Raw genomic sequence first — 56,662 nt, forward strand, 5'->3', positions numbered from 1 at the left:
ACCGCACCCACACCGACAAAGGCTACAACGGCAACATCACCCTGCTCATCGGCATCGCGCCTGATCACAAAACCCTGCTCGGCGTGCGCGTCCTCGAACACAAAGAAACCCCCGGCCTCGGCGACAAAATCGATACCCGCATCAGCCCATGGATACACAGCTTTGCCGGCAAAAGCCTGGACGACACCCGCTTCGCCGTGAAAAAAGACGGCGGTGACATCGACAGCTTCACCGGCGCGACCATCACCCCGCGCGCAATCGCCAACCAGGTGGATACCACCCTGCGCGCCGTGCGGGATGGCACGGTACAAAGCGCCCGCTGACACCGCATCTCACGGGCAAAATCCCATAAAACGGGTGTAAACGGGAAAGGGACAGGGCATAATGTCCGTAAAAATACCCAGAGACAGCCCATGAACCCATCCCACGCCCTGCTCATGCAGGCACGCAGCCGCTTCAGCCAGCGGGAAATCGCCGCCCACGTCGGCAAAGACATCAAAACCGTCCGCCGCTGGGAAAAAGGCGAGACCCCATGCCCGGCCATGCTGGAAGCCGCATTGCGGCAACTTGTCGGCCAGACATCCGGCGGAGAGACAGAAACGTCTGCCTTCCGCTTCATTGACCTGTTTGCGGGCATCGGCGGCATCCGCCTCGGCTTCGAAGCCCACGGCGGCACCTGCGTCTTCACCAGCGAATGGAACGACTTCTCCCGCAAAACCTACCTGGAAAACCACGGCGACCACCACCCCTTCATTGGCGACATCACCACCTTTCCCGCAGCGGACATCCCCGACCACGACGTACTGCTGGCCGGATTTCCCTGCCAGCCGTTCAGCATCGCGGGCGTCAGCAAAAAAAATTCCCTCGGCAGGCCGCACGGCTTCGAATGCACCACGCAGGGCACCCTGTTCTTCGATGTGGCGCGCATCATCGCTGCCAAACGCCCGCGCGCCTTCCTGCTGGAAAACGTGAAAAACCTGCTCTCGCACGATGGCGGCAACACCTTCCGCACCATCCTGCACACCCTGCGCGACGAACTGGGCTACGACGTGCATTACCGCGTCATTGACGGACAGCACTTCATCCCGCAGCACCGCGAGCGCATCATCATCGCGGGCTTCCGCGAACAGAACGGCTTTTCCTGGCACGACCTGCACCTGCCGGATGACAACCCCCGCCTCGCGGACATCCTGCACAAGACCGACGGCACCGAACCCCTGCTGCCGTGGGATGACGACCGCTTCTTCAACCACGAAAAACAGGCCGTGCAGGACAAATACACCCTCACCCCCCGCCTGTGGGACTACCTGCAATCCTACGCAGCCAAACACCGCGCGGCAGGCAACGGCTTCGGCTACGGACTGGTGCGCCCCGACGGCATTGCCCGCACCCTCTCTGCCCGCTACTACAAGGACGGCTCGGAAATCCTCGTCTGGCAGGGGGACAACCGCCGCCCGCGCCGCCTGACCCCGCGCGAATGCGCCCGCCTGATGGGATTCCCGGACACCTTCCGCATACCGGTAAGCGATACGCAGGCGTATAAACAATTCTCCGTCGCCGCTGTCGTACCCATGATAGAGAATGTGGCGCAGTGTATAGTGGCGCAATTACCCAAACCTATTGCAGCTATGAATAACATCATCACCCCATCTGAAAATGCCTTTACATCCAAAGGAAATTGGACACGCGAGCAAACTATCCTTGCTTTCCATTTCTACTGCCAGACACCATTTGGACAATTACATTCGAAAAATAAAAAAATTATAGAACTTGCTCAACTTATTGGCAGGACACCCAGCGCCCTCGTAATGAAATGCGTAAACATTGCCAGTATTGACCCTACCATCAAATCCAGTGGCAGAACGGGATTAAGCAATGCCTCTATGTTAGACAAAGAAATCTGGCAAGAATTTCATGATGACTGGGATGGCTTAGTCGAGCAGGCAGAAGCATTGTTAGTATATTTGCGAAAAAACTACATACAGCATCAAATAGATGAAGAAGAAGTGAATATAGGCTATACAGGGGAAACCCGTATCACGATTGTCAAGCAGCGGGTAAAACAAGCCTTTTTCCGCCGCTCAGTATTAAGTAGCTACGGCGGACGGTGCTGTATAACCGGCGTTTCTGACAGCCGTTTCCTCGTTGCCAGTCATATCGTCGCATGGCGTGATGATGCTTCTATACGCTTAGACCCTGCCAATGGGCTGTGTTTATCGACAATTCATGATAGAGCCTTCGATAATTACCTGTTCTCCCTGACGGATGACTACCGCATAATCCTGTCAAAAGCACTACGCGATACACAAGACAAATTTCTACGCGATATATTCTGGCCGCTGGCTGATACCTCAATAACGCTTCCGGAACGCTTTGTTCCCAACCCTGCCTTCATCGCAAGGCATAGAGAAAAAATAGGTGATATATGACTGAAAAACTTGATAGGGATTGGCTTGCTAACTTTGACAAAGCCTTACTTGAAAACTATAATGTTGATCACGAGGTGCTTGGTATTGATGAAGAATCCATGATATCTTGGAATAAAGATAGGACGCCAAGGAAAACGGCATTATGGTATGGTGAAAAATACGATCTAATAACTTTTGATTATTTTACTCAAAAGGAGAGTAAAGAAAATGCTCGCAAAAAAAATATTGGAAAAATACGGATCTTATAAAGAGATGCCAGACTAATTACGTTTGATGAAAAATTAAAGACTATTCGTACACGACAAAAAAGCCCCTCCCTCACTGGCCGCATTCCGCAAAACATAAGCGTTTTTGCGGGAGCTTGGTGGAGGGGTTTGGGGTGAGGGTTAGGAAAAATCCACAAAGCGACAAAACCCAACAACCACGCCGCTTGACGAAGCATTGACATATGCAGCTTTATTGAGAGGCAAATTCTTATCGTGTACGAAAAAGTACGGAAAACCGACCATGCTCGAAGTCAAATTCTCAACGAAGCAAAAAGAATCAGGAAAAAGCACCTGCTGACCATCGAGCCGGGCATCAGTGAAAAGCAGACCGCACAGATGCAGGCGGCAAACATGCAACTGGTTATCCCGCAAGGACTACACAAAACCTATACCCCTGCACAACAGCAATGGCTGATGACCGTCCGCGAATTCACGGGCATGGTCGGCATCCGGCAGGAACGCGCCCGAGCGGGCAAATAAAACCATCCAAAAAGGAGAAACCATGACTCCGCAAACCATCCTTGACTACTGGTTCAGTCCGGAAAGCCAACCTTGGTGGTTCGCCAAAAGCGACGCCTTCGATGCCGGCATCCGCGCCCGCTTTGCCGGCATCTGGCAACAGGCGGCGGCGGGCGAACTCAGCCACTGGCGCAAAACCACACGCGGCCGCCTCGCCGAAATCATCATCCTCGACCAATTCTCGCGTAACCTGCACCGGAACAGCCCGCTCGCCTTCGCGCAAGACGGCATGGCGCTCATCCTCGCGCAGGAAATCCAGCGGCAAAACGACTTCGCCGCCCTCAGCCCGACCGAACACCAATTCGCCCTGCTGCCGCTAATGCACAGCGAAAGCGTCGCCATCCACGCCGCCGCCGTGGATACCTTCGCCCGCTATACCGAGCCGCACGTCGTCGAATTCGAGCGCAAACACAAGGCCATCATCGACCGCTTCGGCCGCTACCCGCACCGCAATGCCATCCTCGGCCGCACCAGCAGCGCTGAAGAAACCGCCTTCCTGCAACAACCCGGTTCTTTCTTCTGATTCAGAGGAAACACCCTCTACGAGATAGGCAGCGCGCCATATTCCATACCGGCGCAAATATGGAAGAGCGGGAAATACCGCAGAAGAAGTGTGTGATTTGCTGATAGGCAACACAATGTTTGGTGATGTACTAAAAAGTATGCTGACAGAGGCAGTAAACAGAAGCCAAAAAGCAACGGGCAGATGCGTTATATCGTGTCTGTGAAAATACGATCAACACTCTGTTGCCCCCGTTGCCACGGGCAGAGTATAAAGAAAAATGGCACCAAGCGCGGCGGCAAACAAAATTACCTCTGCAAAGATTGCAGTCGCCAATTTATTGGCGACCATAATTTGACCTATATTGGGTGTCGTTCAAACATTATTAAAATTATCCTCAAAATGCTGGTTCGTAATTGTGGCATTCGTGATATTTCCGAAATAACGGGATGCTGCAGGTACAAGGTACAGAAGGTACCGAAAACGTCACAACACCATGTTCTTCCTGAGAAAAATCATTACGACGCTTTAGAAGTAGATGAACTTTGGACCTTCGTGTTGGCAGTAAAAAGAACAAGGTATGGCTTATCTACGCTTATGACCGTAGTGGCGGCGAGATAGTGGCTGCCCGGGGGAACGAGATATTGCCACGGTTAGGGAACTGGAAACGCGTTTAAACGATCTAAAGATGACTTATGGGAATATCGTGATGGATAAGTGGCGGAGTTTTGCTGAAGTATTTGGCAGTGAAAAATCGAATATTGGCAAGAAATATACGGTGGGAATTGGAGGTAATAATTGTTATCTGAGACACCGGATCAGGCGGATTGTGAGGAAAACCTGTTGTTTTTCAGAGAAATTGCTCTACCACTTCAAGGCCTTTAATCCGGTTTTTCACGACATCAACTATGGCTTTGTCCAGTCCGGCATACTTTTCAGGCTACCGCCCAAAAAAATACGTGAGAAAAATTATGCCCCAAATGCAGTACTTTTGAGGAAGCATTATTGTCGTATTTTTATCCTGATTAACTATATCGTCGCTTCAAATGGGAATGAGGCTAGGCAGCAGGGCGGTGCAACGATTCCTTGCCGTCACGCGGCGGCATCGCCGCCGCTACCGCGCGGCATAATGCGCCGGTTGCTGTGTGCGGGGCGGAGTGCGGTTTCCAGTACGCGGCAGGCGCTGTCCATGTCGCCGTCGCAGAGATAGACGTCGAGAGCGGCGAAGCGGTGTTCCGGCCAAGTATGGATACTAAGGTGCGATTCGGCGAGCAGCAACACGCCGGTCACGCCCGCCCCCGCGCCGAAATGGTGGAAATGGGCAGCGAGAATGGTCGCCCCCGCCGCTTGCGCCGCCTCGCGCAGGATGCGTTCAAGGCCTTCGGCGTCGCCAAGCAAGGCGGCATCGCAACCGTAGTAGTCAAGCAGGGCGTGGCTGCCGGTGATGTGGCGCGGGGTGTCTATCACGGTTTGCGGCAGATAGCGGGTGTAGGTGTTTTCGCCTGCGGCGGTGAGACAGAGATAGTGTTGTGCCCGGGTCATGCCAACGTAGAGCAGGCGGGCATTTTGCTGCTGTTGCGCTTCGTTGTTATCCGGCAGGTTATCGATGCTTGCGACGATAACGCGCGGGAATTCGCCGCCTTTGCTGCTGTGGATGGTGCAGACCAGCAAACGCTGCGGATCGGGGCGGTAGTTTTTGCGTTCGGCGCTGCTGACAGGATTTTGCAGGGGGATGCCGGCATTGCCCAGGGTATGGGCCAGAGCCTCGCATTGTTTGTTGGTGTGGCAGAGGACGGCAATATCACCATAGGCCGCGCCTTCGTTATGCCAGGCATGGATTTTGGCGATGATGGCCTTGATTTCTTCACTACGCGAGGCGAAACGCAGAAATTCCGGTTCGTGACCGCTGTGTTCACCGCCCGCTTCAACGGCGACGGTGGGGATGCTCTGCCCATCATCATTATCAACAAGTTCCTCTTCTTCTGGTTCAGAGGTAAAAATATTGATGCCGTCTGTAATATCAATGGGGGTATCGTCCATAAAGCGGTGCTTGAATTCATCGGCATAGCGGCAGATTTCTTCGCTATTACGGTAGTTCATGTGCAAGACGCTGGTACGTCCTTGAGCACGAATATTGACGGATGCTAGTGAGAAGTTGAGACCGTGCCGCTCGGGAAAATAGAGATTCTGCGCATCGTCATAGAGAAAAAGTAGCCGTTGTTCTTTGGCGTCTGCGCCTTCCGGCATTTTGACAAGTGCCCGCAGCCAGTCTTCGGCGAAGTCGTGCCCTTCGTCTATCAATACCGCATGATATTGACCGCCCGGGATACGGCCATCGGCGACGGCGGTGCAGATGGCATTGGCCAGCGCTTCGGGATAGTTATTGCTGAATGGAACGCCGATGCCATAGCTGCTTTTCATTTCCCCGCACCATTCGTGGAAATGGTGGATTTCAAGGTGTGGCACGCCGGCAAGGCGCGCCCTGAGCAGGCTGGCAAGCATGATGTTGTAGCAGATGATGAGGATGGGCTTGTCGGGGTTTTCTGCGGCGAGCTGGCGGGCGCGGTGTTGCAGGATGATGGTTTTGCCTGAACCCGCCACGCCGTGGATGACGCGGTGGCCTTCGCCCAGTTTGCGGGCAAGTTCTTCCTGCCTGGCATCCATGATGTGGATGATGTCGTCGTGATCAGGCTCTACTTCAAAAATTCTTTTTTGCGGCTCTTCGATGATGAATTCGGGGTAGATGTGCGCCCGCACGCGCTCGCTTTGCTCGGCGGTGAGAAGATCCAGCGGGCGGAAGGGCTGCATGGCATGCAGTTTGGCGAGGAAGGCGTCGCGATCCAGTCCGCCCGCTTCAATGTCTTCTTTGTACCAGGTGAGATGCGGCGGGAAGCAGTCTTCCAGTAGTGTGCGTGCGGCTTCGCTGATGCGGCTGCGCTGCCAGTTGCACATTACGGCGCCAAAGGCCCAGGGGAAGAGCAGTTTGCCCTGGTATTTGCCGTCGGCATGACGCAGGCGGCTGTCTTTTTTCATGCGGTCGATAATCGGCAGGCAGCAACCACGCGCCTGTTCCAGCGGGTTGGCGGTTGTGATGCGCTGATCGCCGCTTTTCAGGATGACGTGTTCCTTGTCCATCCCCTTGATATTGCCCATATGCCAGTCCTTGATTTCCAGGCACCACAGACCGTGACCGGGGTGGAAGATGAGGAAATCCGGATAGCGGCGGATACTGCCGCTGGTAGCGACGTTGTACCAGACGAGATAGTCGTCATCGAGGTAGTCATGCAGGAGCTGGGCGAAGCGTTTTTCGCCGACCGTCATTTTGCTTTTTTTCAGGGGAGTGAGGATTTGTGCCACGGGGTGTCCTTGTGTGGATTGGTGGTTGTCAGCAGGCATTATCCCGCTGCCTAGCACCGCTGTTAAAAAGCCCGCGAAGCGGGCTTTTGTCGGTCAGGCGAGCAGTTGCGGGAGAACTTGATCCACCCACGCTTCCAGCCGTTCCTGGGTTTTCTCCGGCTGGCTGTCTTCATCCAGCGCGAGGCCGATGAAGTTGCCGTTTGCCTTCACCGCTTTGGATGTGGTGAATTTGTAGCCGTCGGTCGGCCATTCGCCGATGAAGGTCGCGCCTTGCGCACTCAGTTGTTCACCAATCATCCCCAGTGCGTCCAGGTAGTATTCGGGGTAGCCGATCTGGTCGCCGAGGCCGAACATGGCGATTACCGTACCTTCAAGGTTGGCCGAGGCGATTTTGTCCACCACCTGCTCCCAGTCGTCCTGGTATTCGCCGTAGTTCCAGGTCGGCATGCCGAGGATGATGCGCTTGTAGAGGAACATGTCGTTCGGGTCGTCAAGGTCGATGATGTTGATGGGGACGATTTCCAGACCGTGTTTTTCTTTGATGTAGGCCTCGATGCGATAAGCGACGTCTTCGGTCATGCCGGTGGTGCTGCCGTAGAAGAATCCGATTTCCTGGCTCATGCGTTGTCCTCCTTATTTGCGGCCATGCAGGGCTTCGGCGCAGGCGAGGGTGTTGCGCAGCAGGCAGGCGATGGTCATCGGCCCGATACCGCCCGGCACGGGGGTGATGGCGCCTGCCACTGCCGTGGCCGAAGCAAAGTCCACATCGCCGACGAGGCGGGTTTTCTCGCCATCGGCGATGCGGTTGATGCCGACGTCAAGAACGATAGCGCCGGGTTTCAGCCAGTCGCCCTTGACGAGTTGCGCCTTGCCGACGGCGGCGATGACGATGTCGGCTTCGCGGCAGAGGGCTGGCAGGTCGGGACTGCGTGAATGGGCGATGGTAACGGTGGCATTCGCCGCGAGCAGCAATGCCGCCATCGGTTTGCCGACGATGTTGGATCTGCCGATGACGATGGCGCGTTTGCCGGCGAGGTCGCCCAGGCGGTCGCGCAGGATGAGCGAGCAGCCAAGCGGGGTGCAGGGAATGGAAACGGGGTTGCCCGTCCACAGGCGGCCAACGTTGACGGGGTGGAAGCCGTCCACATCTTTGTCCGGGGTGATGGTGTTCAGCACGGCGTCGGCGTCAAGGTGTTTCGGCAGTGGCAGTTGCACGAGGATACCGTGTACTTTCGGGTCGGCGTTGAGTGCGGCAACTTTGGCGAGCAGGGCTTCCTGGCTGGTGTCGGCGGGCAGTTTGTATTCAAGGCTGGCAAAACCGACTTCTTTGGCCTGGATGCCTTTGTTACGCACATAGACTTCGCTCGCCGGGTCGTTGCCGACGAGAATGACCGCGAGGCCGGGCTGAATGCCGGTTTTTTCGCGGAAGGCGGCACAATCGCGCGCGACTTCGGCGCGGATGTTGGCGGCGAAGGCTTTGCCGTCAATGATTTCTGCTGACATGTCTTTTCTCCTGCTTTCAGTTGGTCAGTGCGGCGCGGATGGCGTCGGCGGTGTCGCGCAGTCCGGCCAGATCCGCCGCCCCTTTGCCGTGTGCGCCGAGCGCTTGCCCCGCCCACATCGGTATCAGGTGCATATGGTAATAGAAGACGCTTTGCCCTGCCGCCTCGCCGTTGTATTGCACGACGCGGATGCCATCCGCCTGCAAGGCCTGTTTCTGCGCGCGGGCGAGTTTCTGGCTGAAGAGGATGATGTGTTGCAGCGAAGCGGGGTCGGCATCGAAAAGGTCGGTGGCAAAGTGTTTCGGGATAATCAGGCTGTGCCCTTTGCTTTGCGGAAAGGCATCCATGAAAGAAAAAAGGTGATCGTCTTCGTAGATTTTGGCGCAGGGGATTTCCCCGGCCAGGATTTTGTGGAATATGGTGTCGCTCATTGTGTTTTCCTCGCGGGATAAATAAAAAAGGCACGGTAATGAATCGTGCCTTTTATCCGTTCTTGCGGCATGCAGGGATTTATTGGATTAGCAGGTCGTGTTCGTTACCGCCATGTTCAAGATGCTCGATGAACCATTGCGGCTTGCGCCCCATGCCGCTCCAGGTTTGTTTCGGATTGGCGGGATTACGATAGCGCGGCGGCATGACCGTACGTTGCACCGGGCCTTTATTGCCTTCCATACTGGTGATGAATCGTGCCGCCTGCCGTTGCGCTTCGGAAAGAATATCGCGGGCGCGTTTCTTCTTTTGGCGATCAATGTGATTGATCAGGGCTTCAAAGTCATCGTTGTTCAGGTTATCGACTTGATTGAAGAGTTCTTCTAGGCTCATGGTATGTCCTCTGTTTGTTTAAGAAAGCGGCGCAATTATATATCCATATTCGCTAATATGTAAAGCGTCAGTATCATATCAGCAGAAAAATACTTGCCTGCCGCTTTCTTCTCTTTGCATAAGCGCTGTTTTCTTTGTCATTTTTCATTTTCTGCCTCCTCTTTCATTTTCTCGTAGCGTTTTTGCAAACCGGATACTTTCTGCCGCTCGTTATCCGGCAATGTCGGATCTTTCAGGGCGCGCGATACTTGCGCCTCGGCCAGTTTGTAATCGCCAATCAGGGCGTAGTATTTGGCGGAAAGCAGGAATTGTTCGGCGCTGCGGTGCTCGCGGTCGAGCAATTCTCCATACAGGTCGTAATATTGCACGGCACCGGGATCACGGGCGATTTGTCCTTGCAGGAGTTTTTCCGCCTCCCGGTATTTGCCGCTGGCCATCAGGCTGCGGGCATAGGGGATAATCAGGTTCTCATTATTGCGCCAACGCCGCCAGGCATTGCCGAGAATGTTCTCGGCATTTTGATTATTGCCATTGGCGAGCGCCTCTTCGCCATGCAGCCGGGCAAAGGCGGCGTTTTTATCGGCAGGCAGGGTAGACAGTATGTCCGCCAGCGCGGCGCGGTCATAGCGGCGCTGGGCATCGAGTGCCCGGCGGTATTGGGCGGCGAGCGGGTCGGCAGGCTGGAATTCGCGCTGTTTGTAGCGGCTGTATCGCCCAATGGCCGCTTTGGCGAGTTGGTAATCGAGCGGATTGCGGGTGGACTTGTTTTTTTCCGCTTTTGCCAATTGGCGGTCAATGCGGTTTTGCGGCAAGGGGTGGGTCAACAAGAATTCCGGCGGCTGGCTGCCGTGTATCATCAATTTCTCAAAGAAGACTGCCATTTGCGCTTCGTCATAGCCTGCTTTACGCAGGATTTTCACAGCGACATCATCCGCCTGTTGTTCATGGGCGCGTGAATATTCCAGTTGTTTTTCGCGGATATAGGCTTGCGAGCCGATAATTGCCGCTTGTGCGCCTTGCGGGCTGTCGCCGGCAGCGGCGACGGCAATACCGGCGAGCATGCCGATGGCCTGCATCCAGCCGTATTTCTCGGCATTGGCGATGGAGCGTGCGATATGTGATTGGCTGACGTGGCCGATTTCGTGCGCGATGACGCCCGCCAATTGGTCTTCGTTATCGGTCATGGCAATCAGGCCGCTGTTGATGCCGATATAACCGCCGCCGGTGGCAAAGGCGTTGATGGCGGGTGAATCGATGACAAAGAAATGGTAACCGGAAGCGGCAGGCGCGTATTTGCCGAGGCGGTTGCCCAATTCGCGTACATATTGCGTGATTTCCGGCTGTTCGAGCAGTTCACCGTTTTGCCGCAGGCGGCCTTCGACCGCCATGCCGATATTGCGCGCTTTATCGCCGCTAAATATGCGTTTTTCGGGATTGCCGAGATCGGGCAGTTCGATATCGGCAGCATGAACACCACAGGCGGCAAGCGTGGCGAGCAGGATGACAAGCGGTTTTTTCATGGGTTTCCTCCCGGTGTGAATGGCCGGATATAGTGGTTTCAAGCAGGGATAAGATAAAGCGGCAAAACCGAAGGCAGTACAGAAACTGCGGCGCGGGTTTCCCATAAAAATCGCGTAGCAATTTTTATGGGTATCCGCTCAGGCTTGCCTGCACCGTATCACCCCTATTTGCAACACAATAATCAGAATTCATCCGTCACGCAGCCTTTGGAGGCGGAGCTGACGGTACGCGCATATTTATAATGCACACCCCGGCGCGCACTTTCTTTCAAGGGCGGTTGTACCCATTTGGCGCGGCGGGCTTGTAATTCTTCTTCGCTTAAATGAACGTCAATGGTGTTTTTCACCGCATCAATGGTGATGATGTCGCCGTCTTCAATCAGGGCGATATTGCCGCCTTCCTGCGCTTCGGGCGAGATGTGGCCGACGACAAAGCCATGCGAGCCGCCGGAAAAGCGGCCATCGGTAATCAGCGCAACCTGCTTGCCCAAGCCTGCTCCCATGATGGCCGAGGTCGGTTTCAGCATTTCCGGCATTCCGGGGCCGCCTTTCGGCCCTTCGTAGCGGATGACGACAACCGTTCCCGCCGTCACCTCGCCTTTGGCGATGCCTTCGTTGGCGAGAAATTCGCCTTCATAGACCTTTGCCCTGCCGGTGAAGGACAACCCTTCTTTGCCGGTAATTTTGGCAACCGCGCCTTCGCTCGCAATATTGCCGTAGAGGATGCGGATATGGCCGGTCGCCTTGATGGGGTTTTCCAGCGGCCGGATGATTTGCTGCCCCGCCGTGAGGCCGGGCACAGCGGCGAGGTTTTCCGCAACCGTTTTGCCGGTGACGGTCATGCAGTCGCCGTGCAGCAGGCCGTTTTCCAGCATGTATTTCATCACCGCCGGCACGCCGCCGATGTGGTGCACATCTTCCATCACGTATTTGCCGCTCGGCTTCATGTCGGCCAGCATCGGCGTGCTCTCGCTCAGGGCGGCGAGTTCGTCGATGGAAAACGGGATCCCGGCGGCACGGGTGATGGCGAGGAAATGCAGCACGGCATTGGTCGAACCGCCGAGGATGATGGCGAGGCGGAAGGCGTTTTCCACCGCCTTGCGGGTCACGATGTCGCAGGGGCGGATGTCGTTATCGAGCAGATAACGCAGCGCCCGGCCGACGCGCAGGCATTCCTGCCGCTTGGCCTCGCCCGCCGCTGGGGTGGACGAATTGAACGGCAGTGCCATGCCCAGCGCCTCGATTGCCGCCGCCATCGTGTTGGCGGTGTACATGCCGCCGCAGGCCCCCTCGCCCGGGCAGGCGCAATGAATGACTGCGCGATATTCCTGTTCGTCAATCGCCCCCGCCACCTTCTGCCCCCAAGCTTCAAAGGCAGAGACGACATCAAGCTTGCGCCCCTGATAATGCCCGGCGGCAATCGTGCCGCCATAAACCAGAATGGAGGGACGGTTCAGGCGCAACTGTGCCATCAGCGCGCCGGGCATATTTTTGTCGCACCCCACCACCGTCACCAGTGCGTCATAACACATCGCCTGCATGAAGGTTTCGATTGAATCGGCAATCACATCGCGCGAAACCAGCGAATAGCGCATTCCCTGCGTGCCCATCGAAATGCCGTCGCTGACGCCGATGGTATTGAAGATCAGGCCGACGCTGTCCGTATCGCGCACCCCTTCCTTAATAAGGGTGGCGAGATCGTTCAAGTGCATATTGCAGGGATTGCCTTCATAACCCGTACTGGCAATGCCGACCAGCGGCTTGCGTAAATCATCATCCGTCAGGCCGATGGCGTGCAACATCGCCTGCGCGGCAGGCTGGGTATCGTCCTGGGTGATATGTTTGCTGTATTTGTTAACTGACATAAAAGAAACCATAAAAACAGAAAATTACAACACCATTGCTGCGAGCCAGCCGGCGAGCAGCAGCGGGATATTGTAGTGAATAAAGGTCGGAATCACGCTGTCCTTAATATGATTGTGCTGACCATCGGCATTAAAACCCATCGTCGGGCCGAGGGTGGAATCGGAAGCGGGCGAACCGGCATCGCCGAGAGCACCGGCCGTGCCGATAATGGAAACCGTCGCCAAGGGCGAAAAACCCATATGCACACAAATCGGCACATAAATCGCGGCAATAATCGGCAAAGTGGAAAACGAACTGCCGATGCCCATCGTCACCAGCAAGCCGACCACCAGCATGGCAAGCGATACCATCGCCTTGCTATTGCCGAAAAAGGCGATGCTGTCGCGCACCAGCGGCTCAATCCCGCCGGTGGCATTCATTACAGCTGCAAAGCCATTGGCGGCAATCATGATGAAGGCAATCATGCTCATCATGCGGATACCGCTATTAAAGACCGTATCCGCCTGTTGCCAGCGAATAACGCGCGCAACCATAAAAATCGCGAAACCCAGCAGGCCGGCAAGAATCAGCGAGCCCGTATATTTCTGCACCAAAAAGGCGACGACGACGGCAATGGTGGCAATAAGGATATTGCCAGGCTTAACCGGAATCTGCTCCGCTGCACCCTCGACCGGCAAATCCTTGTAATGACGCGGCTTGCGGTAACTGTAAAACACCGCCAGCGCAAGCCCCGCCACCATGCCCAGCGCGGGAATGGCCATCGCCTGATAGATATTGACACCGGACACATCCATGCCGAACTTGGTGATATTGCCGAGCAGAATCTTGTTCAAGAAAATATCGCCAAAACCATACGGCACGAACATATAAGTACACACCAGACCGAAAGTCACCACGCAGGCGAGCATACGGCGATCAAGATTGAGGCGGTTCATCACGACCAGCAGCGGCGGAATAATCAGCGGGATAAAGGCAATATGAATCGGCACCAGGTTCTGACTCATGATACTCATGACGAGCAGGGCGATAATCAGCAGCCATTTCAGATAATGGGCGCTGCCGTGGGAAGCGTGCCTGACGATGACATTGGCCATCGCCTGCGACAGGCCGGAATACGAAATGGCAACGGCAAAAGCACCCAGCACCGCATAGGACAACGCTGTTGCCGTGCCTGCGGCAATGCCTTCCTCAAACACCTTGACCAGATACTTCAATTTTAAAATAACGCCCGGTTCGGATACTCCCGCCACCACATCCGGCGGCAAGGCGGCGAGAATGGTTTCGGCGGGAATATCGGCGATCAGCCCGCCGACAAAGGCGCTGATAATCAGGCTGAAAACTACATGAACGCGCGCCAGCGACAGCACAAGCATCAGGCACACGGCAAGAACGACGGGATTTATCATGATGTAACTCCAATATAGGCATAATAAGGCAATAAGGCGCGGCATTATGGGACAAGAAAAGGCGCGGTGCAAAACTTGTTACTGCGCGTGATACATATCATTCCCGTCACTCCCGCTGCAAAATGAATAACCACTTGTTGGCATGAAGAAATATAGTCTGTTCAAACAGGATTGAGGCGAGGCGGCAAGCCGAAGACAGCGCAACCGGTGCGGCACGACCCGCCAACGCCGCATCATTTCCATTTGAAATGACTATAAATGTTCGCATATACGTTTGTGCAATATGCCACGGGCAATGTCCCGTCTGAAAAACGGTTATCCACTCCCGAAAACGCGGCTTGCAATAGCATGCCCCGCGCAAACCCCGTACAATCCGCGCCGTTTTTCCGCCCCAGCCGCCATGAAAGCCGTCCTCCCCATCCTTTGCGCCCTGCTTGCCGCCTGTGCGCCGCCATCACCGCCCGCCACCGGTCCGGTGGAACCCGCCGACGCACCGTCCGGCCGCAACCTCATCATCTTCTACGACACCCCGCAGGCAGAAAAGACATTGCTTGCCGCCGCCGGGCAGTATGGCGCACGCCTGCTCTACCGCTACCGCCATCTGCGCGCCGTCGCCATCCCCGCAAACAGGGACATGGCGCAGGCTGTCGCCCACTTCTCGCGTCTGCCCGGCGTTAACCGGGTAACACGCGACCGCATACATCAGCTTGACTCACAACAAGGCACCCCATGACCGACATCAACCTCGATCCGCATCTGCACACCCGCATCCGCCGCTTCTGCGAAATCGGCGACACCTTCGCCGCCGAAGGCAAATACCCGCAAGCCATCGGAGCCTACCAGTACGCCTGGAACCTGCTGCCCGCGCCCAAAACCCGCTGGGAAGCGGCGACCTGGCTGCTTGCCGCCATTGGTGATGCCTGGTTTCTGCACGGCGACTACGCCCGTGCCTGCGCCAAATTCCGCGAGGTATTGCCCTGTCCGGGCGCGGCCACCAACCCCTTTATCCGCCTGCGCTTCGGCCAGACCCTGTTTGAGCTGGGCGATGCGGCCGCCGCCGAAGAACTGCAACTGGCCCGCCAACTGGCAGGCGATGGCATTTTTGCCGACGAAGATCCCAAATACCTTGCCGCGATCAACTAAGGAAACCCCATGCGCCAAATCATCTTCGACACCGAAACCACCGGCATGAACTTCAACAGCCGCGACAAATCCGAAGGCCACCGCATCATCGAAATCGGCTGCATCGAGCTCATCGACCGCCGCCCGACCGAAAACTACTTCCACCAATACATCAACCCCGAACAAATTATTGACCCCGACGCCGTGCGCGTGCACGGCATCACCAACGAACGCGTCGCCGGCGAGCCGACCTTCGCCGCCATCCTCGGCGAACTCCTCGCCTACCTCGACGGCGCGGACGAACTCATCGCCCACAACATGCCGTTCGACCAGTCCTTCCTCAATCGCGAATTCAAACTCGCCAAACTCAAATTCAAACTCGAAGACCGCTTCCGGCTGACCGACACCCTGCAACTCGCCAAGGCCAAAGTGCCGACCGCGCGGCACAACCTTGATGTCCTCTGCAAATACTATGGTATCGACAACAGCAACCGCAGCCTGCACGGTGCCCTGCTCGACTCGCAACTCCTCGCCGAAGTCTATCTGCGCCTGACCACCGAACAATCCGGCTTCGACTTCGCCCCCACCCCCGCCGTCGCCGAAAAAACCGCCGCACCCGCTGCTGTGCAAACCGCCCGCACCGCACCGCCTGCCACCGGCGGCGGCTGGCAAAGCATCACCATCAGCGACGCAGAAGCCGCCGCCCATCAGGCCTACCTTGAAAAAATACGCCAATAAACGCACCGCCCGCTTCTGCTGCTACGCCACCGCCAGTCTTATCAGCCTCTACTTCGGTGCCGCCTTCGTGCACGGCGTTATCTGGCGCGGCAGTGCGTCCACCGGCGCGTGGCTGCTGGCGCTCATCACCAGCCTCGCGCTCGCCGCCCTGCCGTGGCTGTGGGCGGCATACCTCGGCAAATACCGCGCCACCCCTGCCGCCAAAGCGCCCACCATCCAGGAACAGCTGCTGGCGCGCGCTGCCGCCGACCTCGCCGCCCTGCGCGACAACGCCGTGCAATACCGCTGCCGTGCCGACGGCGAACGCATCGGCCTGCTGCTCGAACAACTCTGCAACCACAGCGAAACCTACCTGCGCGAACTCGGCGGCGATGATGACAAAATCCGCGCCAACCGCCCGCTACTCACCGTCTATCTGCCCGAACTGGCGCACATCAGCCTGCTCTACCTGCAACTGCCTGCCGCCGAGCTCGGCGAACACAACCGCCGCCAACTGCTGCAACTCATCAGTGCCACCCACGATCTCATCCGCAACGGTCACGCGGGCATGCGCGCCCGCACCCTGCACGACCTCGAAACCCGCATGGAAGTCCTGCGCGAACGCCTCGGCACCGGCGGACGCTGAAAACCGGCACTATTTGGCGCAGCGGCAATGATTTCCACGGAAGAGACTGTCTGCTGCCGCCTTGATGTGAATCAATGGGGACCCGATTGGTTCTTATAAATTCTTATTTTCATTAAAGAAAACCCGATAAAAATACCTTTGCGTGGCCAAGCCGTGTTAAAATACCCACAATTCAACAAGAGGCATAAACAAGAGGTATTTTTATGGACATAATCCAGTCCGATGTTGCCATTATCGGCGCCGGTGGTTCCGGATTGCGTGCTGCGATCGAAATCGCCCGCAGCGCGCCGAACGCCAAAATCAGCCTGATTTCCAAAGTCTATCCGATGCGTAGCCATACTGTTGCCGCAGAGGGCGGTTCGGCAGGCGTGGTGCGTGAGGACGACTCGCTCGAATACCACTTCAACGACACCGTGTCGGGCGGCGACTGGCTGTGCGAGCAGGACGTGGTGCAATACTTCGTCGAACACGCCACCGAAGAGATGATTCAACTCGAACACTGGGGCTGCCCGTGGTCGCGCAAGCCGGATGGCCGCGCCAATGTGCGCCGTTTCGGCGGGATGAAAATCCCGCGCACCTGGTTCGCCGCCGACAAGAGCGGCTTCCACATGCTGCACACCCTGTTCCAGACTTCGCTGCAATTCCCCAATATCCACCGCCTGGACGAGCATTTCGCCGTTGACCTGATTGAAGAGAAGGGTGCATTGCATGGTGTCCTTTGCTACGACGTGCAAAACGGCGTCCTGCGCGCGGTGCAGGCCAAAGCCGTCATCATCGCCACAGGCGGCGCAGGTCGCGTCTTCGCCTTCAACACCAACGGCGGCATCGTCACCGGCGACGGCATGGCGCTCGCCTACCGCCACGGCGTACCGCTGCGCGATATGGAATTCGTGCAATACCACCCGACCGGTCTGCCCGGCTCCGGCATCCTGATGACCGAAGGCTGCCGGGGCGAAGGCGGTATCCTCACCAACAAGGACGGCTACCGCTACCTGCAAGATTACGGCCTCGGGCCGGAAACCCCGATCGGCGAACCGAAGAACAAATACATGGAACTCGGCCCGCGCGACAAACTCTCGCAAGCCTTCTATCACGAATGGAAAGCGGGGCGCACCGTGCAGAACCCGCGCGGCGATGTGGTCAACCTCGACCTGCGCCACCTCGGTGAAGCCTACCTCACCGAACGCCTGCCGTTCATCTGCTCGCTGGCGAAAAAATTCGTCGGCGTTGATCCGGTGCATGAACCCATCCCCGTCCGCCCGACCGCGCACTACACCATGGGCGGCATCGAAACCAACCAGCGTTGCGAAACCCGCCTGCACGGTCTCTTTGCCGTCGGCGAATGTTCATCCGTCGGCCTGCACGGCGCAAACCGCCTCGGCTCGAACTCGCTCGCCGAACTCTGCGTCTTCGGCAAAGTCGCCGGGGAAGACGCCTGGAAACGCGCCAGCGGCAGCAGCTACCACGCCAGCAAAGAGCAATTCGCCAATCTTGCCGAAAAAGCCTGGCTGCCCTTCCTCGAACTGAAAAACCGCAGCGGCGGCAGCGAGAAACCGGCAGACATCCGCCGCGAACTCACCGCGATGATGGAAGCGGAAATCGGCATCTACCGCAGCGCCGAAAACTGCGCCCGCGCCAGCGCCAAAATCAAGGAACTGAAAGCGCGTTACCAAAACGTCCGCGTTACCGACCACAGCGACACCTTCAACACCGACTGGCTCACCACCATCGAACTCGGCTATCTGCTGGATGTCGCCGAAACCATGATCTACTCCGCCGAACAGCGCACCGAATCGCGCGGTTCGCACCAGCGGCTGGATTACCCCGAACGTGACGATGACCGCTTCCTCAAACACACCCTTGCTTTCCACCGCGAGGGAGACAAGCCGGAAATTGCTTACAGCGACGTTTGCATCACCAAATCCCAGCCCGCCAAACGCGTGTACGGTGCAGAAGCAGAACAAGCGAACCATTGAGAGGCAAGAACATGACACAAAAAATCCGAATCAACCTGATGCGCTACCGCCCGGACGAGGACGACAGACCCTGGGCGCAACCCTTTGAAATCGAATGGACACCCGATATGTCCATCCTGGATGCCCTGGGCGTCCTTAAAGACGACTTCGACCCCAGCATCGCCTACCGCTGGTCGTGCCGCATGGAAGTCTGCGGCTCCTGCGGCATGGTGGTAAACGGTACACCGCGCCTCGCCTGCTCGACCTTCGTGCGCGAATTTGCCGACGTCGGCGAAATCACCATCGGCGCGCTGGACAACTTCCCCATCGAAAAAGACCTCGTTGTTGACCTTGACCCCTTCATCAACAAACTCAACGCCGTCAGCCCTTTCATCATCACCAAAAACCCGCGCGCACTCGCCGAAAAAGAATACCTGCAAACCCCGGCGCAACTGGCAAAATTCAAGCAGTACGCCATGTGCATCAACTGTATGCTCTGCTACCAGGCCTGCCCGCAAATCGGCATCAATGCCGACTATTTGGGCCCTGCCGCCATCGCCCTCGCCCAGCGCTACAACCTCGACAACCGCGACGAAGGCAACCGCCAGCGCTACAGCGCGCTTATCGACGAAAACGGCGTTTGGCCGTGCACCTTCGTCGGCAGCTGCTCCGAAGTCTGCCCGAAACACGTTGACCCGGCGGGCGCCATCCAGCAAGTCAAGGCGACAGCCGTCCCCTACTGGGGCGCGAACCTCGTCCATCCCGAAAAAGTGACGCCGAAAAAACCGGCAGAACCCACGGCCCACCCCCACAACGCAAAAGAGGCATGACATGGCACGCAAACCCTACCACCACGCCCAACCCGACGACTGGTACATGGCGAACCACACCTACCGCTGGTACATGCTGCGCGAATTCACCAGCGTGACCACCGCCATCGCCGCCTTCAACCTCTTCTACGGCGTCGCGGCCCTGGCGAACAGTGAAGCCGCCTGGCTCGGCTGGGCCCACTTCCAGCACAATCCGTTGATGCTGCTCATCAACCTCGTCGCCATCGTCGCCTCGCTGCTCAACAGCAAAACCTGGTTTGAAGCCATGCCGAAAGCCATCCGCATCCAGCGCGGCGAAAAATTCGTACCGGACAACATCATCATCCGGGGCGGCTGGGCGGCATTCGGCGGCGTCCTCGCCATCCTTATCATCCTCGTCGCCGTCCTGTCCTGAGGAAACAGCCATGAACGAACAAAGCACCAAAAACTACTGGTGGCGTTTCAAATACGAAAACATCCGCCACACCCACCATCTGAAACCCATCTACTGGGGACTCTTCTCGGTCGGCGGCACCATCGCAGCCCTCGCACTGGCACCGATTATCTTCGTCCTCTGCGTACTGCTGCCCTTCTGCCTCATCGGCGACCCGGCAAAGCTTTACCACAGTCTGCACGGTCTTGTCGCCAACAACTTCGTGTACCTCATCCTGGTCGGCATCATCTTCGCCATGCTCTGGCACGGTGTGCACCGCTTCTACTATGTGCTGCACGACCTGCATATCCACATCGGCAACCGCACCCGCAACACCTTCTACGCAATCGCGATTGCCGCCACCCTCATCACCCTCTACGTCGGCTGGTAACACGGTTCCGGACAAAATAAAAGCGCGGCTCTTGCCGCGCTTTTTCGTATGTAGCCGTTTCAAACGGGGAACCCGGTCAGCGGCTTGCCAACATCACATCGTGCCGGTTCTATTTGGAATGACTGTCTCTCGGAAAGGCCGCAGGAATACGGACAGCACCATCACGGCTGCTCAGTTGCTTGCCGGTGCGGCAAACGGCTGCAATTCAGGGTTGATTTCCGTCTGTGCGAGGTTGTTGGCATAGTTGCACAAGGTGGCGAGTGCCACGCCGAGAATGACTTCCAGTGCCTGCTGCTCGCCATAACCTGCGGCATAGAAGGCTTGCAGTTCGTCATCGCTCACCTTGCCGCGCTTGTTGATGATGGCGAGGGTAAAGGTTTGCAGGGCGGCGAGTTTGCCGTCGCCAGGTCGTGTGCGCCGTTGCAGGGCGGATACCGTGGCGTCATCCAGGCGCAGTTTGGCTTTGGCGATTTTGCTGTGCCCGGCAACGCAGAAATCGCAGCCGTTATCCGCCGCTGCGGTAATCTGGATAACCTCGATTTCGGTGGGACTGAGACTGGTCGCGGCGTTGATTTTGCCGACTTCCTGATACATTTGCAGCGCAGTCGGCGCGTTGGCAAGGACGGCGAGCAGGTTGGGCAGGAAGCCGTTGGCATCCAGCGCCGCCTGTAAGCGGGGTTTGGCGGCGTCCTGGGCGGTAGCTACGGTTTGCAGGGTGATGCGACTCATGGTTGTTCCTTATTTGTGGGGGACGAAGTGCCTACTGTAACGGCGTATGGCCTGTGGAGGAAAGGCGGATTCTCTATGAACCGATAACGGATTGGCATGAGTGCGTCCCGCCATGGAAACAGGCAGCGGATTTTGTGCAGATGCCGGAAACCCCGAAAAAGCCCCGGTAGGGCTTGTTTATTTGCTGCTGCGGAAATTGTCGAGGTAAGGATTCATGTCCAGCTTCCAGCCGTCGGCGGTTTTGCGCCAGCGGGTGATGAGCGCGGTGCCGTCCACCACTTTGCTCTTATCCGGCTGATAGGCATAGAGGATGACCAGAGCCTGTTCATCGTCATTTTTGGTTTCCATATCCATTTTTTTGGCGGTGAAGACGGCTTTATCACTGTCAATGCCCGCTTCGGTGAAGGCCTGACGCAAATATTGCCCCATCATTTGCAGGGCGCGACGCAGGCGTTTCTGCCCTTCGTCACTGTTCGCGGTATGGTTATCGAGGAAGGCAATGTCGGCAATGGTCTGTTTTTCCAGCCCCCGCGCGCTGTGGACGAGGGTTTGCATGAAATGTTCGGCGATTTTGCCGACTTCTTTTTCTTCGCTGTTCCCCGGCAAGGCGGCACAAGCGGTGAGGAAAAGCATCGCGCAGACAACGAGCCGTTTTATTCTTGCGGTACGAGCCATTTGCCCCCCCGGTTCATCATTTTCAGCTCGAGATCGCTGCTGCTGCCGTTGCCATAAAGAATGCGGGCATTGACACTGGCGGCGTTGTCTTCCGGCGAGATACTTTGTGGCGTAATCTCGATATTGCGCACCCCCTGTTTTTCGGCGGCGAAGTATTCACTGCTGCCCGCCTTCATCAAGAGCGCGCCTTTGGCGGTTTGTTCATCCCACCAGCTTTGTTTGGGGTTGTAAGGAACGAAGGCATAGCGCCAGGCGGTTTCGCCGTCGCCACGGTAGAGGGCGCTGAGGTAGGCGTGGGCGATGCCGCTGATGTCGCTGCCGCCTTCGATGCTGCCGCTGTATGCGGCGGCGCTGATGGTCGGGGGCGGAATCTCGCGCGGGGTTATGTCATGGATAGCGTAATCACCGCCGACAACATCCGGGACAGGCGGCGGGGAAAGACCGCCGGCCGGCAAAGAGGAAAGCGCCCCGTCATCTTCCATGCTGAGCAGGGCGGGATATTCATAATAGTCGTCAACGTTGTTGTCGCCGTTGATGGATTCAAGGGCGATGACGTCGTTGTGTTCGTATTGGTAGGGCGAGGAACTGCTGCATCCGCCCAGCAGCCACATGCCGAGGGCGAGGAGTCCGTATCGTAAGGCTGTTTGCATCAATGCGCTCTGCGGGAAAGGGCGCACAAAGTAGCGCCGGCTTTGGGGGTGGTCAAGTATCGTTTTTACGACATGTCCCTGCATTTTTCCGCGTCACTCTGCGCTTTTTCAAAGACTTCCGCCGCGCTCCGGCATTCCGCTTGCAAAGCGTTCCCTTGCGTGTATAATCCGCGCCTTCTTTCGGGGTGTAGCGCAGTCTGGTAGCGCGCTTCGTTCGGGACGAAGAGGTCGCAGGTTCAAATCCTGTCTCCCCGACCATTTTTTCTTCTCTGTTCATCGGGCATAACGCCCGATTTTTTATGCCCGTGACGCATTGCAATAAAGATGATGACGACAAACGACGCCCTGTTTGACCGCATCGGCGGGCATTTCCTGAAAAATATCTATGCCACCACCAAAGGCCGCATTCGCCTCGCCGTCCTGCAACGCGACCTGCAACCGTTGCTGGCGGAGACATCACTGCGCATTCTCGATATTGGCGGCGGTGCAGGGCAGATGGCCTTGTGGTACGCGGCTCAGGGGCACGAAGTAACCGTCACCGATCTGTCCCAAATGCTGCTGGGCAAAGGACGCGCTGCCGCGCAGGACTTGAATCTGCCGGTTACGTTCATACAGGCGGACGCTTTCGCACTGGACACGGCTCTGGGCGATGCACAATTCGATCTCGTTTGCTGCCATGCGGTGCTGGAATGGGTCGCAGATGCCGCCGGATTACTCGCCGCCTGTGCCGCCCGCATCCGCCCGGGTGGGCACTTCTCGCTGATGTACTACAACGCGCATGCCCTGCGCTTTGCCCAGCACGTGTTCGGCAATTTCGCCTACCTTGACCGGGGCCTGCATCCTTACCGCAAAACCGCCAAACTCACACCCACTTACCCACGCTGTCCGGAAGACGTCGCCACCCTGTTGGCTCAACTTGCACTGTCCCCCGTGCACCGCTCGGCCATCCGCTGTTTTTACGACTACATGAAAGCCCATGATCGCGCCCGCCACAGCGCGGACGAACTCACCGCGCGTGAATTGGCACTATCCAAAGATCCTTGCTACCTGAATGTCGCCCGCTACATTCACGAACTGCGCCGGAAAAATGATGCGGATTAAACACGAGTATCCACTCAACTGATTGCCTGCAAAGGGATTTTGACAACCATTAGGGAAAGTCTTAGTATTGCCGCGTTGCAAAGACATGAACAAAAAATTACCGCTGCTGCGGTTAGTCACGCACAATTTCTAAAGGAAAAAACGATGAAAAGAACCACGAAAATGCTGCCGGTCATCCTGTTGGGCGGATTGCTTGCCATGAGCAGTAGCGCGCAAATGCCGGAACTCGCGGAACAATGGCAAACCTTCGGTGCCCCCGTGCCCGGCAACGAATCTGTCAACCCCGGCTGGGCAGGCGCCATGTTCTACCGTCCTGCCGGTGCAGGCGGCCCGGCGGCGAACATATACGTCAATGGCGAATACCTCGCTTCATTACTGCCGGGCGGCTATCGTTATGCCGAACTCTGCCCCTACAACCAGCGCCTGGCCTCCGCCTACACCGGGCAGGACACCGCCTACAACATCAAGGCAGGCGCGGGAGAATTCTACGATTTGCCGCAGGGTTACGTCAGCTTCTTCCGCGTCGTGGATTCAGGCGTGGGGCCGACGCTGCAAGCAGTCAACCGTGCGACTGCCGGTCAGGAACTCGGTCAGCTGCGTGAACAAATCCACACCTTGCCGCGCCTTGAACAAAATCGCAGTTGTGCCCCGGAACTTGTGCAGCAGTACAACATTGACGTTTCCACCCTGTTCAAATTTGACCGCTACGACTACGCCAGCATGTTGCCCGAAGGCAAACGCCGTCTGAAAGAAATCGCTGCCGATTCCTATCAGTACCGCGACGCAACCAGCGTTATCTACATTGATGGCTACGCCGACCCTGAAGGCAAGCCCGCTTACAACCAGCGCCTCTCGCAGCGCCGCGCACAAACCGTCAAACGCGTCCTCATCGAAAACGGCTTCAACGCCTCATCACTCAAAGCACGCGGTCATGGCGAAACGGATCTTGTCGTCAGCGACTGCCGCGCCCGCTACCCGCGCAACGCCAAGGCTCGTGCCGCCTGCGACCAGCCGAATCGCCGTGTCGAAATCAAACTGTACGGCAAAAACATGCACTGACCGCCTCCACTGAGGACCTGTCCCATCGGCTGTGGTTGACGTAAAACAATACCCCTTATCCCGCCAGGGTCGGAACGGGCTTTGCTTTACGCCGGCATGGCTCATGGGACAGGTTTATCAATCTTTTGCAGACAAGATGTTGGTGAGGGGCAAGGCGAAGACGCTGGTGATTACGGCGCTGATGCGCACGCTGCCGACGACGCGCGGTTCGTACCGCAACATCAGCGTTCTTTTGATTTGCATCTCTATGAAATGCAACAGAAATATGATTTCTTCTAATGCCCGGCACCGTTAAGACACAATACCTACGCTCACCAGGCGGCGTAATTACCGGGGTTATCAAGCGGGCATCAAAAAGGCGGGCCAAGCCCGCCTTTTTTTATTTCTTCTCTGGCGTGGCCTTGTCGCCATCGGCGGGTTTGGCTTCGCTTGTTGCCGCTGTCCCGGCGGGTTTGGTTTCTGCCGCCGCTGCGGCAGGTTCACTGGCGCTGTCGCCTTTAAGTTGTTCGATGTATTTGGTCAGGCGGCCTTTGTTGCTCATCGCGCGTTTTTCCAGTTTGGGGACACGGGTGTTGACGGCCTCCATGTTGGTCGCTTCGCCCACCTGGATGACGCCAACCATGTTCATCATGCTGTGCGGCGGGCAGACGTAGATGTACACGCCTTCTTTGTCGAGTTTGACGCTGTATTTTTCGTCCAGTTCGCTTTTGAAGGCTTCCGCCCCTTCGGGGATGACTTTACTTTCGACGTTGTGCCCTTTGGTGGTCGGCAGGAAGGTGACGGTGTCGCCCGGCGCGATTTTCAGCACGGCGGGTTCGAAGACCATCGGCTCTTTGTCGGCGCCGATGTCGAGCATTTTGACTTCGTGTTCGGCGGCGTGGGTGGTCGCGGCTGCGGCGAGCAGGGCGAGGGTGAGGAGGGTTTTTTTCATGGTATGGTCTCCGGGGTTGGGGTGGGTTTGGGTTCACGAATGGCGCGGCGCGGCATGACGACGGCCGGAGCGCCGTCGGGGTCGTTGTACACGGCGGCTTCGACGCGGTAGATGCGTTCGATGGTTTCTTTTTGCAAGACATCGCGCGGCGCGCCTTGTGCCTGGATTTTGGCGTCCGCCAGCAGGATGATTTCGTCGGCGAACTGGGCGGCGAGGTTGAGGTCGTGCAGGATCATCAGGGTGATGAGGTCGCGCTCGCGGGTGTGGTGGCGCACGGCTTCAAGCAGCACGCACTGGTGGTGCATGTCGAGCGCGCTCACCGGTTCGTCAAGCAGGAGGATTTCCGGGTCGCGCAGCAGGACTTGCGCGAACATGACCATTTGCCGCTGCCCGCCGGAGAGGGCAAGCACGTCGCGTCCGGCAAGGTGGGCGATGCCGAGGGTTTCCATCATGGCGGCGGCGAGGGCGAGTTGTTCGTCCGAGACGTGCATGGTGAGGTTCGTCATCTGGCCGAGCAGGACGATTTCGAGCGCGGTGAGCGAGGCGTCAACGACGGTATCCTGCGGCATGTAGCCGATGGGTTTGCGCCAGGCCATGTGATGGCCGTGGCTGAGGGTTTTGTCGCGGTAGCGGATGTGTCCGCTGTAGGGTAGTTCGGCAAAGAGGGTTTTGATGAGCGAGGATTTGCCTGCGCCGTTCGGCCCGAGGATGGCGTAGGTTTTGCCGTGGTGCAATTCAAGCGAGATGTTGTCGGCGACGCAGAGTTGGCCGCGATGGATGGTGAGGTGGTCTATCTGCATCATGTGTTGGCCTTGCGCGAGAGGATGATCCAGAAGAAGAACGGCACACCGATGAAGGAGGTGATGATGCCGATGGGAAATTCCGCGCCTGGGTTGATGAGTTTGGAGAGGACGGAGGCGGCGGAGAGGAAGGCGGAGCCGGCGAGCATGGCGGTCGGCAGGAAGTAGCGCTGGTCTTCGCCGACGAGCATCCGCGCGACGTGCGGGGCGACGAGGCCGATGAAGCCGATGGTGCCGATGAAGCTGATGACGGTCGCGGTCATGACGGCGACGATGACGAGCACGCGCATTCTGAGCGCGGCGAGGTTCACACCCATGCTGGCAGCGCGTGCTTCGCCGAGACGCAGGGCGGTGAGTTGCCAGACGTTGGCGAAGAGCAGCAGGATGCAGATGAGGGTAACGGCAGCGGTAATGGCGAGGGTCTGCCATTTGGCTTTGCTAAGGGCGCCGAAGAGCCAGAAGAGGATTTTTTGCGATTCTTCCGGGGTAGCGATGTATTGCATCAGCGAGGAGGCGGACTGGAAGATAAATAGCAGGGCGATGCCGACCAGCACCAGGGTGGATGAGGAGAAGCGGCGCATGGAGGCGAAGATGAACATGATACCGGCGGCGAGCATGGTCATGAGGAAGGCGGATAGTGGCTGGGCGACGTACACGGAGAGGCCGAAGGTACCGAAAACAACGACAAGCGAGGCGCCGAAACCGGCGGCAGCGGCCATGCCGAGGGTGTAGGGGCTGGCCATGGGGTTGTTCAGCAGGGTCTGGATTTCCGCACCGCCCGCGCCAAGCGCTGCCCCGGCGACGAGCGCCATCAGGGCGATGGGCAGGCGCAGGTGGTTGACGATGATGTGGGTGATGTTGTCCACGCCGCCGATACCGAGCCATTGCTGGAAGCTGTGCCAGTGCAGGGCGAGGCTGCTTGCGCCCGCTTCCGGCGCGGTGTCGCGGAATTGCAGCAGGGCGTAGAGCACGTCTTTGGCGCTGATTTTGCCGCCAGCCGCGCCATTGGTGAGGTCGAGAATGAAGGTGATGAGGCAGAACACGATGAAGAGCAGCATGATGGTCCACCGCCGCTTTTCGCGGCGGCGGTGGGCGGCAATCGTGTCTTGAACGGTTTGCTGCGGCACGAATTACTCCGCTTTCAGGAAGAAGGTGCCTTCCGGGGTGACCGGCAGATACTTCTTGTGGAAGTCGAGGTAGGTAGCGAGCGGGTCGACATCCTTGAAGGCATCGGGGTAGAGCGCTTTGGCGATGTACTGGATAGAGGCGGCATCGGCCAGTGTGCGCGAGGCGCCCTGATAGATGCCGTAGAGGCGGCCATCCTTGATGGCTGGCAGTTCCGCCCAGCCTTGGCGCGTCTTGTAGCCGTTCAGACGTTTCAGCGCTTCGTCTTTGGCGATGTTGATGCCCATCACCAGCGCCTGTTCGTTTTTCTTCAGCTCGGTTTCGCGTCCGCTGATGACGACGACTTCAGGTTTATCGACGATGACTTGTTCGGGGTTCATCGGGCCGGCGTATTCGACGTGGCCAACGGCGATGTTGCTGCCCATCGCCTGCTCGGCGAGCGGCCCCCACATGGTGTTACCGAAGCTGTTGCCGTATTCAGCCGGGCCTTTGTTGCCAAATTCAAGATAGATTTTCGGCTTGGGCTGGCCGGATTTTTCCACACGGCTGTGCACGTCTTTCACCACGCCTTCGTACCAGGCGGCGATTTCTTTCGCGCGCGCTTCCTGTCCGGTGATTTCGCCAAGGACGCGGGTACTTTCCAGATGCAGCGGCAGTTGTTCTTTGTTGTAGTCAAGGACGACGACGGGGATGCCCGCTTTTTCCAGCGGTTCGAGGTCGTCTTCAATCGCCTGCCATTGCCAGTCGGCAAGGACGACCAGATCCGGCTTCAGCGCCAGTACTTTTTCCACCGAGAAGGTGCCGACTTCAACTTCGCCCACATCGGCGAGTTCGTTCAGCTTCGGCAGCGCCTTGCTGTACACCTCCCAGCTGGCAGGCGTCCAGTCCGTCCACACGGCTTTCGAGAAGCCAACGACGTTATCCAGTGCTTTTTCACCGCCAACCGCGAGGTAATCGGTGTAGTAGAAACCCAGCATGATGCGCTTCGCAGGCACATCCACTTTCACTTCGCGACCAAGCACATCTTTGATGGTCTTCACCTCGGCATGGGCGGCGGTCATGGTCGCCGCGACGACGGCAGCGGCAAGCAGTTTTTTCAGCATATAAGCTCCTGTTGTGGGGAAAATGCGCCCGTGGGTAAAACCCGCCGCGCCCGGACGCAAGGCGCGCTGGCTTGGAAAATCAGGCGGGATGGTAGGCAGCAATGTCCCAATAGGCGACATCGTAAAAACGCTGCATAAACGTGACCGGATCGGCGCAGAGCAAATCAAGAAAAGCGGCGACGCTGTCGGCAATCCGCATCGAGCATTCTTCATGGTTGTAATAAAACACCTTGCCGCGATGCGCACCGGCGGTTGCCAGATAAAAACGTTCCGGTGCCTGCCCGAAGCCGGCAAAGACAATGGCGCTGTCCCACCAGGTCGGGACGCCGTACACCGCATCCCCGTCTTCGCAGTTTTCGTCATCAAGCAGCAGCCATTCATAGAGCATGGCTTTTTCTGCCGCCATTTGCGCGAGCGGCAGGAAGAAAAAGCATTCGCCGGGATCGGCGCGGTTGGCGAAAAGCTGTAAACCGTCGCTTTCCCGATAGAGCGTGGGCAAAACCGCATCACAACCCTGCAAGGCAGTTTCCAGCGCGGCAACGGCGGCAGCGGATGCGGGCGGAAACGTGATATGACGGAGCGGAATGACGCCGCCGCCCGCTTCCGCATTGTTGACGAAATGCGGATTGGGCGCGGCGAGCAGGGTGTGCAGGGATTCAAGCATGGGGATTACTCTCGCTGAGATGAACGAAAGCCGCGTGGTTACGCCGCTTGGCGGCATTTGCCATTACCGTTGCGGATACAGGAAAAACGTCCCCTGCGGCACGACCGGCAGGTATTCGCGATAGAAATCCTGCCAAGTTTTGTCCGGATCGACATCGGCGAACACCTGCGGATACAGTGCCTTCGCCATGAATTGTACCGCCGCCAGGTCGGTAATCGAGCGCGAGGCGGTGTGGTAAAGGCCATAGACGCGGTTGTTCTGCACCGCCGGCAGGCTGTCCCAGCCGATGCGCTTGATGAAGCCGGCGAGGCGCTGCCGCGCGTCTGCTTCACTGATGCCGATGCCCATCGACATCACATTGGGATTGGTGTCGTGTTCCAGTTCCGTGCCGGAAATCATGATGACATCAGGACGGGCGACCAGTAATTGCTCGGCGGAAATCGTGCCCCAGGTTTTGATATGCGGTGCGCTGACGTTATCGCCGCCGACGGTATCGGCAATCGCGCCCCACATGTTTTTGCCAAAGGTAAAGCTGTATTCCTCCGGTCCTTTATTGCCGAATTCGATATAGATTTTCGGCTTGGGCAGATTGGCCGCTTTGACCCGCTTTTGAATATCGGCGATACCGTCGGCATATGCCCGGGCAATCTTTTCCGCACGCGCTTCCGTGCCCGCCAGTTGCCCGAAAATACGGATGCTCTGCGTATGGTTTTCAACGGTCTGATCATTGAAATCGACCACGACCACCGGAATGCCCGCTTCCTCAAAACGCGGCAATTCCGCCGCCAGCGCCTCGTATTGAATCTTCGGAATCACCAGCACATCGGGTTTCAGCGCCAGCGCCTTTTCCGTGGAGAAAGTATTGCTGATGACGTAGCCGACATCGTCAATGTCTTTTAAGAATGGCATCTTTTCCGTAAATTGTGCCCAGCTGCCGGGATTGAATTTTTCCCAGAACTCACGCGAAATGCCAACAACGTTGCGGAAATTGTCCGCGCCGGTCGCAGCAATATAATCCGGGTAATAAAAGGTGAGAATAGCGCGCTTGACCGGCACATCCACCGCCACTTCGCGCCCCAGCACATCTTTAATCTGCTTCACCTCCGCCTGTGCCGCGAGCACGGCAAACGCCGCGCCGCAAAATACCAATTTTGCTAAATTCATCAATGGTTTCAACATGGATACTCCCCGGCTAAAAATGCGACGCATCATGCCCAGTGCTAAGCCTAATGTCAATAAATCGCATTTGTACGCAGACCTCCATACAGGAAGCAAAATGGCATAAATCTTGCTGATGTTTTACAGATTGTTAATATTCAGCCTTTCCGCGATAATAACGCCATGAATTACCTCGCCCCCGAATTCATTGCCGCCTTCCTGCTCTTCCTTGCGCTGTACTGGAGCCAGCGCGAGCGCGTCGTCGTGCAAAACCGCCTGCTGCTTGCCGCCAGCTACCTGCTGGTCGCGACATACAGCTTCCTTTTTGTCCTCGAACTCGTCGCCTACTCCGCCTTCATCTACCTCGCCGCGCGTCACATCCAGCGCAGCCGCAACAAAAAATACCTCGCTGCCGCCATCGCCATTGCCGTCGCCCACCTCGCGCTGATGAAATATCTCGACTTCTTCCGCAGCGCCAGCCAGATCCTGCTGCACACCATCGGTATCCGCTGGAACCTGCCCGCCGCCGAAATCGCCCTGCCCATTGGCATCTCCTACTACACCTTCCAGTCCATCACCTACCTCGTCGCCGCCTGGCGCGTGCAAATCGTTGCCGAAAAACCCGAACGCCTTGCCCTCTACCTCGCCTTCTTCCCCACCCTGCTGGCCGGTCCCATCTGCCGCGCCGGCGACATGCTGCCGCAATACGCTGCCACCGCGCCGCGCGCCGTCGGCGAGACCGGCCGCATCTTCATTCTCCTGATCAGCGCCCTCGTCAAACTGCTGTGGCTGAACGCTTGGCTGGAAGAAAACTGGACGACGCCCATCCTCGGCAACCCTGAGCAGTACCAGCCCATCGAAGTCCTCGCCGGACTCTACGCCTACACCCTCTACATCTACCTCAACTTTTCCGGCTACACCGAACTCGTCACCGCCTTTGCCCTGCTGCTCGGCATCCGCGTCGCCGAGAACTTCAACCTGCCCTACGCCGCCACCAACCTGCGTGACTTCTGGCAGCGCTGGCACATCAGCCTCTCCACCTGGATACGCGACTACCTCTACATCCCGCTTGGCGGCAACCGCCACGGCTTCCTGCGCACCCAAGTGAACCTCACCATCGCCATGCTGCTCTCCGGCCTGTGGCACGGCGCAAGCGGCAACTACCTCATCTGGGGCGCGATGCACGCCGCCGGCATCATCGTGCTCAACAGCTGCGACCGTCTCATGGGCAAAAACGCCGTCGCCACCCTGAGCCCGGCGCTGGCGCGCTACGGCACCATCCATTACATCGTCCTCACCTGGGCCGTCTTCTACAAAAACGACGCCGACAACACCCGCGCCATCTTCCGCGCCCTCGGCGGCAACCTCACCCTGGACGCACCCGCGCGCGCGCTCACCTTCGTCCTCGCCTTCAACCTCCTCCTCTACTTCTACCCGAAAAGCGCGGGCTGGCAGACACTCGCCGCCAACCTGTGGCGCCGCCTGCCGTGGCACAGCCAGGCGCTGCTCTTCACCCTCATCCTCGTGACCATCGCCGCCTACGCCCCCGGCGGCATCCCGAACATCCTCTACGCCGACTACTGAGACACCGCCATGCCCACCCGCACCCTGAAAATCCTCGCCACCCTCGCCACCACCTGCCTCCTTGCCCTGTGGCTGATGCAGCAGGGCATTGAGCAATACTGGCAACAAACCTACTACCGCGCCTCACCGCTCGCCGGCTTACAGCACTTTGCCGTGTGGCGCAGCGGCGACCGCCTCAAACACGCCCTCTACGCCCTGCTCGGCGCGGGCGGCAAAGAAGCGCAGCACGACCCCGTTACCATCCCGCAAACCCTCGCCGCCAAACCCACGCCCCAACCAAGCCCCACGCCGCCTGCCCCCGTCGCACCGCCGCCTCCGCCCGCACCCGTGCTGCCCGTGCCGGAAGACAACCACAGCGCCCTGTGGGCAACCCTCGCCCCCGCCGCGCTGCCCGCCATCACCGCCGACACCTACACCGCCCAATACGACCCGCTCGCCCTGGCCCGCCTGCGCCCGCTCGCGGACGAAACAGCGGCAGAAGCATCACCCCTTGCCGACAACGACGAAACAGCGGCAGAAGAAACCCTCATCGCCGCCGACGACAGCGACGACAACAGCGACTCCGGCGACATCGCCACCGGCGACAGCGACGGCGAAGCAGACGACAACGACTGGCACCGCGCCCTCGCCGCCGCCCTCGCCGCACAACACCCCATCCACGCCCGCACCTACCTCGGCGACAACGACGGCTGGCACACCAACATCATCAACCGCACCCCGGCATACGCCTTCGCCGAACCTGTTGCCGACCCCGTGCCCGGCAGCCTGCTCGACCTCGTCATCCCCGGTGCCACCGCCGCGCCAACCCCGCCCCTCATCTGGCAAGACGAAGACGGCGATGCCGCAGATGCCGCAGACGACGCCGCGCTATCCGCCGACACAAGCGACGACACCGCACTATCTGCCGATGCAAGCGACGACACCGCCCCGCCTGTCGCCACAAACGGCGACAACGGCGACACCCAACCTCCCGCCGGCCCCGGCGACGCCATCCACCTCGGCGCGGACGACCGCGTCCTGCTCATCGGCGACTCCATGATGAAATCGCTGGCGCCGCACATCCAGCGCGAACTGCTGAGCCGCCATCACATCAAAAGCATGAACCACGGCAAGCCCAGCAGCGGCCTGCGCTACCCCGCCTACTACAACTGGCCGGAAAACCTCGGCACCCTGCTTGATGAAAACCCGGACGTGCGCCTCATCGTCGTCATGCTCGGCGCGAACGACCCGCAAAACACGCCGAACCCTGCCGCGCCAAAAGAAAACCTGCACTTCGGTACCCCCGAATGGGAAACCTACTACCGGGGCGAAATCCGCAAAATCCTCACGATTGCCGCCGCGCACAATGTCAAAACCCTGTGGATAGGCCCGCCGCTGATGAAAAGCCCGAAATACAGCAACAAAATCAGCTATCTGGACAGCCTCATCGCCGACGAAGTCGGAAAAGCCGAGCAGCACTACCAGAACACCAACCGCCTGTTTGCAAAAAGCGACGGCAGCTACACCGCCTACCTGCCGGACGAGAGCGGCAAACCCGTGGCGGTGCGCAAAAGCGACGGCATCCACTTCACCACCCAGGGCGAAAAAATCCTCACCCGCCACATCCTCGCCCGCATCAATCCCTGAGCGGCGCGCCCCGCCCGCTGCCGGGCCAACCGTAGCCAGTCGGTCAGTCCGGCACAATCACATCATCAATGGGGCGGCGGCGCGAACAGGCGGCCTTGCGGGCATAGCCGATGCGCAGCAGGATTTGCGGATGGTGGCCGTCAATGGGCAAGTTTTCCCGCAACCCGGCGCGCAGGGCTGCCACTTCGCAAGGCTGGTTCAGGAAGGCGGTGGCGATGCCCGCCGCCGTGGCGCGCAAAAGCAGGCGTTGCAGAACGCGGCCTGCCGCAACATGCGCGGCATGGTCGTCGCTGCCGCTCGTTATCAACAGCAGGTGCGAGGCGGCGGCAAGGTGTTTCGCGTCGGTCCTGTTTTGGGTTCTGGCGTTCAGCATGACGCGAACGATGATTTTGGCCAGCCAGCGCGGCAGGTCGGGCGCACCCAGTACGGCATTGCTGAGGCCGTCGCCCGTGCGCTCGCTGTCGGCCCGGTTGTAGCGTATCCACGTCAGCAGTTCCCTTTTGAAGGCGCGGTCGTGCATTTGCACCTCGTTGCCGCGCCGCACCGCGTCGGCCAGCAGGCGGTAGGCGGCGGTGTCGCGGGCAAAGGCATGAACAGGCGTTGCTGCCGTCGCTTCGCCGAGCAGGGTTTGCAGGCTGTCCGCCGCGACGGTGCGGCCGTCGCCGGTCGTGCGGTTGGTCTGGCGGTGCGGGATGCAGGCGGCGAGCGGGTCGGGGCGGATGGCGTCATCGCGGCGGAGTTGCACGGCAATGCTGCCGTCGGGGTCGAGCGTGGCCGTTGCCGCGTAATGCAGGGTAGTGGCGTACAGGCAGAGGTTTTCCAGCGCGCAGCCGAGGCTGATGAAGCCTTCGCGGTTGCCGCCATCCACGGCGGGCAGGGCGCGGCTGTCGTCGGGCAGGATGGTGATGCCGCCGGCGGTCGGGCGGAACCGCCAGGGCTGGCTGTTGTGTCCCGAAGGCGCGCGGGTGGCGGCGGCGACGAGCAGGCGGAAATCGGTATCGTGGGCGTACATGTTGACCTCTCTTGCAGTTGCGGCGGCGTCATTAAAGCACTTTTCGGCGGCATTGATGCACGGCGCTCATAACCCCTAACGACGCCGCCCGGTTTATCCGCCTGCCGCCGCTGCCTACAATGCCCGCCCCAATCACCACCGGAGCCCCCATGCCCGCCAACAAACGCACCCTGACCTTTCTCATCATCCTCAGCGCGCTGATGGCCTTCACCTCGCTTTCGGTGGACAGCTACCTGCCCGCCCTGCCGCTGATGAGCCGTGACCTCGGCGGCGATGCCGAGCTGACCGTTACCGGCTTCCTCGCCGGTTTCGCCATCGCCCAGCTCGTCTGGGGCCCCATCAGCGACCGCATCGGGCGGAAAATCCCGCTCTTCACCGGCATGGCGCTCTTCGTCATCGGCTCCATCGGCTGCGCCACCGCCGACAGCCTCGAAGCCATCGTCGCCTGGCGCGTCTTTCAGGCGGTGGGTGCCTGCGTCGGGCCGATGCTGTCGCGCGCCATGATCCGCGACCTCTTCGGCGCGACCCGCGCGGCGCAGATGCTCTCAACCCTGGTGCTGTTCATGGCCGCCGCGCCCATCGTCGGCCCGCTCATCGGCGGCTTCCTGCTGAAAATCGCCGACTGGCACGCCAACTTCTGGCTGCTCGCCGTCATCGGCGTCATCATGTTCGCCGCCGTCTCGCGCCTGCCGGAAAGCCTGCCGCCGCAGCGGCGCGGCACGGGCAGCCTCGCCGGGGCATTCGCCAACTACGCCGCCCTGCTCGGCAACCGCGCCTTCATGCGCTACACCCTCTGCGTTACCGCCTTCTATGTCGCCGCCTACGCCTTTATCACCGGCTCGCCCAAAGTCTATATCGGCCGTTTCGGCATCGATCCCGCCCGCTACGGCCTCTGGTTCGGCGTGAACATCCTCGGCGTGATGCTCCTCAGCGCCGCCAACCGCCGCCTGGTGCGCCATTTCCCGCTCGACCGCCTGCTGCGTGGCGCAACCCTCGCCGCCACCGCTGCCGCCATCCTCCTCGCCGTCCTCGCCTGTCGCGGCACAGGCAGCATCTGGGGCATCGCCCTGCCGGTCTTCCTCATGTTCAGCATGAACGGCATCATCGCGAGCTGCGCCAACGCCGCCGCGCTGGCCGCAGTGGAAAGCCGCATGGCCGGTTCCGCCGCCGCCCTCATCGGCTCCCTGCAATACGGCAGCGGCATCCTCTCCACCCTGCTCCTCACCCGCTTCGCCGACGGCACACCGTGGCCGATGGCGGCCATCATCACCGTTTTCGTCGCCCTCAGCGCTGTGACGGCGTGGGCGGGCAGCCATAAAAATGCCCGGCCGGGGCCGGGCGTTGCCCGGACAGGCGGTTAGGGTCTGCTGACACCCGGCAAGGCGGCTTTTTGACCAAAACCCGCTGCGCAGGCCGAATGTCAACAATTCCTAATGGCCGGACATGGACGATGCCGTATTGAGCAGCACCACACCAAGCACAATCAGGGCAATACTGACGACGCCCATCACATCCGCCTTCTGCCCGAAGACAAACACACTGATCAGCGCGGCCAGCACCAGCCCCAGCCCCGCCCAGACCGCGTAAGCGGTACCAAGCGGCATCGTTTTCAACGCCAGCGCCAGCGCCCAGAAACACAGACCAAAACCGGCCACCACACCGAGCGTCGGCCACAACTTGCTGAACCCGTCGCTCAACTTCAACATTGTCGAGCCGAACGTCTCGCACACAATCGCCAGCATCAAAAATACCCAGTGCATATGCATCATTTACCTCCGTTATACAAAGCAAGTGTAATCATATCAATATGATAAACACGGGAACAGCCTTGCATTCTCCCAAAAAACCTGCGCACCGGGCAAAAGACCAACGCCTCCGCCCGCATCTGCGGACAGCGTCGTTCGACACGGATATCCGCAATCCCGGCAGATGAGAAATCCCTGATAGTCAAAGATAAACCTCCTCCCGCTTGCGGGGTGGGGTAAACGGCAGCACCGCCCAAAATGGGGAAGCCGTGCGCCGAAAATGCGCGGCAGGCGGCAAAATTAGGCGAAAAAATTTACTTTCCCGCGCGTTACGGCTTTTTTTGCCTGTGTGAAGCCGCTATACTTTCCCCAGTCCACAAACGGAAAAACACACGTTTGTGGCTTGAAATCAAACATCTATCCAAACAAGGTGAACATGTATGGCAATCCAAACCCCCAATTTCCTTGACCTTTCCCCCTACGGTATCCACAAGCAGGCCTACCGCAACCTCTCGCCATCCGCACTCTACAAAGCCGCATTGCAGGCGGGCGATGAATCCGTGATTTCCTCCACAGGGGCATTGATCGCCTTCTCCGGCGTGAAAACCGGCCGTTCACCGAAAGACAAGCGCATCGTGAAAAACCCTGCCTCGGAAAACGACATCTGGTGGGGCAAAATCAACATCCCCTTCCCGCCGGAATCGCACGCCGCCAACCGCAGCCGCGCGGTGAAATTCCTCAACGAAGCCGACAGCGTGTACGTCCTCGACGGCTACGCCGGCTGGGACGAAAAATACCGCCTGAAAATCCGCGTCATCACCACCCGCCCGTATCACGCGCTCTTCATGCACAACATGCTCATCCGCCCGACCGATGCCGAACTGGCCGCCTTCGGCGAGCCGGACTACGTCATCTACAACGCCGGACACAAACCCGCCGACCGCACCGTCGTCGGCGTGACCAGCACCACCTCCGTCTCGCTCTCCTTTGAAGAACGCGACATGGTTATCCTCGGCACCGAATACGCGGGCGAAATGAAAAAAGGCGTGTTCACCATCATGAACTACCTCATGCCGAAACAGGGCGAGCTCTCCATGCACTGCTCCGCCACCGCCGAACAGGGCGGCGAACGCTCCGCCGTGCTTTTCGGCCTCTCCGGCACCGGCAAAACCACCCTCTCCGCCGACCCGAACCGCAACCTCATCGGCGACGACGAACACGTCTGGACCGAAGACGGCATCTTCAACATCGAAGGCGGCTGCTATGCCAAAGTCATCGACCTCTCCGCCGAAAAAGAACCGGAAATCTTCGGCGCCATCAAATTCGGCACCGTGCTGGAAAACGTCGCCTACGACGAACACTATGTCGTGCAGTACGACTACACCCCGCTGACCAGCAACACCCGCGCCAGCTACCCGATCGAATACATCAGCAACGCGCGTATCCCCTGCAAGGCCGGGCAACCGACGGACATCGTCTTCCTCACCTGCGACGCCTTCGGCGTGCTGCCGCCGGTCTCCCGCCTCAACCCGGCCCAAGCGATGTACCACTTCATCAGCGGCTACACCGCGAAAGTGGCCGGCACCGAAGTCGGCGTGACCGAGCCGGAAGCCACCTTCTCCGCCTGCTTCGGCGCACCGTTCATGGTTTGGCACCCGGCCAAATACGCCGAACTCCTCGCCGAAAAAATGAAAAAACACAACACCAATGTCTGGCTCATCAACACCGGCTGGGCAGGCGGTGCCTACGGTGTCGGCGAACGCATCAAGCTCAAATACAGCCGCGCCATCATCGACGCCATCAACAGCGGCGCACTGGCGAAAATGCCGACCGAGGCCGATCCCGTCTTCGGCTTTGCCGTCGTCACCGAATGCCCGAACGTCCCGGCGGAAATCCTCAAACCGCGCAACGCGTGGGCAGACAAAGCCGCCTACGACGCCCAGGCGAAAAAACTGGCGAAAATGTTCAACGACAACTTCGCGCAATTCGCTGATGGTGCAAGCGCGGAAGTCAAAGCCGCCGCCCCGAAAGCCTGAGCGGCCTGCGGCACACCAGACACCGCCCGCCCGGGCGGTGTTTTTTATAGTCGTTTCAAATAGAACCGATACGGTGTTGGCACGCCTGACCGGGCACCCATAAAAATCGCTGCGCGATTTTTATGGGAAACCCGCGCCGTACTATCTGTACTGCCTGCGGCGCGCCGCCTTGTCGCATTCCTGTTTGATACGCAACCCTCATACGCGGCAAAAAACCGCAAACCCGGCGGACACTTGCGCGACATCAAACTCTTCCCCCGCCTGCGGGAGGAAGGGCTTCCTTCATGAACCGGCTTCACTGCAACCTCCCGCGCGCACGATGCGGGAAGGGGCGCAGGCGGTGTGTCGATAAAAAAAAACGCTGCCGCAGCAGCGTTTTTTCCCGTGCAGGGTGATGCAGGTTCAGAAGTGGTACTGCTTCGCCAGTTCGCGGAAGGCGGCGGTCTGTTCGCTGATCCAGGTTTCGCCTTTGCCGAGTTCGGCGGCGATGTAGCGGGCGACGTCTTCGGCGGATTCGGCGGCGGCGCGGGCGTCCAGGAAGAGGAGACGGATGCGGCGCGCCAGCACGTCTTCCAGGGTTTGCGCCATTTCTTCGCGCACCGCCCACAGCGCTTCGGCGTAGAGGAAGGGGTGATTCGGGTGGATTTTGCTGCCAGCTTTGCTGTCGGCGGCGGCAAGCGCTTCGATGGCGGCGCGGTCACTGCCGTAGAAGCCGAGGTGGCTTTTTTCGTCTGCTGCCTGGTGACCGTGGATTTTCAAGTCAACAGTTTTGCATTCTTTGGCAGGCAGGACGTTTTCTTTGATGGCAGCGTCCACAGCGTCTTCGGCCATTTGCCGGTAGGTCGTCCATTTGCCGCCGATGATGTCCACCATACCGGACGGGGTAACGTGCACTTTGTGGCTGCGCGAGACTTCTTTGGTGCTCTTGCCGCCGCCTTTCGGCGCAGCGAGTGGGCGCAAGCCGACGAAGACGCTTTTGATATCGGCGCGGGTCGGCGCTTTGACGAGGTAGTCTTTGGCGGTGTTCAGGATGAAGTCGATTTCTTTGTCGAGTGGTTTGGGTTCGTATTCGGCGTGTTTGACGAGGGTATCGGTGGTGCCGATGACGAGTTTGTCATGCCACGGCACAGCGAAGAGAACGCGGCCATCGGAGGTTTTCGGCACCATCAGTGCGCTTGCACCGGGCAGGAAGGCGCGGTCAATGACGATATGTACGCCCTGGCTGGGGACGACGCTGTCCATGTCGTCGGGGTTATCCATCGCGTTGATTTCGTTGGTGAAGACGCCGGTAGCGTTGACGACGCATTTGGCTTTGATGTCGAAGGTGTCGCCGCCGAGAGTGTCGCGGGCGGTCACGCCGCAGATTTTGCCGGCGTCGTTTTTGGCAAGACCGGTCACTTCGCAATAGTTGACGACGGCGGCACCGTGGTCAATGGCGGTTTGCGCAAGGTTGACGGCGAGACGGGCGTCGTCAAACTGACCGTCGTAGTAGCAGACGCCATTGCGCAGTTTTTCGGGTTTGACGCCCTGCAGCAGGCGGTTAGCTTCGTCTTTGCCGAGGTAGCGGGTGTGGCCGATGCCGAGTTTGCCGGCGAGACGGTCATAGAGCCACAGGCCGAAGGTGTAGTACGGCGCGGTCCACCATTTTTCGCCCGGGATGATGAAGGCTTCGCTTTTGAAGAGGTGCGGCGCGTTTTTGCCGAGGCGGCCACGTTCGCGCAGAGCCTCACGCACGAGGGCGACATCGCCCTGGGCGAGGTAGCGCACGCCGCCGTGCACAAGTTTGGTGCTACGGCTGGAGGTGCCTTTGGCGAAGTCCATGCGTTCGAGGAGCAGGGTTTTGAAGCCGCGTGTGGTAGCGTCCACGGCAATGCCGAGACCGGTCGCGCCGCCACCGATGACGACGACATCCCATTCTTCTCCGCTTTTGGCGCGTTCGAGTTGTTCTTGTCTTTTCATGTTGTACTTTCTCCAATTTTTCTCTGAATTTAACCGGCTGTTCCGGAAAACAAGCGGTATTTTAACACTGCATCCTCAAAGTCATCACAGAATATGTAAAAAGTTAACGACAAATCCACATCACCTCGTGCTTTCGTTACAATGATCTCCCATTTGTTTGTGAAGGATTTGTTATGCGTACTCTCGCCCTGATTCTCGCGGCCGGCCAAGGCACGCGGATGCGTTCCGCCCAGGCCAAGGTGCTGCAACCCGTCGGCGGCAAGGCCATGATCGTGCATTTGCTGGAAACGTTGCAGGCGCTCGCCCCTGAGCGCACGGCGGTGGTGTTCGGGCATCAGGGCGGGCAGTTGCGCGCCTGCATCGGACCCGCCTGGCCGCAGGTGCAGTGGATTGAGCAGCGCGAGCAACGCGGCACGGGTCATGCGGTGCAGATGGCAATGGCAGAAATCGCCCAGGCCGGGCGGGTGTTAATCCTCTTCGGCGATACGCCGCTGGTGCGCGCCGCAACCTTGCAGCGGCTGCTGGATGCGTCGCAGGCAAGCGGCTTCGCCCTGCTTTCCGCCGTGGTGGACAACCCCTTCGGCTATGGGCGCATCGTGCGCGACGCCGCCGGCAGCGTCAGCGCGGTAGTCGAGGAGAAGGATGCGAGCGCAGCGCAGCGGGCAATTACCGAGATCAACACCGGCATGATGGTAGTCGCGAGCGGTCTGCTTGCTACCTATCTGCCGCAGTTGCAGAACAACAACGCGCAGGGCGAATACTATCTGCCCGACCTTGTCGCCCTGCACCACGCGGCGGGTGGCGAAATCAGCGCCGTTATCGCCGATGACGCCGAGGAAACGATGGGCATCAACACCCGTGCGCAGCAGGCGCAGGCGGAAGCGGTGTACCGCCGCCGTCAGGCACAGGCACTGCTGGATGCGGGCGTGACGCTGATTGATCCCGCACGGCTTGACGTGCACGGCAGCCTCAGCGCCGGACGCGACGTGGTGATCGAGGCCAATGTCGTCATCAAGGGTACGGTCAGCCTCGGCGACAACGTCTATATCGAAAGCGGCTGTGTGCTCGATAACTGCACCATCGGCGCAGGCGCACGCGTGTACAGCCATTCCCGCCTCGAACATTGCGAAGTCGGGGCGAACGCGCAAGTCGGCCCCTTCGCCCGTCTGCGCCCGAAAACCGTGCTCGATGAAGGCGTGCGCATCGGCAACTTCGTCGAAACCAAAGCGGCGACCATCGGCAAGGGCAGCAAAATTAACCATCTGAGCTACATCGGCGACGCCACTATCGGCAGCGCAGTCAACATCGGCGCAGGCACCATCACCTGCAACTACGACGGCGCGAACAAATATCGCACCACCCTCGGCGACCGCGTTTTCATCGGCTCGAACAGCGCCCTCGTCGCGCCGGTCAACATCGGCGACGGCGCGACCATCGGCGCCGGCTCAGTCATCACCAAAGACGTGCCCGCCGAGCAGCTCGCCCTCACCCGCAGCGAGCAGAAAACCATCAGCGGCTGGCAAAGACCGGTGAAAAAGGCAAAATAAACAACATGCTAACGCACAACATGAAAAGCACCTTGCAAACGCATGAAAAATCCCTAAAATGCGCCGCTGGTCTGCATTGGCGCTTCGCAACGATCAGCCGCAAACCCCGTCAGGTCCGGAAGGAAGCAGCGGTAGTGGTGAAATCGGGTGCCGGAGTAAGCTGGTGCAGGCCTTTTTCTATTTATAAGCAGCAAAAATCCCATGTCTGAGGCTTATCAGGTACTCGCCCGCCGCTGGCGACCGAAAAACTTTCACCAACTGGTTGGCCAGACACACGTAACCCAGGCGCTGACCTACGCACTCGATCATAACCGCATCCACCACGCCTACCTCTTCACCGGCACACGCGGCGTCGGCAAAACCACCATCGCCCGCATCTTCGCCAAATCCCTCAACTGCAAAACGCGCGGCGTCAGCTCCGAACCCTGCGGCGAATGCGAACACTGCCGCGAAATCGACGAAGGCCGTTTCCCCGACCTGATCGAAGTGGATGCCGCCTCGCGTTCACGCGTCGAAGAAACCCGCGAACTGCTGGACAACATCCCCTACGCCCCGGTCAAAGGCAATTACAAAGTCTATCTCATCGACGAAGTACACATGTTTTCCGCCAGCAGCTTCAACGCCCTGCTGAAAACGCTTGAAGAGCCACCGGAACACGTCAAATTCATCCTCGCCACCACCGATCCGCAAAAACTGCCGGCGACCATTCTCTCGCGCTGCCTGCAATTCCACCTGAAAAACATGAGCGAGCGGCAAATCAGCGACCATCTCGCCCACATCCTTGACAGCGAGAACGCCGCTTATGACCGCGACGCCCTGCTACTGCTGGCCAACGCTGCTGCCGGCAGCATGCGCGACAGCCTCAGCCTGCTCGACCAGGCACTCGCCTACGGCCAGGGCGAAGTGCGCAGCCGCGACGTTGCCACCCTGCTCGGTGCCGTGCCCGAACCGCAACTCAACCAGATGCTGCACCTGCTGGCCGACGGCAACGCCGCCGGACTGCGGCAAGTCCTCGACGCCCTGGACGAATACGCCCCCGACTACGCCAACCTGCTGCTGCGCCTCCTGCAACAAATCCAGAAAATCACCATCGTCCGCCTCAACGCCGAACGCTATCCGGGCGAAATCCCCGCCGAACTACATGCACTGGCCGCGCGCCTGCCGGTCGAACTCGTGCAACTGTGGTACCAAATCGGCGGCGACACCTGGCAAAACCTGCCCTACCAGCCCGATGCGCGCATGGCGCTGGAAATGAGCCTGCTGCGCATGATTGCCCTGCAACCGCTGCTGCCGGACGCCGAGCCGCCACAGGCGTCGACCATCCGCGAAGCTGCGCCCGCCACCGCAGCCGACAACCTCACCGCCATCCTGCAAGACAGCCTGCCAAGCGGGACAACAGCGGCATCCGCCGACACGGATAACAGCGCACAACCCGAACCGACCGCATCGCCAAGCGGCATAACAGCGGCATCCGCCGACACAGACAACAGCGCGCAACCCGAACCGACCGCATCGCCAAGCGGGGAAACTATAGCATCCGCCAATACGGCTAACAGCACACAAACCGAACCAACCGCCCCGCCAAGCGGCATAACAGCGGCATCCGCCGACACGGATAACAGCGCACATACCGAACCGCCCGCGTTGCCAAGCGGGACGACACCGCCACTTGTCGCTGCAAACACAGAAGAAGCCCCGCCGCCGTGGGAAGACCTCCCTGCCGCCGACGACAACGACATCCCGCCGTGGGTGAGCGAAACCATTCCGGACGAAAGCGTGCCCGCCGCTACCGCCGCAGAAAAAAAAACCGCCGCTGACGCAACCGCTGCTGACGACGCCCCAAGCCTCGACCCGCTCATAGACAACCTCGAACGCTGGAACGACTTCCTCATCACCCTCGACCTGCACGAATACCCGCTGCTGCTGCTCGAAAACAGCATCCCCGTCGCCTGGCAGCCGCCGCGCCTCAGCCTGCAAACCGGCGCGGGCGGCATCATCTTCGACCAGAAACAAAACCGCGAAGAAGCCGCCGCCGCCATCGCCGCCAAAATCGGCACCGCCTGCACCATCGACATCCGGCCGGGCGACGCCGTGACCACCCCCATCGACTACCGGCGGCAGAAAAATGCCGCGCAACAGCAACAGGCGGAAAGCGATTTCCACAACCATCCACAAGTACAGGCCGCCCAAGCCGTCTTCGGCGACGGCCTGCGCGTGGACAACATCCAACCCACAAACCCTTCACAAACATAAGGAGACACAATGCTTCCCGGAAAATTGGGCAACATGATGAAAAAAGCGCAGGAAATGCAGGCCAACATGCAGAAAATGCAAGAAGAACTGGCGAACAAACACGTCGTCGGCATCGCCGGGGCGGGCGCGGTCAAAGTAACCCTGAACGGCCACTACGCCTGCCAGCGCGTCGAACTCGGCGAAGAAGCGCTGAAAGAAGACAAAGACATGCTGGAAGCCCTCATCGCCGCCGCCATCAGCGACGCCGCAAGCAAAGTCAACCAGATGACCCAGGAAGAAATGGCCGCCATCACCGGCGGTATGGGCCTGCCCGGCGGCTTCAAGCTACCCTTCTGAATGAGCTTTTCCCCCGCTTTCGACCGCCTCGTGCAGGCCCTCACCTGCCTGCCGGGCGTCGGCAACAAAACCGCGCAGCGCATGGCGCTGCAACTCCTGCTCACCAAAACCGCGCAGGCACAAGAACTGGCGGATGCCACCAACCACGCGCTGCACACCGTGCGCCGCTGCGAGAAGTGCCGCAACATCAGCGACGAAGCCCTCTGCCTCATCTGTGCCAACCCGCGCCGCGACGCGGGCACCATCTGCGTCGTCGAAGCACCCGCCGATGTGCTCGCCATCGAACAATCCACCGACTATCGCGGCCACTACTTCGTGCTGATGGGCCACATCTCGCCGCTCGACGGCATCGGCCCGGAAGAACTCGGCCTCGACATCCTCGACCAACGCCTCACCGGCGGCGACATCCACGAAGTCGTGCTCGCCACCAACAGCACCATGGAAGGCGAAACCACCGCCTACTTCCTCGCCGAACTCGCCGCCAAACACGGTGTCCCCGCCACCCGCCTCGCGCACGGCGTGCCGATGGGCGGCGAGCTCGCCTACATTGACAAAAGCACCCTCGCCCTCGCCTTCAACACCCGCAGCCGCTACCGCAGCGAATAATCCGGGCGGTGCCGCCAGGCGGGATATAGTCAAATATCTAAAAAAACCGTAACGGTGTTGCGCCGCCTTGCCGTACTGATTTGTACTGTCTGCGGCGGCGCGCCTTGTTACGGCTTCTTGGCTATTTGACTATAACCACACGGTTTGTGGAAAAGGCAGGACGATCATGCAGTGGGGGAAACCCCGGCCTGCCGACAACCGATAACATTTACCCCAGTTTCACCCCATCCCGCGTCATCTGCGCCTGCAACGCAGCGAGACGTTTCACCGGGTCGAGCAGCGGGTCATGCACATGGGCCAGCAGCCGTTCCGCCGAATCCGCCACCGCTGTGGCCGTGGCCGCCACCGCCCCATGAAAAATAAACGGCGGCAGAAAGGTCATCTGTAATAGCTGCGCCGTTTGCACCAGTGGCTTCAGGAACTCGCTCATGGCAAAGCGGTTATAGCCGCCAGCCTGATAGGAATCCGCCGGGCCGCCGGTGGAAATCGCCGACAGCCATTCCTTGCCCGCCAGCGCCGCGCCGCCGCCGTAGGCCCAGCCATAGGTCAGCACATCGTCCAGCCACTGCTTCATCAATGGCGGCGGCGCATACCAATAGAACGGATGTTGAAAGACGATGCGTTCATGGGCGAGCAGCGCGGCCTGTTCGGCGGCCACGTCAATGCGGCCGTCCGGATAGAGCGCATACAGATCACGCAGCGTAACGCCCGCCGGGGCAAGGCGCGCGACCCAGGCGCGGTTGACCGTGGATTGTGAAAGACGCGGATGAAAGACATTGACCAGAATTTGCATAAAGACTCCCGAAAAAAGTGAGAGTTCCATCATAGTCCGCGCCGCCGCCCGCCATAAGCCCCGCGCCGGGGCATACCATCATGCAGGAGAAGCAACAATGCACCCCAACGACTACGCCGAACTGGCCGCCTTCGTCGCCATCGCCGAAAGTGGCAGTTTCCGCCGCGCCGCCGCCCGGCTTAACCTGAAACCTTCCACCGTATCGCACCGCCTGGGCGCGCTGGAAGCACGCCTCGGCGTGCGCCTGCTGCACCGCACCACCCGCAGCGTCGCCCTGAGCGAAGCGGGCCGGGCGCTCTTCGGCCAGGTGGCGCCCGCCCTGCACGATTTGGCGGGCGCACTCGACAGCGTGAACGCGCACCGCGACCGGCCCCGGGGCTGTGTCCGTTTAAGCCTGCCGCGCTGTGTGGCGACCACGGTGCTTCTGCCCCGTCTCCGGGATTTCTGCGCCCGCCATCCGGACATTCACCTCGACATCGCCGCCGACAACCGCGCCATCGACATCGTGCGCGAGGGCTACGATGCGGGCATTCGCCTCGGTGAAAATCTGGCGAATGACATGATCGCCGTGCCGCTGACCGGCCCATTGCACAGCGTCATCGTCGCCGCGCCGGCTTATCTCGCCCGCCACGGCCTGCCGCAGACCCCGGCGGCACTGGCCCGGCACCGCTGCCTGGGCTTCCGCCAGCCGGGCAGCCGCGAACTCTACCGCTGGGAAATCGAAGACGGTGACCGGGCGCAAAGCCTCACCCTGACGCACCCGCTCATCTTCGATGACCCGGAATTGCTGGCGGAAGCCACCGTCGCCGGCCTCGGCATCAGCTACGGCCTGGACCTGGTCTGTGCGCCGCACCTGCGCGCCGGCCGGCTGACGGCCCTGCTGACTGCCCACTGCCCGTGCTTCCCCGGCTTTTACCTCTACTATCCCGACCGGCGCATCAGTCCCGCGCTGCGCGCCCTCATCGACAGCCTGCGCCCGGCAGCAGAACCACTGCCAGGCCGCATTCCTGCTGATACATGAAAAAACCCAATCACCTCACCCGTGAATGACCAATCAAACAGGCTATAATGTCCGCCTTTCCACACCCACCCACAGCGGAGAATTCCCATGCAAGAACAAACCGACATCATCGTCGTCGGCGCCGGCCCCGCCGGACTGGCTTTTTGCCGCTCGCTTGCCGGCAGCCAGCTCAACATCAGCGTCGTCGAAATCCACAGCAAAGAAGTGCTTGCCGACCCGCCCTACGACGGTCGCGAAATCGCCCTCACCCACCCTTCCAAAGCCATCCTCGAAAACCTCGGCATCTGGCAGCGCTTCCCCGCCGACGAAGTCTATAACCTGCGCGAAGCCTCGGTGCTGAACGGCAACTCGCCCTACCGCCTGCACTTCCCGCTGCCGCCCGCCGACAGCCACAAGCGTCCGATTGACACCCTCGGCTACCTCGTGCCGAACCACATCATCCGCCGCGCCGCCTACGAAGCCGTGCAAGACCAGGCTAACATCCGCTGGCACACCGAACGCCGCGTCATCGCCTGCGGCAGCGACACCACCAGCGCCCACGTCACCCTCGATAACGGCGACACCATCAGCGGCAAACTGCTGGTCGCCGCCGACAGCCGCTTCTCCTTCGTCCGCCGCGCGATGGGCATCGCCGCCGACACCCACGAATTCGGGCGCAACGTCCTCGTCTTCCGCCTCGAACACGAACACTCCAACGACCACACCGCGAGCGAATGCTTCTTCTACGGCAGCACCCTCGCCCTCCTGCCGCTCACCGACCACATCACCAACTGCGTCATCACCATTGATAGCCGCAAAGCCCCGGCACTCATCGCCCTGGGTGACGGCATCGCCGCGCACGTCGCCGCCGAACTCGACCACCGCCTCGGCGCGATGAAACTCGTCAGCACCATTCACGACTACCCGCTGGTCGGCGTGCACGCCCGCCGCTTCCACACCAACCGCTGCGCGCTTATCGGCGACGCCGCCTGCGGCATGCACCCCGTCACCGCGCACGGCTACAACCTCGGCCTGCAAAGCCAGGAAATCCTCTCGCGCCTCATCCTGCGTCAGGCAGGCCAGGGCAGGGACATCGGCAATCCGGCCATGCTCGCCGCCTACGGCCGCCGCCACCAGTTGAACACCCGCCCGCTCTACCATGGCACCAACGCCATCGTCAAACTCTTCACCCGCGAAACCCCGCCCGCCCGCATCCTGCGCCACGGCGTCCTGCGTCTCTCCGACCATCTGCCGCCGCTGAAACGCCTGATTACGCGGCAGTTGACCGGCTAGGGCTTCCTAGACCCCCTTGGGCAAAGCTGCTACACTTCGCCGCCTTCACCATTCCATACAGGAGAACTCATGAAAAACACCGTCAAAATCGCCGCAGTCGCCGCGCTCGCCGCCGTCAGCCTGACCGCCGCCGCCAAACTGAGCGAAGGCAAGGCCTACGGCGACTGGAAAGGCACCTGCCAGGGCAACGAATGCGGCGCGGTGCAAATCGTCAACAACCCGCAAGGCGAACCGGTCGGCCGCATCCTGCTGCGCCGCATCCCGGAAGCACAAAACAGCGTCGTCGCCTTCGTTACCGTGCCGCTCGGTGTCAACCTGCGCGCCGGCATGGCGCTTGCCGTGGACGGCAAAGAACTCGTCGTCACCCCGTACGACTTCTGCGACAACGGCGGCTGCAACGCGGCCATCCCGCTGGAAGGCAACATCGAAGCCAGCGTGAAAAAAGGCAACGTCCTGCAAATCGCGGCCTTCGTCGGCGACAAACAGCAAACCATGGGTTTCTCGCTGAAAGGCGTGACGGAAGTCATCAAAAACCTCTGACCTGCCTACCCCCCCCCCCCCCCCCCCGCACGGGTGCAGCAAGAACCGGACGCAACGTCCGGTTTTTTATGGGCAAAAGACCGCCTCGCCCTTTCGTGGCCCCTCCCGCTTGCGGGAGGCGGGTTGTCCGTTGTTCCGGAAGCATTTTTCCCCGCTGTGAAGCCGGTGCCACTTGTGGGTGATCAAGCAAAGTAGCGGCGGTAGATGTCCAGCACGCCGTAGATTTCCGCTTCCGGGCTGACGTAATGGCAGATATGTTTGACAGCTTCTGCCGCGTTGGCGGGGCAGGCGGCAAAGTCCACTTTGCGCAGGATGGGCAGGTCGCCGGGGGAGTCGCCGATGGCGGCGAGGCGGCAGTTTGCCGCCTGCTGCCCGGTGTGGTGCAGGTAGTGCTGCACGCCCGTCCATTTGTTGATGCCGTGCGGGATGATGTCCAGCGCGCGGCCGGAGCAGTGCAGGTCGAAGCCGTCGGTATGTAGGTTGGCGGTGACCACGGCGTACACGTCTTCCGCCGTTTTGCCTTGTTCGGCGACGAGCGAGAGGCAGGCTTCTTTGCCGTGGCTCATTTGCCAGTGCACGGCGAAGCTGTCTTTATGCGCGGCGAGGTATTGCGCCATCTGCTGCGTGCGTTCGCGCACGGCGGGGGTGAGTTGCGGCGCGGGGATGACGTCGTCGTTCAGGTAGTCGTAGAGCAGCGCGCCCTGGTCGGTGATGGCGTAGCGGCCGAGGCGGGCAAATTGCGCCAGCGCTTCGATGTAGGAGAGCGAGCGGCCGGTGCAGAGGACGACTTCGGTCGGCGATTGCTGCACAAGCTGTTCCAGCGTTTGCAGGGCAGCGAGGTCGTAGCGGGCGAACTTGCCACGGGTCAGGCAGCCATCGATGTCGAGAAAAAGGATGGTGTCGGGCATGGTGTTCTCCTGCGGGTTATTTGCCCTGTTCCGGCTTTTTGTTGAGCGAAACGTGCCCATCTGCCTGTTTTTGCAGCAGTTCGTAACTATGGCGGATTTGCGCGGTTTTCGGGTGGTCGGGGTAGTGGCTGATGAGCTGTGCGAGCAGGTGCAGCGCCTGCTCGCGTTTGCCGGTTTTGTCCAGGGCGCGGGCGGCGGCGTAGTAATTGTCGAGGATGTCCTTGTGCCCTTTGTGGCGCTGCGCGAAGTTGCGGGTGAGCGCGAGCACGGTGTTGTAGTCGTGATGTTCGCCGGCCATGCGCGCGAGCGGCTTGATCCAGTCGGCGGGCAGGCGGGCGATGTCGTCGAGGGCGATGTTTTCCACCGCCTTGCGCACGCAGAGGTAGCAGCGTTCGTTGCCGTGCACCGCCGCTTCAATCAGGCGCTGTTCGAGGGCGGGCAGTTCTTCGTAGCGGTGGTGCACTTGATAGTATTCGTAGAGGATGCGGTAGGCGGGGAAATACTGGCCGATGTCGCGGTGCGCATTGGTGTAGTTGCGCAGCAGCGCCTCGGCCTGCTCGAAGCCGCCTTCCTGCATCAGCACGTCGATGGCGAGCAGGTCTTGCGCGAACTGTTTCTTCTCTTCGTCGTCCATGCGGTAGGTGTCAGCTTCGTAGAGGACGCGCCGCTCCGCTTCGCTCAGGCCTTGCGGTCTCTCGTCACGCATGAAGTAGCCGATGTAGGTGTAGGTGAGGGCGGTGGCAAAGGCCTGGATGACGGCAACCATGAATACGACCAGCGTGGGAGCATTGATAGCGTAAGCGATGATGCCAACGAGGAAGCCCAGCACAACACCCGCACCAATAAGCACAACAAGCGGGAAGAGCAGGATGGAAAGGTAGTTCCCGATGCCCATGTTGCGGATGACCTGTATCCAGCCGCGCGGGTCAATCATGCTGCCGATGCTGTCGTTGCCGACCAGATTCATAATCATCGCCGGGACAAAGAACCAGCTGATGAACATGAAGGGGACAGCCCAGACATAAGGGCCGCCCAGCAGCCATAGCGGGAGAAGGGCAATGGCGATGATGATGATGCCGATGGCGTATTTGAGTGGGGTCAGGAAGGGGATAAGCGTGACCGGCGCGTAGGGTACGGGTTCTTCTTCCAGCCCTTCGGAGATACGCATGATGCCGTCGAACATCTTGCAGGTGAGGAGAAAGCCGACGGCGAATTGCAGCAGGAGGAAACCGAAATTGCCCGAAGTGGCTTCGTTCGCTTCCAGCACGGCATCAAAACATTTTAGGTCGGTAATGCTGCAATCCGGCGACAGACCGGCATCAGCAAAGATTTTGTTCGAGATTTCCGTCTGCTGGTAGTCGTGAAAACCGTTGATGCAGAGGATAAGGGCCAGCAGTACCCAATACAGCAGATTGCCGCCCTTGAAGAGGTAGCGGATGGCGCGCAGCAGCTTGTCGAAATTGTCTTTGATGTCGTTCATGAAAATGCCCTGTGGTTTTTGCATCGCCGCATTGTATAGCGGTGCCGGGGATTAGGCACGCGGTGCCTGCTGCCGCTATACAGCGGGGGGAAGCGCCGATACAATCCCGCGCCCCGCCCATCACCGTGTACCCCGTGAAAATCCCCCTGCCCAACGCCAACCTCGTCTCGACCTTGCCCGTCGTCCTCAGTATCAGCGCCGCCGCCCTCATCATCTGGATACTCGACATCCCGCACTACGCCATGCCGCTCATCCTCGGCGTCATCGCCGGCGGCCTCGCCGACCTCGACAACCGCCTGCGCGGGCGCATCAAAGACCTCGGCATCGTCCTCGCCGCCTTTGCCGCCACCTCGCTCACCGTGCAGCTCACCCTCAACCACAGCGCCGCCTACATCACCGCCATGCTGCTGATGACCTTCCTCCTCACCTACATGGGCGCTGCCGGGCTGCGCTACCGCACCATCGCCTTCGGCGGGCTGACCGTCGCCATCTACACCACCCTCGCCTACAACCCCGCCCAGCCGTGGTACGCGAACCCTTTGCTCATCCTCGCCGGCGCCCTGCTTTACGGCGGCGGCGCGCTCATCGTGCAACTCGCCTTCCCGCACCGCCAGGTGCAGGAAAACATGGCCGCCGCCTACGCCGCGCTTGCCGACTACATCGACGCCAAAGCCTGCTACTTCGACCCGGACGACGGCGACTACGGCGGGCGGCAGCAGCGCCTCGCCCGCGCCAACACCGCCCTCATCCAGGCCTTCAACCAGTGCCGCAGCACCCTTTACTACCGCATGCGCGGCCAGCACCGCCACCCGCGCACCGCGCGCATGCTGCGCTACTACTTCGCCGCGCAGGACATCCACGAACGCATCAGCTCATCGCACATCGACTACCGCGAACTCGCGGAAAAACACGAACACAGCGACCTGCCCTACCGCTTCCTGCACCTCATCGAACGCCAGGCGGCGGCCTGCCGCGCCATCGCCGCCGCCCTGCACCGGAACACCGCCTGGCCCGGCGACCCCCGCCTCGACCGCGACAGCGACGGCCTCGCCCGCGCCCTGCAATACCACCTCGCGCAAGACCCCGCGCGTCGCCCACTCGCGCGCCTGCTCGACAACCTGCGCAGCATCAACTACCAGCTCACCCACCTCGACACCGCGCAAGAAGACAACACCGACAGCACCATCGCCGCCCGTCAAGAACCCGGCCTGCGCGACATCCTGCCCGCCCTGCGCCGCCACCTCAGCTTCCGCTCGCCCGCCTACCGCCACGCCGTGCGCCTCAGCCTCGTCGTCCTCACCTGCTGCCTCATCGTCGCCGCGCTGCACCTCGAACTCGGCTACTGGATCCTGCTCACCGCCATCTTCGTCTGCCAGCCGAACTACTCGGCGACCAAAAGCCGCGTCAACCAGCGCGTCCTCGGCACCATCCTCGGTGTCATCATCGGCTCCGTCGCGCCGCTCTTCACCCCGACAGTTGCCACCAAACTGTGGCTCATCATCGCGAGCACCACCCTCTTCTTCTACTACCGCAACCGCAAATACAGCATCTCCACCCTCTTCATCACCGTGCAGGCCTTCACCAGCTTCTCGCTGGCAGGCTACGACCTCACCGCCGCCATCCCGCTACGCATCATCGACACCCTCATCGGCGTTGCCATCTCCTGGACCGCCGTTACCTACCTCTGGCCGGACTGGCGCTACCTGACCCTGGACAACACCGCGCGCACTGCCATCAAAAGCGACGCCGCCTACCTGCGCCACATCCTCGCCCAACTGCAAGCGAGCGGCAGCGACGACGTTGCCTACCGCAGCATCCGCCGTGTTGCGCACGAAAACGCCGCCCAGCTCGGCAGCACCGTCTCCGACATCAGCAGCGAACCGCGCAAATACGCAAACCAACTCGACAACGCCTTCAACCTGCTCAACCTCAACTACACCCTGCTTGCCTACATCTCGGCGCTCGGCGCCTACCGCAACAAGACCGGCTTGCCCGCCCCTGCGGAACAAACACACACCGCCGCCGGCGGTGCCTCCCCCGTGGCGGCGGGGCAAGAACAGGGCGCAGACACCGACCCGCTGCTGACCGCCTACTACCGCCTCGGCGCAGACATCGCCGGCCTGCTTGACCGCCTCGACACCCTCGACGCGGCCGCCTTCCGGACACAATACACCGCCATCCGCGCCGAACTTGATCGCCTGCGCCCGGACGAAAACAACCCGCAGGAACGGCACAGCATCCTGCGGCAACAACTGCTGATGATCAGCCGCATCATCGAACCCTGCTACCACGCCCTGCACCCGCCGCACAAGAATCAGCCCGGTAAACACAGCCGCTGCAAACAGGACTGATACCGGAAGCAACAAACGGCCGCCCGCCCCGCGAACCCTGCTTTATTTCCTGGTGTGGATATGAGACGAGGTGGCGATGGCGATGGGCGGCATGGCGGGCAACCGCCGCAGGTGAACGCCGGGGCGGGAAGGGCTATGATTGCCGCCTTTTCCCGACCGGCCGTTCCCATGCCCACACCCCGCTTCTTCCAGTCTGCCGCCATTTATGCCGACCGCCGCGCCATCAGTCTGTTTTTCCTCGGCTTTGCCGCCGGGCTGCCGTTTCTCCTGATTTTTTCCAGCCTCTCCATCTGGCTGAATGAAGCGGGCGTCACGCGCGGCACCGTGACCCGTTTCAGCTGGGCGGCGCTCGCTTATTCCTGCAAGTTCATCTGGTCACCGCTCATCGATACCCTGCCGCTGCCGTTTCTGACCCGCCGCCTCGGGCGGCGTCGTGCCTGGCTGGCAGCGGCGCAATGCGTGGTCATCGCCGCCATTTGCCTGATGGCGCTCATCAATCCCGCCGATGGCGAGGCGCTGCCGCTGATGGCGCTCGCCGCCGTCCTCCTCGGCTTTGCGGCGGCGACGCAGGATATTGTGATTGACGCCTACCGCATTGAAGCGGCGGCAGGCGACAGTGCGATGCAGGCGGCGATGGCGGCGACGTACACGGCGGGCTACCGCTGCGGCATGATTGTTTCCGGCGCGGGCGCGCTGCTGCTGGCGACCTGGTTCGGCTCGACCATGCAGCATTACGATTACGCCGCCTGGCGGGCGACGTATTTCTGCATGGCGGCGGTGATGGGTATCGGCCTCGCCACGACCTTCACCTTGCGCGAGCCGCCCGCGTCAAGCGGCGTCAACACGTTGCGCCCCGCCGCCGACAATCTGCGCCTGCTCGCGCTCTTTGTGCTCGCCGTTATCGCGCTGATCGCCGCTTACCGCCTGCTCGGCGCCCTGCCCGCCGCCGCCAGCGTGCTCGGCGGTTTTCTGCGCGAGAGTCTGCGTCTTCTCGGCGGGCTGGCGGCAGCGGCAGCGGTCGGTGCGCTGTGCGTGCGCGCCGGGCTGGTCAGCCGCGCGCTGGCGTGGCAGACGTGGCTGGAACCCGTCGCCGATTTTTTCCGCCGCTACGGGCGCGTGGCGGTGTTACTCCTGGCGCTTATCGGCCTTTATCGCAGCACAGATATTGTTTCCGGTGCCATCAGCAACGTGTTCTATCAGGACTTGGGCTATAGCAAGACGGAAATCGCCAGTGCGGTGAAGGTTTTTGGCGTGGTGATGACGCTGGTGGGCGGCTTTCTCGGCGGGATGCTGGCGCAGCGTTATGCGCTGATGCGGATGATGATGCTCGGCGCGCTGCTCACCGTCGGCACCAACCTGCTCTTCATCCTGCTCGCCCGGTACGGCGACAAGTCGCTGCTCGCCGCCGCGCAGGGGCTGCCCGCCCTGCCGCCGCTGCAAGAGGTGATTCATGCCGTGCAGACGGGTGTCGCCGCCGCTTTCCGCAGCGACAACCGGCTGCTTTACGGCGTGGTCGGCTTCGACAACCTCGCGGCGGGGCTGGCCAGCTCGGTCTTCGTCGCCTTTTTGTCGTCGCTGACCAGCGTCCGCTTCACCGCCGTGCAGTACGCCATTTTCAGCTCGCTGATGACTCTCTTGCCGAAAACGCTCGGCGGCTATTCCGGCAGTATCGTCACCGCCGTCGGCTATCCCGCCTTTTTCCTGATTACCTCGCTGATCGGCGTGCCGGTGCTGCTGCTGGTGTATTGGGCGGAACGGCGGCTGCGCCCGTGATGCGAGCCCGGAAAAGCATCCGGAACACCGGACCCGCCAAGCGGCATCCATGCCGCGTCAGGCCGTGTGGGTTTCGGCAGGGCGCGGCGATACAATAGCCGCCCCTTTCTTCATCCCGCCTGCCCATGAACCTCATCCGCCGCCTGCGTCTCGACCCTTTCCTCATGATGATCCTGCTGATGGTGCTGGCCGCGACCATCGTCCCCGCGCAAGGCATCGGCAAGACGTTCTTCAAGCACCTCACCACCGCCGCCATCGCCCTGCTCTTTTTCATGCACGGCGCCAAGCTCTCGCGCGAGGCCATCCTCGCCGGCGTCGGCCACTGGCGGCTGCACACACTGGTGCTGGCGACGACCTTCATCCTCTTCCCGCTGCTCGGCCTCGCCCTCTACCCGCTGACGCCGTCGGTCATCCCGCCCGACATCTACCAGGGCTTCCTCTACCTCTGCGCCCTGCCCGCCACGGTGCAATCCGCCATCGCCTTCACGTCCGTCGCGCGCGGCAACATCGCCGCCGCCGTGTGCAGCGCTGCGCTTTCCAGCCTGCTCGGCGTCTTCCTCTCGCCTGTGCTCGTCGGCCTGCTCCTCAGCGCGCAGGGGCAGACGGATTTGTTCCATTCGGTGCAGGCGGTGATGCTGCAACTGCTGCTGCCCTTCGTCCTCGGCCATCTCGCGCGCCCGTGGCTCGCCGCCTGGATCAGCAAGAACCGCCGCCTGATCAAAATCACCGACCAGTCCTCCATCCTGCTCGTCGTCTATACCGCGTTCAGCGAGGCGGTGCTGGAAGGCATCTGGGGCAAGGTGAGCGTGGCGACGCTTGTCCTCATCGCCGTCGTTTCCTGCGTGCTGCTCGCCATCGTCCTCGCCTTCACCACATACAGCGCCCGCGCGCTGGGTTTCAGCAAGGAAGACGAAATCACCATCGTCTTCTGCGGCTCGAAAAAAAGCCTCGCCAACGGCATCCCGATGGCGAACATCCTTTTCCCGCCCGCAGCCGTCGGCATCCTTGTGCTGCCGCTGATGCTCTTCCACCAGATTCAGCTGATGGTCTGCGCGGTGCTGGCACAACGCTACGCCCGCCGCCCGCAAGAGGACTGACATGACCTACCTCGCCCGCATTCAACAGCTCAACAGCGCCAACCCCGCCGCATACCGCCCGCTCATCCTCGACGGCGACGCCGTCGGCCTCATTTGGGAGAACAACCTCGACCGCCTGCGCGCGCACGGCATCGGGCTGCGCGCGGAAGACACGCACTACGTTTGGGACGCCCCCGCCGACTTCGCCGCGCGCAACCGCCTGCTCGCCAACCTCGCCGCCGCCCTTTACCGCAGCGGCTACATCAGCGGCTGGCGCGACGAAAAACTGCCGCTGCTCGCCGGCCTGCATCATCCCGTCCGCGCCCTCATCGAGCGCGCCGCTGCGCCGGTGCTGGGCGTTTGCGGCTATGGCGTGCATGTGAACGGCATCACCGAACGCGGCGGCGTACCGCATCTGTGGATTGCGCGCCGCGCGGCAAGCAAATCCGTCGAACCGGGCAAACTTGACCAGATCGCCGCCGGCGGC

53 protein-coding genes, 1 tRNA gene, 1 other RNA gene and 3 pseudogenes (1 of these 58 cut by a window edge) are annotated in these 56,662 nt (G+C 60.2%); 35 read left to right on the plus strand and 23 right to left on the minus strand.

Annotation, left to right across the window (positions count from 1 at the left end):
- The 7 genes and pseudogenes from Q0562_RS12770 to Q0562_RS12795 all read left to right on the plus strand — a co-directional run.
- Window positions 1–323, plus strand: a 323-nt coding sequence (locus Q0562_RS12770) for an RnfABCDGE type electron transport complex subunit G (RefSeq protein WP_298644954.1), incomplete at its 5' end; no start/stop codon positions are given.
- 90 nt (window positions 324–413) lie between these two features.
- Window positions 414–1,598 (plus strand): annotated as a pseudogene (gene dcm / locus Q0562_RS13855) (DNA (cytosine-5-)-methyltransferase); the annotation flags it as partial.
- A 285-nt stretch (window positions 1,599–1,883) separates the two neighbouring features.
- A complete protein-coding gene (locus tag Q0562_RS13860; protein WP_366144794.1) occupies window positions 1,884–2,429 on the plus strand; it encodes an HNH endonuclease in 546 nt (181 codons plus the stop codon).
- Window positions 2,426–2,677 (plus strand): hypothetical protein, encoded by a 252-nt coding sequence (locus Q0562_RS12780; protein ID WP_298644959.1) that lies wholly within the window; start codon window positions 2,426–2,428, stop codon window positions 2,675–2,677. Before Q0562_RS13860 ends, Q0562_RS12780 begins: the two co-directional genes overlap by 4 nt.
- A 210-nt stretch (window positions 2,678–2,887) precedes the next feature.
- Window positions 2,888–3,175, plus strand: a complete 288-nt coding sequence (locus Q0562_RS12785; protein ID WP_298645106.1) for a type II restriction endonuclease — start codon at window positions 2,888–2,890, stop codon at window positions 3,173–3,175.
- Window positions 3,176–3,197: 22 nt separating this feature from the next.
- Window positions 3,198–3,737, plus strand: a complete 540-nt coding sequence (locus tag Q0562_RS12790) for a DUF924 family protein (protein ID WP_298644961.1) — start codon at window positions 3,198–3,200, stop codon at window positions 3,735–3,737.
- Window positions 3,738–3,938: 201 nt separating this feature from the next.
- A pseudogene (locus Q0562_RS12795) lies at window positions 3,939–4,635 on the plus strand (IS1 family transposase); the annotation flags it as partial.
- 173 nt (window positions 4,636–4,808) lie between these two features.
- Here the strand turns inward: Q0562_RS12795 and speD are convergent.
- The 8 genes from speD to Q0562_RS12835 all read right to left on the minus strand — a co-directional run bounded on the left by speD (window position 4,809) and on the right by Q0562_RS12835 (window position 14,186).
- The gene (gene speD, locus Q0562_RS12800) at window positions 4,809–7,073 is read right to left on the minus strand and encodes an adenosylmethionine decarboxylase (RefSeq protein ID WP_298644964.1); all 2,265 of its coding nucleotides are present in this window, start codon (window positions 7,071–7,073) and stop codon (window positions 4,809–4,811) included.
- Between the two features lie 93 nt (window positions 7,074–7,166).
- Entirely contained in the window at window positions 7,167–7,694 is a 528-nt protein-coding gene (locus tag Q0562_RS12805; RefSeq protein WP_298644967.1) for a flavodoxin, read from the minus strand.
- Between the two features lie 12 nt (window positions 7,695–7,706).
- Entirely contained in the window at window positions 7,707–8,576 is an 870-nt protein-coding gene (folD, locus tag Q0562_RS12810; protein ID WP_298644970.1) for a bifunctional methylenetetrahydrofolate dehydrogenase/methenyltetrahydrofolate cyclohydrolase FolD, read from the minus strand.
- A gap of 16 nt (window positions 8,577–8,592) precedes the next feature.
- Window positions 8,593–9,006 (minus strand): HIT family protein, encoded by a 414-nt coding sequence (locus tag Q0562_RS12815; RefSeq protein ID WP_298644973.1) that lies wholly within the window; start codon window positions 9,004–9,006, stop codon window positions 8,593–8,595.
- Window positions 9,007–9,085: 79 nt separating this feature from the next.
- Window positions 9,086–9,397, minus strand: a complete 312-nt coding sequence (locus tag Q0562_RS12820) for an H-NS histone family protein (protein ID WP_298644975.1) — start codon at window positions 9,395–9,397, stop codon at window positions 9,086–9,088.
- A gap of 137 nt (window positions 9,398–9,534) precedes the next feature.
- On the minus strand, window positions 9,535–10,917 hold the full coding sequence (locus Q0562_RS12825; RefSeq protein WP_298644978.1) for a M48 family metalloprotease: 1,383 nt from the start codon (window positions 10,915–10,917) through the stop codon (window positions 9,535–9,537).
- A gap of 182 nt (window positions 10,918–11,099) precedes the next feature.
- The gene (gene ilvD, locus Q0562_RS12830; protein ID WP_298644981.1) at window positions 11,100–12,782 is read right to left on the minus strand and encodes a dihydroxy-acid dehydratase; all 1,683 of its coding nucleotides are present in this window, start codon (window positions 12,780–12,782) and stop codon (window positions 11,100–11,102) included.
- Between the two features lie 24 nt (window positions 12,783–12,806).
- On the minus strand, window positions 12,807–14,186 hold the full coding sequence (locus Q0562_RS12835) for a Na+/H+ antiporter NhaC family protein (protein WP_366144795.1): 1,380 nt from the start codon (window positions 14,184–14,186) through the stop codon (window positions 12,807–12,809).
- A gap of 403 nt (window positions 14,187–14,589) precedes the next feature.
- On the opposite strand from Q0562_RS12835, the gene Q0562_RS12840 reads away from it, so the two are divergent.
- The 8 genes from Q0562_RS12840 (at window position 14,590) to frdD (ending at window position 20,262) form a co-directional block, all read left to right on the plus strand.
- Window positions 14,590–14,922, plus strand: a complete 333-nt coding sequence (locus Q0562_RS12840; protein WP_298644986.1) for a hypothetical protein — start codon at window positions 14,590–14,592, stop codon at window positions 14,920–14,922.
- On the plus strand, window positions 14,919–15,332 hold the full coding sequence (locus Q0562_RS12845; protein WP_298644989.1) for a tetratricopeptide repeat protein: 414 nt from the start codon (window positions 14,919–14,921) through the stop codon (window positions 15,330–15,332). Before Q0562_RS12840 ends, Q0562_RS12845 begins: the two co-directional genes overlap by 4 nt.
- A gap of 9 nt (window positions 15,333–15,341) precedes the next feature.
- The gene (gene dnaQ / locus Q0562_RS12850) at window positions 15,342–16,049 is read left to right on the plus strand and encodes a DNA polymerase III subunit epsilon (RefSeq protein WP_298644991.1); all 708 of its coding nucleotides are present in this window, start codon (window positions 15,342–15,344) and stop codon (window positions 16,047–16,049) included.
- Window positions 16,030–16,674, plus strand: a complete 645-nt coding sequence (locus tag Q0562_RS12855) for a hypothetical protein (RefSeq protein WP_298644994.1) — start codon at window positions 16,030–16,032, stop codon at window positions 16,672–16,674. Before dnaQ ends, Q0562_RS12855 begins: the two co-directional genes overlap by 20 nt.
- 203 nt (window positions 16,675–16,877) lie before the next feature.
- Window positions 16,878–18,650 (plus strand): fumarate reductase (quinol) flavoprotein subunit, encoded by a 1,773-nt coding sequence (frdA, locus tag Q0562_RS12860; protein ID WP_298644996.1) that lies wholly within the window; start codon window positions 16,878–16,880, stop codon window positions 18,648–18,650.
- Between the two features lie 11 nt (window positions 18,651–18,661).
- Window positions 18,662–19,459, plus strand: a complete 798-nt coding sequence (locus tag Q0562_RS12865; protein WP_298644999.1) for a succinate dehydrogenase/fumarate reductase iron-sulfur subunit — start codon at window positions 18,662–18,664, stop codon at window positions 19,457–19,459.
- A gap of 1 nt (window position 19,460) precedes the next feature.
- Window positions 19,461–19,853, plus strand: a complete 393-nt coding sequence (locus Q0562_RS12870; RefSeq protein WP_298645001.1) for a fumarate reductase subunit C — start codon at window positions 19,461–19,463, stop codon at window positions 19,851–19,853.
- A gap of 10 nt (window positions 19,854–19,863) precedes the next feature.
- On the plus strand, window positions 19,864–20,262 hold the full coding sequence (frdD, locus tag Q0562_RS12875; RefSeq protein ID WP_298645004.1) for a fumarate reductase subunit FrdD: 399 nt from the start codon (window positions 19,864–19,866) through the stop codon (window positions 20,260–20,262).
- A gap of 171 nt (window positions 20,263–20,433) precedes the next feature.
- On the opposite strand, the gene Q0562_RS12880 is transcribed toward frdD, so the two are convergent.
- The 3 genes from Q0562_RS12880 to Q0562_RS12890 all read right to left on the minus strand — a co-directional run bounded on the left by Q0562_RS12880 (window position 20,434) and on the right by Q0562_RS12890 (window position 22,316).
- A complete protein-coding gene (locus Q0562_RS12880; protein ID WP_298645005.1) occupies window positions 20,434–20,991 on the minus strand; it encodes a carboxymuconolactone decarboxylase family protein in 558 nt (185 codons plus the stop codon).
- 177 nt (window positions 20,992–21,168) lie between these two features.
- On the minus strand, window positions 21,169–21,624 hold the full coding sequence (locus Q0562_RS12885; RefSeq protein WP_298645006.1) for a hypothetical protein: 456 nt from the start codon (window positions 21,622–21,624) through the stop codon (window positions 21,169–21,171).
- A gap of 20 nt (window positions 21,625–21,644) precedes the next feature.
- A complete protein-coding gene (locus tag Q0562_RS12890; RefSeq protein ID WP_298645007.1) occupies window positions 21,645–22,316 on the minus strand; it encodes a hypothetical protein in 672 nt (223 codons plus the stop codon).
- A 181-nt stretch (window positions 22,317–22,497) separates the two neighbouring features.
- Here Q0562_RS12890 and Q0562_RS12895 point away from each other — a divergent pair.
- The 4 genes from Q0562_RS12895 to Q0562_RS12910 all read left to right on the plus strand — a co-directional run bounded on the left by Q0562_RS12895 (window position 22,498) and on the right by Q0562_RS12910 (window position 24,755).
- A tRNA-Pro gene (locus Q0562_RS12895) sits at window positions 22,498–22,574 on the plus strand.
- 69 nt (window positions 22,575–22,643) lie between these two features.
- The gene (locus Q0562_RS12900; protein ID WP_298645008.1) at window positions 22,644–23,417 is read left to right on the plus strand and encodes a methyltransferase domain-containing protein; all 774 of its coding nucleotides are present in this window, start codon (window positions 22,644–22,646) and stop codon (window positions 23,415–23,417) included.
- A 144-nt stretch (window positions 23,418–23,561) separates the two neighbouring features.
- Window positions 23,562–24,476 (plus strand): OmpA family protein, encoded by a 915-nt coding sequence (locus Q0562_RS12905; protein WP_298645009.1) that lies wholly within the window; start codon window positions 23,562–23,564, stop codon window positions 24,474–24,476.
- Between the two features lie 81 nt (window positions 24,477–24,557).
- Entirely contained in the window at window positions 24,558–24,755 is a 198-nt protein-coding gene (locus Q0562_RS12910) for a hypothetical protein (RefSeq protein ID WP_298645010.1), read from the plus strand.
- Window positions 24,756–24,972: 217 nt separating this feature from the next.
- On the opposite strand, the pseudogene Q0562_RS12915 reads toward Q0562_RS12910, so the two are convergent.
- From Q0562_RS12915 to Q0562_RS12940, 6 genes and pseudogenes are all read right to left on the minus strand, one after another.
- A pseudogene (locus tag Q0562_RS12915) lies at window positions 24,973–25,407 on the minus strand (pseudoazurin); the annotation flags it as partial.
- A complete protein-coding gene (locus Q0562_RS12920; RefSeq protein WP_298645012.1) occupies window positions 25,404–26,210 on the minus strand; it encodes an ABC transporter ATP-binding protein in 807 nt (268 codons plus the stop codon). The pseudogene Q0562_RS12915 and the gene Q0562_RS12920, both read right to left, overlap by 4 nt.
- A complete protein-coding gene (locus Q0562_RS12925) occupies window positions 26,207–27,265 on the minus strand; it encodes an iron ABC transporter permease (protein WP_366144797.1) in 1,059 nt (352 codons plus the stop codon). The genes Q0562_RS12920 and Q0562_RS12925 overlap by 4 nt, the downstream gene beginning before the upstream one ends.
- A 72-nt stretch (window positions 27,266–27,337) precedes the next feature.
- The gene (locus tag Q0562_RS12930; protein ID WP_079540975.1) at window positions 27,338–28,435 is read right to left on the minus strand and encodes an ABC transporter substrate-binding protein; all 1,098 of its coding nucleotides are present in this window, start codon (window positions 28,433–28,435) and stop codon (window positions 27,338–27,340) included.
- Window positions 28,436–28,514: 79 nt separating this feature from the next.
- A complete protein-coding gene (locus Q0562_RS12935; RefSeq protein WP_298645014.1) occupies window positions 28,515–29,099 on the minus strand; it encodes a hypothetical protein in 585 nt (194 codons plus the stop codon).
- A gap of 63 nt (window positions 29,100–29,162) precedes the next feature.
- Window positions 29,163–30,263, minus strand: coding sequence for an ABC transporter substrate-binding protein (locus tag Q0562_RS12940; protein WP_366144798.1), 1,101 nt, complete (start codon window positions 30,261–30,263; stop codon window positions 29,163–29,165).
- A gap of 177 nt (window positions 30,264–30,440) precedes the next feature.
- Between Q0562_RS12940 and Q0562_RS12945 the strand changes: the two genes are divergently transcribed.
- A complete protein-coding gene (locus tag Q0562_RS12945) occupies window positions 30,441–31,841 on the plus strand; it encodes an MBOAT family O-acyltransferase (protein WP_298645016.1) in 1,401 nt (466 codons plus the stop codon).
- A gap of 9 nt (window positions 31,842–31,850) precedes the next feature.
- Entirely contained in the window at window positions 31,851–33,467 is a 1,617-nt protein-coding gene (locus Q0562_RS12950; protein ID WP_298645017.1) for a DUF459 domain-containing protein, read from the plus strand.
- Between the two features lie 43 nt (window positions 33,468–33,510).
- Here Q0562_RS12950 and Q0562_RS12955 read toward each other — a convergent pair whose 3' ends face one another.
- Entirely contained in the window at window positions 33,511–34,479 is a 969-nt protein-coding gene (locus Q0562_RS12955) for a nitroreductase family protein (protein ID WP_298645018.1), read from the minus strand.
- A 149-nt stretch (window positions 34,480–34,628) separates the two neighbouring features.
- Here Q0562_RS12955 and Q0562_RS12960 point away from each other — a divergent pair, with 149 nt between their 5' ends.
- Complete coding sequence (locus tag Q0562_RS12960; protein ID WP_298645019.1) at window positions 34,629–35,840, plus strand: multidrug effflux MFS transporter; 1,212 nt, start codon at window positions 34,629–34,631, stop codon at window positions 35,838–35,840.
- A gap of 69 nt (window positions 35,841–35,909) precedes the next feature.
- On the opposite strand, the gene Q0562_RS12965 is transcribed toward Q0562_RS12960, so the two are convergent.
- Window positions 35,910–36,245, minus strand: a complete 336-nt coding sequence (locus Q0562_RS12965) for a multidrug efflux SMR transporter (protein WP_366144799.1) — start codon at window positions 36,243–36,245, stop codon at window positions 35,910–35,912.
- A gap of 419 nt (window positions 36,246–36,664) precedes the next feature.
- Here Q0562_RS12965 and pckA point away from each other — a divergent pair, with 419 nt between their 5' ends.
- Entirely contained in the window at window positions 36,665–38,260 is a 1,596-nt protein-coding gene (pckA, locus tag Q0562_RS12970; protein WP_298645020.1) for a phosphoenolpyruvate carboxykinase (ATP), read from the plus strand.
- Between the two features lie 402 nt (window positions 38,261–38,662).
- On the opposite strand, the gene Q0562_RS12975 is transcribed toward pckA, so the two are convergent.
- On the minus strand, window positions 38,663–40,219 hold the full coding sequence (locus Q0562_RS12975) for a glycerol-3-phosphate dehydrogenase/oxidase (RefSeq protein WP_298645021.1): 1,557 nt from the start codon (window positions 40,217–40,219) through the stop codon (window positions 38,663–38,665).
- Between the two features lie 173 nt (window positions 40,220–40,392).
- Between Q0562_RS12975 and glmU the strand changes: the two genes are divergently transcribed.
- The 5 genes from glmU to recR all read left to right on the plus strand — a co-directional run bounded on the left by glmU (window position 40,393) and on the right by recR (window position 44,961).
- Window positions 40,393–41,766 carry a bifunctional UDP-N-acetylglucosamine diphosphorylase/glucosamine-1-phosphate N-acetyltransferase GlmU gene (gene glmU / locus Q0562_RS12980; RefSeq protein ID WP_298645022.1) on the plus strand — a complete coding sequence of 458 codons (1,374 nt, stop codon included), beginning with the start codon at window positions 40,393–40,395 and terminating at the stop codon, window positions 41,764–41,766.
- 73 nt (window positions 41,767–41,839) lie between these two features.
- An RNA gene (gene ffs / locus Q0562_RS12985) (signal recognition particle sRNA small type) lies at window positions 41,840–41,936 on the plus strand.
- 31 nt (window positions 41,937–41,967) lie between these two features.
- The gene (dnaX, locus tag Q0562_RS12990) at window positions 41,968–44,019 is read left to right on the plus strand and encodes a DNA polymerase III subunit gamma/tau (protein WP_298645023.1); all 2,052 of its coding nucleotides are present in this window, start codon (window positions 41,968–41,970) and stop codon (window positions 44,017–44,019) included.
- A gap of 9 nt (window positions 44,020–44,028) precedes the next feature.
- The gene (locus Q0562_RS12995; protein WP_298645025.1) at window positions 44,029–44,355 is read left to right on the plus strand and encodes a YbaB/EbfC family nucleoid-associated protein; all 327 of its coding nucleotides are present in this window, start codon (window positions 44,029–44,031) and stop codon (window positions 44,353–44,355) included.
- A complete protein-coding gene (gene recR, locus Q0562_RS13000) occupies window positions 44,356–44,961 on the plus strand; it encodes a recombination mediator RecR (RefSeq protein ID WP_298645026.1) in 606 nt (201 codons plus the stop codon).
- Between the two features lie 208 nt (window positions 44,962–45,169).
- Here recR and Q0562_RS13005 read toward each other — a convergent pair whose 3' ends face one another.
- The gene (locus Q0562_RS13005; RefSeq protein ID WP_298645027.1) at window positions 45,170–45,754 is read right to left on the minus strand and encodes an NAD(P)H-dependent oxidoreductase; all 585 of its coding nucleotides are present in this window, start codon (window positions 45,752–45,754) and stop codon (window positions 45,170–45,172) included.
- 97 nt (window positions 45,755–45,851) lie between these two features.
- Here Q0562_RS13005 and Q0562_RS13010 point away from each other — a divergent pair, with 97 nt between their 5' ends.
- The 3 genes from Q0562_RS13010 (at window position 45,852) to Q0562_RS13020 (ending at window position 48,587) form a co-directional block, all read left to right on the plus strand.
- The gene (locus Q0562_RS13010; protein ID WP_298645028.1) at window positions 45,852–46,775 is read left to right on the plus strand and encodes a LysR family transcriptional regulator; all 924 of its coding nucleotides are present in this window, start codon (window positions 45,852–45,854) and stop codon (window positions 46,773–46,775) included.
- A gap of 87 nt (window positions 46,776–46,862) precedes the next feature.
- Window positions 46,863–48,047, plus strand: a complete 1,185-nt coding sequence (ubiM, locus tag Q0562_RS13015; protein ID WP_298645029.1) for a 5-demethoxyubiquinol-8 5-hydroxylase UbiM — start codon at window positions 46,863–46,865, stop codon at window positions 48,045–48,047.
- A gap of 69 nt (window positions 48,048–48,116) precedes the next feature.
- Entirely contained in the window at window positions 48,117–48,587 is a 471-nt protein-coding gene (locus Q0562_RS13020; protein WP_298645030.1) for an invasion associated locus B family protein, read from the plus strand.
- 182 nt (window positions 48,588–48,769) lie between these two features.
- On the opposite strand, the gene Q0562_RS13025 is transcribed toward Q0562_RS13020, so the two are convergent.
- Together Q0562_RS13025 and Q0562_RS13030 are read right to left on the minus strand one after the other, a co-directional pair.
- Window positions 48,770–49,495 (minus strand): HAD-IIB family hydrolase, encoded by a 726-nt coding sequence (locus Q0562_RS13025; RefSeq protein WP_298645031.1) that lies wholly within the window; start codon window positions 49,493–49,495, stop codon window positions 48,770–48,772.
- Between the two features lie 16 nt (window positions 49,496–49,511).
- A complete protein-coding gene (locus Q0562_RS13030; RefSeq protein ID WP_298645032.1) occupies window positions 49,512–50,975 on the minus strand; it encodes a hypothetical protein in 1,464 nt (487 codons plus the stop codon).
- A 134-nt stretch (window positions 50,976–51,109) separates the two neighbouring features.
- Here Q0562_RS13030 and yccS point away from each other — a divergent pair, with 134 nt between their 5' ends.
- The 4 genes from yccS to Q0562_RS13050 form a co-directional block, all read left to right on the plus strand.
- The gene (yccS, locus tag Q0562_RS13035) at window positions 51,110–53,326 is read left to right on the plus strand and encodes a YccS family putative transporter (protein ID WP_298645033.1); all 2,217 of its coding nucleotides are present in this window, start codon (window positions 51,110–51,112) and stop codon (window positions 53,324–53,326) included.
- Window positions 53,327–53,494: 168 nt separating this feature from the next.
- A complete protein-coding gene (locus tag Q0562_RS13040) occupies window positions 53,495–55,099 on the plus strand; it encodes an MFS transporter (protein WP_298645035.1) in 1,605 nt (534 codons plus the stop codon).
- Between the two features lie 125 nt (window positions 55,100–55,224).
- Window positions 55,225–56,196, plus strand: coding sequence for a bile acid:sodium symporter family protein (locus Q0562_RS13045; protein ID WP_298645037.1), 972 nt, complete (start codon window positions 55,225–55,227; stop codon window positions 56,194–56,196).
- 1 nt (window position 56,197) lies between these two features.
- A protein-coding gene (locus tag Q0562_RS13050; protein ID WP_298645039.1) for a DUF4743 domain-containing protein crosses the window boundary here: on the plus strand, window positions 56,198–56,662 show its 5' portion. 399 nt of this gene lie beyond the right edge of the window; only the first 465 of its 864 coding nucleotides appear in the window; its start codon is at window positions 56,198–56,200; the stop codon falls past the right edge of the window.

The organism is uncultured Cardiobacterium sp. (assembly GCF_938028825.1).
In the GTDB taxonomy this organism is placed as follows: domain Bacteria; phylum Pseudomonadota; class Gammaproteobacteria; order Cardiobacteriales; family Cardiobacteriaceae; genus Cardiobacterium.

Excerpts from the sequence above, each read along its gene's own strand:
- Q0562_RS13030 (WP_298645032.1), bottom strand. The coding sequence starts at position 50,975 with ATGAACGACATCAAAGACAATTTCGACAAGCTGCTGCGCGCCATCCGC.
- Q0562_RS12825 (WP_298644978.1), bottom strand. The coding sequence starts at position 10,917 with ATGAAAAAACCGCTTGTCATCCTGCTCGCCACGCTTGCCGCCTGTGGT.
- Q0562_RS12780 (WP_298644959.1), top strand. The coding sequence starts at position 2,426 with ATGACTGAAAAACTTGATAGGGATTGGCTTGCTAACTTTGACAAAGCC.
- Q0562_RS13860 (WP_366144794.1), top strand. The coding sequence starts at position 1,884 with ATGTTAGACAAAGAAATCTGGCAAGAATTTCATGATGACTGGGATGGC.
- Q0562_RS12890 (WP_298645007.1), bottom strand. The coding sequence starts at position 22,316 with ATGCAAACAGCCTTACGATACGGACTCCTCGCCCTCGGCATGTGGCTG.
- frdA (WP_298644996.1), top strand. The coding sequence starts at position 16,878 with ATGGACATAATCCAGTCCGATGTTGCCATTATCGGCGCCGGTGGTTCC.
- Q0562_RS12840 (WP_298644986.1), top strand. The coding sequence starts at position 14,590 with ATGAAAGCCGTCCTCCCCATCCTTTGCGCCCTGCTTGCCGCCTGTGCG.
- Q0562_RS12870 (WP_298645001.1), top strand. The coding sequence starts at position 19,461 with ATGGCACGCAAACCCTACCACCACGCCCAACCCGACGACTGGTACATG.
- Q0562_RS12880 (WP_298645005.1), bottom strand. The coding sequence starts at position 20,991 with ATGAGTCGCATCACCCTGCAAACCGTAGCTACCGCCCAGGACGCCGCC.
- Q0562_RS12935 (WP_298645014.1), bottom strand. The coding sequence starts at position 29,099 with ATGCTTGAATCCCTGCACACCCTGCTCGCCGCGCCCAATCCGCATTTC.
- Q0562_RS12820 (WP_298644975.1), bottom strand. The coding sequence starts at position 9,397 with ATGAGCCTAGAAGAACTCTTCAATCAAGTCGATAACCTGAACAACGAT.
- Q0562_RS12905 (WP_298645009.1), top strand. The coding sequence starts at position 23,562 with ATGAAAAGAACCACGAAAATGCTGCCGGTCATCCTGTTGGGCGGATTG.
- Q0562_RS12815 (WP_298644973.1), bottom strand. The coding sequence starts at position 9,006 with ATGAGCGACACCATATTCCACAAAATCCTGGCCGGGGAAATCCCCTGC.
- Q0562_RS13040 (WP_298645035.1), top strand. The coding sequence starts at position 53,495 with ATGCCCACACCCCGCTTCTTCCAGTCTGCCGCCATTTATGCCGACCGC.
- Q0562_RS12960 (WP_298645019.1), top strand. The coding sequence starts at position 34,629 with ATGCCCGCCAACAAACGCACCCTGACCTTTCTCATCATCCTCAGCGCG.
- Q0562_RS12885 (WP_298645006.1), bottom strand. The coding sequence starts at position 21,624 with ATGCTTTTCCTCACCGCTTGTGCCGCCTTGCCGGGGAACAGCGAAGAA.
- Q0562_RS12975 (WP_298645021.1), bottom strand. The coding sequence starts at position 40,219 with ATGAAAAGACAAGAACAACTCGAACGCGCCAAAAGCGGAGAAGAATGG.
- folD (WP_298644970.1), bottom strand. The coding sequence starts at position 8,576 with ATGTCAGCAGAAATCATTGACGGCAAAGCCTTCGCCGCCAACATCCGC.
- ilvD (WP_298644981.1), bottom strand. The coding sequence starts at position 12,782 with ATGTCAGTTAACAAATACAGCAAACATATCACCCAGGACGATACCCAG.
- Q0562_RS12955 (WP_298645018.1), bottom strand. The coding sequence starts at position 34,479 with ATGTACGCCCACGATACCGATTTCCGCCTGCTCGTCGCCGCCGCCACC.
- Q0562_RS12995 (WP_298645025.1), top strand. The coding sequence starts at position 44,029 with ATGCTTCCCGGAAAATTGGGCAACATGATGAAAAAAGCGCAGGAAATG.
- pckA (WP_298645020.1), top strand. The coding sequence starts at position 36,665 with ATGGCAATCCAAACCCCCAATTTCCTTGACCTTTCCCCCTACGGTATC.
- Q0562_RS12845 (WP_298644989.1), top strand. The coding sequence starts at position 14,919 with ATGACCGACATCAACCTCGATCCGCATCTGCACACCCGCATCCGCCGC.
- ubiM (WP_298645029.1), top strand. The coding sequence starts at position 46,863 with ATGCAAGAACAAACCGACATCATCGTCGTCGGCGCCGGCCCCGCCGGA.
- Q0562_RS12920 (WP_298645012.1), bottom strand. The coding sequence starts at position 26,210 with ATGATGCAGATAGACCACCTCACCATCCATCGCGGCCAACTCTGCGTC.
- Q0562_RS12865 (WP_298644999.1), top strand. The coding sequence starts at position 18,662 with ATGACACAAAAAATCCGAATCAACCTGATGCGCTACCGCCCGGACGAG.
- dnaX (WP_298645023.1), top strand. The coding sequence starts at position 41,968 with ATGTCTGAGGCTTATCAGGTACTCGCCCGCCGCTGGCGACCGAAAAAC.
- Q0562_RS12930 (WP_079540975.1), bottom strand. The coding sequence starts at position 28,435 with ATGCTGAAAAAACTGCTTGCCGCTGCCGTCGTCGCGGCGACCATGACC.
- Q0562_RS13045 (WP_298645037.1), top strand. The coding sequence starts at position 55,225 with ATGAACCTCATCCGCCGCCTGCGTCTCGACCCTTTCCTCATGATGATC.
- dnaQ (WP_298644991.1), top strand. The coding sequence starts at position 15,342 with ATGCGCCAAATCATCTTCGACACCGAAACCACCGGCATGAACTTCAAC.
- recR (WP_298645026.1), top strand. The coding sequence starts at position 44,356 with ATGAGCTTTTCCCCCGCTTTCGACCGCCTCGTGCAGGCCCTCACCTGC.
- Q0562_RS12805 (WP_298644967.1), bottom strand. The coding sequence starts at position 7,694 with ATGAGCCAGGAAATCGGATTCTTCTACGGCAGCACCACCGGCATGACC.
- frdD (WP_298645004.1), top strand. The coding sequence starts at position 19,864 with ATGAACGAACAAAGCACCAAAAACTACTGGTGGCGTTTCAAATACGAA.
- Q0562_RS13025 (WP_298645031.1), bottom strand. The coding sequence starts at position 49,495 with ATGCCCGACACCATCCTTTTTCTCGACATCGATGGCTGCCTGACCCGT.
- Q0562_RS12965 (WP_366144799.1), bottom strand. The coding sequence starts at position 36,245 with ATGCATATGCACTGGGTATTTTTGATGCTGGCGATTGTGTGCGAGACG.
- Q0562_RS12950 (WP_298645017.1), top strand. The coding sequence starts at position 31,851 with ATGCCCACCCGCACCCTGAAAATCCTCGCCACCCTCGCCACCACCTGC.
- Q0562_RS13020 (WP_298645030.1), top strand. The coding sequence starts at position 48,117 with ATGAAAAACACCGTCAAAATCGCCGCAGTCGCCGCGCTCGCCGCCGTC.
- Q0562_RS12925 (WP_366144797.1), bottom strand. The coding sequence starts at position 27,265 with ATGCTGCTCTTCATCGTGTTCTGCCTCATCACCTTCATTCTCGACCTC.
- Q0562_RS12900 (WP_298645008.1), top strand. The coding sequence starts at position 22,644 with ATGACGACAAACGACGCCCTGTTTGACCGCATCGGCGGGCATTTCCTG.
- Q0562_RS12790 (WP_298644961.1), top strand. The coding sequence starts at position 3,198 with ATGACTCCGCAAACCATCCTTGACTACTGGTTCAGTCCGGAAAGCCAA.
- Q0562_RS12940 (WP_366144798.1), bottom strand. The coding sequence starts at position 30,263 with ATGAATTTAGCAAAATTGGTATTTTGCGGCGCGGCGTTTGCCGTGCTC.
- Q0562_RS13005 (WP_298645027.1), bottom strand. The coding sequence starts at position 45,754 with ATGCAAATTCTGGTCAATGTCTTTCATCCGCGTCTTTCACAATCCACG.
- Q0562_RS13010 (WP_298645028.1), top strand. The coding sequence starts at position 45,852 with ATGCACCCCAACGACTACGCCGAACTGGCCGCCTTCGTCGCCATCGCC.
- Q0562_RS12945 (WP_298645016.1), top strand. The coding sequence starts at position 30,441 with ATGAATTACCTCGCCCCCGAATTCATTGCCGCCTTCCTGCTCTTCCTT.
- glmU (WP_298645022.1), top strand. The coding sequence starts at position 40,393 with ATGCGTACTCTCGCCCTGATTCTCGCGGCCGGCCAAGGCACGCGGATG.